Source organism: Paraflavitalea sp. (assembly GCF_059502485.1).
Genome location: NZ_JCACET010000008.1, coordinates 2,537,548 through 2,595,218, shown reverse-complemented (window position 1 = coordinate 2,595,218; position 57,671 = coordinate 2,537,548). Strand labels below are relative to the sequence as shown.

Here is a 57,671-nt window from a genome sequence, read left to right as displayed (position 1 = left end):
GCGCGGCTGGTGAAACGACCTGAGCACTCGAGGACCACATCTACTTTGAGTTCTTTCCAGGGCAGCTTGATCGGATCGGGCTCCTGGAGGATGCTGATAGACCGGCCATCTACTATGAGGGTATCATCATCCTGCAGGTTCATGGTGTGGGGGAAGGTACCATACACCGAGTCATATTTCAACAGGTAGGCCAGGTTGTCTGGCGGCATAATGTCATTGATAGCTACCAGTTCCAGTGTTTCGTGTCCTATCAGTCTCCTGAATAACAAACGGCCTATTCGTCCCATTCCATTGATCGCGATACGCATATTCTCTGCTTTTGCTGCTTTAAAAAAGGGCAAATATCGCAAAGATGGTGGTAATATATCATGCCCTTATTCGGGCAGTTTTTTCCGGTCATATTTTACCTGCCGACGGTAGTATGGGTAGCTGGAACAGGCAATCATAACATTCTCATTAATTTGTAAGTAATTAATAATCAATACTAAATTATCCTAATTATTAAGCTTAAGTAAAAATTTGAGCGCTGGCGGCTTTCGGGGGGCGGCGATTAGTATTAAAACCCTAATTTTGGTCTTACCAACCTATCAAAGTTCTACCTTACCAACCCCCGCTATATCCATTAAATTCTACCAGGATCGTTGCCATTTGAAAGATGTGCCTGGAAAAAGGTAATTACTTACTATAACCATTTAAGTTTCTTTTAAAACACAACACTTAACTAAAACGGTGGAGGGAGATTGTATGTATTCGTATGCACTTTTAGAGTCTGGTTATTATTACCTGATACAGGAGAAAGAAGATAGCCCTGTATCGCTGATCAAAGTAACGGTAGAAACGGATTATTGCCTGTATGTCACTAATTATTCGGAAGTGCCGGTACTGGAATGGAAAAAGAAGACTGACGCCATTTTCGATATCCTGGAACTGTTGAGTGATGACAAGGTGAAGGAATGGGAATCTGTGTACAACGACAACCAGGACGCTTATTACGAAGAAGATGACGAGTAATGAGAATACGTCTTTCTACTTACCAAGCTTCTTATTACTACTTATTTTCCTTGTGCTGTACCGGAATTTTATATTCCATTTAACGTAAAATTGTATAAATTCAGGGTGCATTTATCGAGATGATAAATGCACCCTTTTTCCTTTAAACTACCTGCTTAGCTGGATATCATGGTAATCAAGAGTAAATTGGTACAATTTTCACTGGATATAATGGATGCTACAGGTATGAATCTAAATGACGATAAGTATATTACAATACGTAAAGTATTGCTGGTCATTGTCAGCATTCTTACGATATTACCCCTGGCCCCGCTCATCAACCGGTATATTCCGCCATTGATGATCGGTGACTGGAATCTTGACCTTACTGTTTCACTTTTATTGGCCGGCCTGGCCACGTGGCTTATATTACGATTATTCCGCTTTTTATTGATCCCTGCGGTTGCATTGTGTGTACTGGTCCTAATATATAACCAGCTCACCAATGGATATGGTTTCAGCAGCATGGTGACTGATTATAAGACGATGGTTGAAAACAACTGGGGACGCAACGGGCAAAAGGAAACGGACCTCGTGCTTACGCCTGGTATCTTCGACGGCCCGCTTACCAAGACTATCAAGGCGCTGCAATCCAAAGTCAACTCCAGTGACTCTGTGGTACGGAATTTTGCCGTGCAGCATTCGCTGGACAACTTTGATGAATATCATACTAAGTATGGTCCTATCGTTCGTACGCTTTCTCTTTTCAAGTATATCAATTCCAACTTCAAGTATGTGTCGGACTCTGAGCGGGACGAGTATTTTGCCACTGCCCGCGAAACTATCCTGAATGGAATGGGTGGCGATTGTGACGATCACTCGATTGTTATGGTCTCCTGCCTTAAGGCCATCGGTGCCCATTGCCGCATGGTATTGTCTGAGGGGCACCTGTATCCTGAATTGTATGCCGGTGATAAGAAGGCTTTCGATCACCTGCAGCAGGCGATCATTTATCTTTTCAGCGACCGGCCTATCGATAATATCTATTATCACGAGCAGGATGGGAAGTACTGGATCAACCTGGACTATACAGCCAAGCATCCGGGCGGTCCTTATTTGAGTGAAAAGGCTTATGCGATCATCGATCTATAAGGGCAACGAGCTTTTTGAAGCAATACCACAACAATTTTCAATAAATCTATCAGGTGACAACCTGATTTTGGCGTTTCATACCCCATTCGTCACATTCATTGTTCTTTTGTAATCTATTAGTGCTACATTTAGAGTAATTCGGTTAAGGCATGACTGTAGCACCCCTTGCAGCCATTATATCGTCCTATTCGTTATTGGCCATACCTATTCTTCTTCTAATACAACGTCCGGTCCGTGTGGACCCTACGTTCAGGTTGTTATCCATTTATGCCATTGTTGCTTTTGTCGTTGACCGCATTCCAGCATTTATCGTGTCCAGTTCTTCAGCTGCCCGGGTATTGTCTTTTGCTTTTACCATTTTTGAATACACTGTGTTCACGTTGTTCTTTTACCGGTTCTTCCAAAGAAGGGCTTATAAAAGGTGGGTATTGGCGGGGTCTGTGATCTTCCTCATAACATTGATCTTCGAGCTACAGAAATTCGGGATAGTTTATTACAGCCGTCTTAATGCGGGTACGGCTGTGATCCTCATTATCAGCTACAGTCTGTTGTTGTTTCACGAATGGCTGATGGATGATCCTATGGAGCTGATCCATAAGAAAGCGGCTTTCTGGATCACATTGGGTTGCCTGGTGTATCTGTCGGGTAATTTTTTCTTCTTTATTACGGTGGGTAAGCAATGGGAACAGAACTGGGCCATGCATGCGGTTTCCAACTTGTTCAAGAACTTGTTGTTCATTACAGCTATTGTGCTCCAGGTCTTTCCTGCGACTCCGCCCAGAAAGATCGTCTGATGGCTGTGGTGGCGGGCAGTTTTTGCAATCCTTTCAGCAATAGTCCGCTACTGCCGATACCGATCGAGATGATGGTGGAGATGTAATAGATCAGGAATTTATCGACCCCATCTGCTACGTTCTGCAGGAAGTAATCGAATATATATACTACGATGTAGGTGCCATATTGAAAGAGCAAGGCGCCGTGGATGAGGAGCAGGGCTTTTTCGCGCGTAGCATGTACCACCTGCTGGAGGTAGAGTGATATCTGCCAGATGATAATGGTCATGATGAATAATAAGCCTACTCCAAGCACATATTTCAACGAGTCGTATTTTAATCCTCCGCGTATGAGGCAGAATATTTCGAATAGTATAAAGATGCCCATTCCTATGCGGATGAATTTCTTGAGTGCCAGTGAAAAGGCTGAGAGATAGATGATGCCTACCATCATCGGAATATCGAGTGCATTGTATATGACGCTGGTAACTTCAACGAATTGCTTATTGATCTTGTCAAAAAGGAACATGATATTGACCAATCCGTTGATGATCCAGTATATCGCGAAGTATTGAAAGGGGGAAGCCTGCCAAAGTTTTTTAAGCATTACGATCACTGCAGGTACAAAGGACATGATGACCGTTAAGACTGATACGACCAGGTAAATGTTATCTTTCACTATGCTGGCTATTACTCTGTAAAATCGCAAAAAAATAACGAAATATTGCATGCTATGGCTTTTTCAGTATTACTACCTTGAAACCTCCTGCATAAAATACGATAGGGTTTTGCGGCTTTTGAAAGGGGCTCGTATAATTACCGTTTCACGGTCTTTTTTCTACCCAAATACCTTGAATTTAGTGTCTAAAATTGGGAAGTTTTTCTAAGTTCTAACGCCGATCATGCGGGTCTCATTTCGGGCTGAAACCCGCCATTCGCCTGTATTCCCTACCGCCCAACCCATTTGGTCGGATTGCCATTACAACATTGATTATTTTTATTGTATTCAATGATGCTTTAAAAAACTAACTATGCGTTTACGCGATTTCGTTATAGCGGCTGCGCTGCTATCTACCGCCCCAACTTTTGCTCAATCGGATGACCTTCCTGATGATTACCTGACGCCTGCTTTCCATGCAGGGCGCCGGGATTCTTTGCGTGCTTTGATGCCGGCCAATTCGGTGACTGTTGTATGGGCCTTCCCTACCCGCAACTTCTCGAATGACGTGGATTATGTATATCATCAGAATCCTGATATGTATTATTTCTCCGGATATAAAGAGCCTCATTCTATGTTGCTGGTGTTCAAAGAGCCTCAAACGGCTGCTGATGGCAGCACTTTCAAGGAGCTCCTGTTTGTACAAAAGCGTAATGCGCAGGCCGAACAGTGGACCGGTAAGAGAATGGGTGTGGAAGGGGCCAAGCAAAAGCTGGGCTTTACACATGTTTTCAACGGGGAAGACTTCAAGGGCACTAATATCGACTTCTCGAAGTTTGACAAGATCATTCTCGACCGTCTGCCTACTGATATGGCTGACGCGCGTTATGATAATGCCGACCTGTTTGACCTGATCCAACAACTAAAGGAGAAGGCGCAGATCACCGATAATTATGCGCAGGATAAACGTTTTGGCACTACACAGTTCCGTCAATATACCGGCCAGTTGCGGGAGATAAAAACGGAAGAGGAACTGTCTTTGCTGCGCAAGGCGGTGGAAATATCCTGCCAGGGACAGGCTGAAGTGATGAGAGCGGTAAAACCTGATATGTCGGAAAGAGAGGTGCAGGGTTTACACGAGTTCGTTCATAAAAAGTATGGCGCCGAGTATGTGGGTTATCCTTCTATCGTTGGCGCAGGTAATAATGGTTGTGTGCTGCACTACCAGGAGAATGAGAAGCTGCATGTAGAGAATAAGATGGTGTTGATGGATGTGGGCGCTGAATATCATGGTTATACTGCCGACGTTACGCGCACCGTGCCTACGAACGGTAAGTTTACTGCCGAGCAAAAGGCTATCTATGAACTGGTATATGAAGCGCAGGAAGCTGCTTTCAAGTTGTGCAAAGAGGGTACTACCTGGCAAGAGCTGGATAAGGTATCCCGTGGACTTATTGCGGATGGCATGGTGAAGCTGGGGATCATCAGCAAGAAGGAAGACGTGAATAAATACTACCCGCATGGGCTGGGTCATCATATTGGCCTGGATGTACACGACCGGAGTGCTTCTTCCAAGCTGAAGAAGGGTATGGTGATCACCATCGAGCCGGGCATTTACATTCCTGAGAACAGCCCTTGTGACAAGAAGTGGTGGGGTATTGCTGTACGGATCGAGGATGACCTGCTGATCAAGGAGAAGGATTATGAATTGCTTTCCTGGGCAGCGCCGCGCAAGATCAGCGATATCGAGAAGACTGTGGCTGAGAAAAGTCCGCTCGACAACTTCATCTTACCTAAGTTGAAGTCGGCCAAGAAAGGGTTCTAATAGTTGTTTAAATACATTTTGGACAGTCGCCAGCGGTAAGCTGGCGACTGTTGTTTTTAAGGGCAGTAAAATTACGGTGGGCTTCGGTTACCTAACAGGTTTAGATGTTGTAGCCGGAGGCTACGGAATACCCTCTCTCGCCGGAGGCGAGCGAGTGAAATACCGGTTAGTGGAGCGTTAAGGCAAGGGGGCAGGTATACTTTAAAATCCGTGCCCGGCTTGCGTTTGGGAGGGGGTGTACCCCTTAAAATGGTGCGGGTGGGGTCTAAGGGTGCCCTTTTTGAAAGACCGTATAAATACCATAAAACATCGAGTATATACCCGAAAATCCGGTAGTTTTTCGCAGTTCTACTATTCGCGTAAAAGTAATATAGCGAGATCAGATAGCGATTTTTACGATACGACGGGGAATAACTGAAGCCGAAAAACAGGGCAGATTTGCGCTATGTCAAATAATGGTCTAACGTTACCTTTGTTTAAGTTGATCCAATATCCCACGAAAGTCCGAAGTTCAATATCCAAGTCCATCCAATATCGATTGAAAAGTCCTATTGAAATCCCTAACTGAACCCCATCCTGTGATCTCTGGTAGTAGCCAAGGTTTGTTAGAATAATCCTGAAAGACCATATAGTATCCAATATCTGAAGACCGGAAAAACCAACGTGTCCAATGTCCGTGAAACCCAGTCGATATCCTGAAAACCCAGCCGCCAAAGATCAAAATGTTCGAGTATCCAATGTCTATGAAATGAGTTTACCTTCGATCGACTGAAAGAATTAAGACATTCGAAAAGCCATCGTTCTCTGGGAGGAGTGCGATGGCTTTTTGATTTTTGCTTACCTTAACGTCATGATGATCAAATCTATCCAAACGACATTCCTAGCCTGTTTTCTCTTTTTGGCTTCTACTACCCAAGCACAGCGTATCGAAGTTCTTACCAGCGGCACCGAGACCAGCCTGCGGGGTTTATGTGTGGTGAACGATCAAGTGATCTGGGTGAGCGGCAGCAAGGGTAAGGTGGGGCGGTCGACCGATGGCGGCAAGACCTGGGAATGGACAACTGTAGCGGGCTTCGAGAAAAGGGATTTCCGCGATATAGAGGCTTTCGATGACAAGACTGCTGTGATCGTTGCTATTGCTGAGCCGGGCAATATCCTCAAAACTACCGATGGTGGCAAAAGCTGGAAAACCGTTTTTCACGATACTACCAAGGGCATGTTCCTCGATGCCATGGATTTTTATGATAACAAAAAAGGTATTGCTGTGGGTGACCCTATCGACGGAAAGATATTTATCGTAACCACTAATGATGGTGGCAATTCCTGGAAGAGATCTACTGCTGATATACCGGCCAAGGAGGAGGGTTTCTTTGCGGCCAGCGGCACTAATGTCCGGTATCACAAGAATGGATCGTTTACCGCTGTATCTGGTGGCAAGGTGGCCCGCCTCATCGAGCCAGGCCGCACTGAAACGTTGCCGATCATTCAGGGTCAGGAGATGACCGGCCCTAATTCTATCGCTATTTATGGCAAGCAGGCTATCGTTGTTGCGGGTGATTATGAGCATCAACAGGATACTACTCAAAACTGTCTTATCTCAACCGACGGTATGAAGACCTGGCATGAGCCACTGGCTGGCCCCAATGGATACCGCAGTTGTGTGGCTTATATTACTGCGCAGCAGCTGATCACCTGTGGCGTACCGGGTGTCGATATTTCCAATGATGGTGGCAACACCTGGCAGTTGATCTCCAAGGAAGGTTTTCACACGTGCAGCAAGGCTAAGAAAGGGAATGCGGTTTTCTTAGCAGGCGGTAATGGGAGAATAGCAAGGTTAGTTCAATAAGCTGCGAGCTGTGAGACCTGACAGGTTTCGCTTAGCTTGCGCCTGGCAAAAACCTGTCAGGTCTTATAATGTTACTTCTTAAACGCAAAATATACTGCGCCTAATAATAATCCGAAGCTTACGAGGTAGCGCCAATGGAAGGGTTCTTTGAGGTAGACAATGGCGAAGACGGTGAATACAACCAGGGTGATCACTTCCTGTGTCATTTTTAGCTGGAAGCCGTTGAAGCCATTGGAGTAGCCCAGCCGATTGGCAGGCACCATGAGGCAGTATTCAAAGAAGGCGATGCCCCAGCTTACCAGTATGGCTTTCCACAATGGTACATTTTCTTGTTTGAGGTGACCATACCAAGCAATTGTCATGAATATATTGGATGCCAATAGTAACAGGATTGTATGCATAGTTGATTATTTTTATAGCTGGTTAGAAGTGTCGAAATTAGAAATTCGTATATTCATCCCAAAACTTAGATATTATGATATCCAGTAAAATTGACGCAGCGCTCAACAGGCAGATCGATCTGGAAGGTTTTTCTTCCATGTATTACCTGGCCATGGGCTCCTGGGCAGAAGTAAAGGGTTATACTGGCGTAGCGCAGTTCCTTTATCATCATTCTGACGAAGAACGCCAGCACATGCTTAAGTTATTTCATTATATCAATGATCGTGGCGGTCATGCGATCGTTCCTCCATTTGCCGCTCCGCAAAAGGATTTCAAGAATATCCAGGAGATCTTCGAGATCGTTCACTCTCATGAGGTGAAGGTATCCAACGAGATCAATGCGCTGGTGGAACTTTGTATTCAAGAGAAGGATTATACTACGCACAACTTCCTGCAGTGGTATGTGACGGAGCAGATCGAAGAGGAAAGCCTGGCACGTCAGATCCTGGATAAGCTGAAGCTAATTGGTGAAGACAAGGGTGGTATGTACCTGTTTGACCGTGATCTGGGTGCGCTGAACCCGCATGGCGGCAGTGGTGGCAAGGGTAAAGGTGGCCACGGACATTAATACTTCACTGTTTCAAAATAGTGTAAACGAAAAATCCCGCACGAAAGCGGGATTTTTGATTTATTAACGAGACCTGATTGAGCTTAGTTGAGACTTCTAAAGTCTACTGGTACCAGTTTGCTTACGCCTGGCTCCTGCATGGTTACTCCATATATCACATCCACGGTGCTCATCGTTTGTTTGTTGTGGGTAACGATGATGAACTGGCTTTCTTCGGAGAACTTGCGGATCATGTTGGTGAACTTGCCTACGTTGGCATCATCCAGCGGGGCGTCCACCTCATCGAGGATACAGAAGGGGGCGGGCTTGATGAGGTAGATCGCAAACAGCAGGGCTGTAGCGGTCAGGGTCTTCTCTCCCCCACTCAACTGGGTGATGGATGAAGGCCGTTTTCCTTTGGGCTTGGCGACGATGTCGATGCTCGTTTCTGCCAGGTTCTCCGGGTTCTCGAGGATCATATCGGCCGTATCGTCTTCTGTGAAGAGTGCTTTAAATACGCGTTGGAAGTTATCGCGCACGCGATTGAAGGTGTCGAGGAACTGCTGGTTGGCAGTAGCTTCCACTTCCTGTATGGTTTGTAACAGGCTGTCTTTGGCCGTTACCAGGTCATTCTTCTGCTCGAGGATGAACTCGTAGCGTTTCTTCATTTCCTGGAATGCTTCGATCGCCGTAGGGTTCACCTCGCCGAGGTTTTCCAGGCGCTTCTTCATCCGGTCGCTCTTTTCCTGCAGTTCTTCTGTGGGCACTTCTCCTGTTCTTGGCTGGTCGATGATGTCGTCGAGGTTGATGCGGAACTCCACATTCAGCCTTTCTTTCATTCCTGCCAGCTGGAGCTTCAACTCGTTGAGCCTATCCTTAATATCCGTGAGCAGGTGTTCCAGTTGCTCACGCTCTTTTACTTTATGGCGTAATTCGCTTTCTTTTTCGTTGAGTGTATTACGGATGTTGTAGTATGTCTGGTCGGCTTCGTTCAGCACTTTCTCTGACTCCTCTTTCTTCCGCATCATATCGATCAACCCGTTCTCTGCTCCTGCGAGTGTTTCTTCGCTTTCGGTAATGTTCTCCACGGTTTGTTTCAACTGGGAGGCATTGGTATCGATCTGGGTGCGCAGGCCTGTGAGCTGGTTGCGTTTGAACTGGAGTTCCGTGGTCAGTGCGTTGATCTTGCTCTGCTGGCGTGTTACCTGCAGGTTGAACTCGTTGTAGGTAGCCAGGGCGCTGTGGTACTGGCCTTCTGCTGATTTGTAATCGCTTTCTGCTGCCTGCAACTTATCACGCACTTCATTGAGCTGGGCTACCAGTTGCTGCCATTCTTCGCGGGTACCTGATATGGATGAGCTTGTATTTTCGAGGTTGATCTGCAGTTCTTCGAGCCTGTTCTGCGATGTGCTCTTCATGCCGTGCAGGTTCTCGATCTTGTTTTGCAGGGAGAACACTAGGTTGGTGAGGTGGTTGATATCTCCCTGTGCCTGTTTGATGGCTGTTTCTTTCAACTGCTCGTTGTAGGCCAGCACTTCATTGTGTTTCTCCTGGATCGCGTCTTTCAATCCTTTTACAATGATCTCCTGTGCCTGGATCTGCTCGGCCAGTTTTTCGAGGTTCTTGGCGCGACCGATCTTCTTTCCTTCAAACACACCTACGCTACCGCCGGTGAGTGAGTATTTTCCTTTTACGTATTTACCGTGTTTTTCGAGTACGATGGCGCCGTTGCTGTTGCTCAGTGCGTCTTCGTTTTCTGCGATGAATACCTGTCCCAGCAGGTGCTCGGCCAGTTGGCGGTATTGTGCATCTACCTCGATCACCTGCATGGCAGGGATCGTGCCTTCGGGCTGTTGTGCTGCTGCTCCGTTCTGTCCGTTCAGCTTATCCAGCAGGAAGAAGTTTGCCTTGCCTTTTTTATTGGCATCGAGCAGGTGTACTGCCTGGAGGCCTTCCTGCAGGTCGTTTACCACGTAGTAGTTGAGGTAAGGCTCCAGCACGTTTTCTACTGCTGCGCGAAACTCTTCTTTTACGTAGATGATGTCTGACAGGATGGGCGCTGTGTGGTTCCAGTTGGGGTTTTTGTGCAGGAACTTTACGCTCTCGGGATAGCCTTCCATGGAATCGATCAGGCTTTTCAGCAGGTCGTATTCGTTCTTTTTGGCATCCAGTTTACGGCTTTCTTCGGCCAGTTCCTGACGCAGGCGTTCCATTTCGCCTTGCGTTTGTAATATCTGTTCTTTGGTGCGCTCGTGGTGTTCCTGCAGTTGTTGCAGATCACGCTGGCGGCTTTCCAATTCTTCTTCTTTGGTGATGCGCTCTTCTTCCAGTTGTTTGAGCTGGCTGTTGCGCACTTCCTGCTCTTCTTCGAGGCGGGCAATGCTTTGCTCCAGGTTGCGGATGGAGTTGTCGGCAATGGCCACTTTCTTTTCCGCGTCGAACTGGTTGCGCTGCATGTTCAGGTTCTCGCTGCGGAGGCTGTCGACCGTTACGCGCTTTTCATCAAATACTTTGCGCTTTTCCTCTGAAGTTTCTTTCAGGTCTTCGAGCTGGTTCTGGAGGCTTTCGAGCTTTCCTTCTTCCTCTCCTATCTGCAGGCTGGTAAACTCGATGCTCTCTTCCAGTCCTTTCAGCTGTCCTTCGCTCTTGTTCATGAACTCCTGCAGGTTGTTTTCTTTTTCCTTCAGGAAGTTGAGTCGTTGTGAAGCGAGGTTCTTATCGTTCTCTTTTGTTCTTAGTGTTTGTAGCAAGTCGTTGAACTCGTGCTGCATGCTTTGCAGGGCGCGTTCTTTTTCGATGAAGCCTACTTTTTCAGCTTCTATCACTGCTTCTTCGTTGGCGATCTCTGCTTCGAGCCTGATCTTTTTATCGGTCTCTGTTTCAGACTGGGTATTGAGGTCGCGCCAGGTGAGGTTGAACCCTTCCAGTGAGGCCTTGGCCAGCTCGATGCTTACTTCGCGGTATTCTTTCTTTATCTCGTAGTACTTCTCTGCTTTTTTTGCCTGGTTCTCGAGGCTTTTCAACTGGTTGTTGATCTCGAATAACAAGTCCTCAATACGGGCCAGATCCTGCTCGGTGGCGTCCAGTTTTTGCTTGGCCTCTTTTTTACGTGTCTTATATATAGTAATACCAGCTGCCTGTTCCAACATGCGGCGACGGCTGTTCTCTTTATCTTTAATGATCTCGTCTACCATGCCCAACTCGATGATGGCGTAGCTGTCCGTGCTGACACCCGTATCCATGAAGAGGTTCTGGATGTCTTTCAGGCGGCATTGTACATCATTGAGGCGGTATTCGCTTTCGCCACTTTTATAGAACTTCCTGGTAACGGTAACGGTGTTGAACTCTGTGGGCAGCAGGTTCCTGGTATTTTCAAAGGTGAGGCTCACTTCTGCCAATCCGCTGGCTGAACGTGTTTTTGAACCATTGAACACCAGGCTTTCGAGGTTCTCACTTCTCAGGTGACTGATCTTTTGCTCTCCAATAACCCACCGGATGCTATCGATGATATTACTTTTACCGCAGCCGTTGGGCCCGATAACGCCAGTAATTCCTTCATCGAAGTTCAGTATGGTCTTGTCGGCAAAACTCTTGAAACCTTTAATTTCTAAACTCTTTAATCGCACAGTGTCTTATTTTTTAAGGACAGCAAATATAGAAGAATGGAGATACAAATTACACAGGGTAATAGTTCTTCACAGGGTTACCCACATGGAATTATACACAAACACTGCACCATGTGGATATCCGCGGCAACTTGTGGATAAAATGGTATTGCATCGTGAATAACTCTGACAGGTAATACACACTATAAATAACACTAACTCATTGAGGTTTAATAAAAAACCGCTACATTGGGAATTAGCACTTCTTTTGCCGCAGTATCCTTATAATATATAAAGTATCGTGAATAGTACCCTGCTTAATCTCGCCAAGCGTATCAAGTCTATTGCCGACATTGGCCTTTTATATAATACTAATGATTATGACCGGGAGCGGTATGCAGAGCTGCTGGAGATCAGTCATGAGATGTCTGGTCTGCTGATCGATCAACCGGTAGAAGTGATCCGAAATTTTTACGCGCCTAATAAGGACTATCCTACTCCCAAAGTGGACGTGCGTGGTTTGCTGCTGAATGAAGCAGGTGAAATTCTGTTGGCGAAAGAAATGGCTGACGGTAAGTGGACATTGCCGGGGGGCTGGGCGGATATTGGGTTATCACCTGGCGAAGTGGTTGTAAAAGAATTTCGCGAGGAGACCGGGCTGGCTGTAAAGGCTACGCGGCTGCTGGCCGTGTTTGATAAGAAGTGTCACCCCCACCCTGCGCAGGCGTTTTACGTGTATAAGTTTGCTTTGTTGTGTGAGCTGACGGGAGAGTTGCGCTTGCAAAAGGGGTTTGATATCCTCGACGTAGGTTTCTTTCCGTTGAATAAATTGCCGGAATTGTCGGAGGACAGGATACTGCGTTCGCAGATCGAGTTGTTGTATAAAAAGGCGACTGGTTCTGATCCTGTGGCTTACTTTGATTGATGGCTTCATTGGGCTAAAGCCCAAAGAGAGGTTGGTTGATCTTAATCCCGGCCCTAAAGGGCCGGGCAATTTCTTTTACTTCGATATGCCTTTGTTTCGCAAGCAGATTTCTCACTGCGCCGTTATTTCGTAAATTTTAAAAGCCCTAATGGCTCCGTTCGAAATGACAAGTAAGGGAGAAGTACATTCAAAATGACAACATCACATCGACCAAGCTCTTCTTCTGAAATGTTTTAGATCGCTGTCTTTGCCATTTCCCAACCGAGCATGGCTTTTTTGCGTTCGGGCCCCCAGTGGTATTCGCCAATAATGAGGTTTTTGCGAATGATACGATGACAGGGTATCAGGTAAGCTATGGGATTGGCCCCGATGGCTGTTCCTACTGCCTGCAAGGCGTTGGGTAACTCAATATGCCGGGCAATGGACTGATAGGTTGTTACATTGCCATAGGGTACTTCCAGCAAGGCATTCCATACTTTGACCTGGAAGTTGGTTCCTTTCACCAGCACACTCAGCTTTTCCTGCTTTCCCGGTTTACGGTTGAAGATAGCGCTCGCCATCGTCTCTGTATTGCGGCTGTTCTCACGCACTGTTGCATTTTCCCAGGCTCTTTCGAGTCCTTCTACTGCTGTGCTCCTGTTGTCTTCCTGCAGGAAGGACAGGTGGCATATGCCCCGGCCTGTAACTCCTATTATGCATTCTCCGAATGGGGTGTTGTGAAATCCATATTCTATGCGGATGCCGTTGCCTTTTTCTTTGTATTCCTGTGGCGTCACTGCTTCCAGATTTACAAAAAGGTCGTATACCCTCGACTGGCTGGATAGTCCGGCTGCGTCTGCTGCATCCAACAGATTATCGAACCCGGTAATCCGGTGTTTCAGGTAGTCGGTGGTGAGGAATTGCAGGAAGCGTTTGGGGCTGATGCCTGCCCACTCAGTGAACATGCGCTGAAAATGGAAGGCGCTCATGTTGACCTGGGCCGCCACCTCTTCCAGGCTGGGCTGGGCACGGAAGTTAACGTACAGGTAATCAATGGCCCGCGCTATCTGCTCGTATTGGTAAGCATTGGTAGTCACAGGTTCAAAATTTAATATTTTTTCGGAAAGCATGGTGGTTTTTATTAGTGTATGCAATTTCCCTGTATTCGCCGGCCTGCTCAACCCGTTTCTTGCTATATTGGAACACGAATTACATGAAAGGGATAGGTTGAGGCTTCCTTGTATATTTAACAGCTCAGGGATACAACTGTTTGGCTGTATTTCCCGTTCTTGTAGTGTATAAATCGCTTACTCTTGAGATTATTTTATTATATCTTATTTTCTACGCTGATGTTGGCGGGGCGTTCTGCTCAGGCGCAACAGGTGGATAGTATTTTCTTTCACCTGTATACGGACAGCCTGAAGAAGGGGGTTCACAATTACATCAATGTAGATGGGAAACTGTCTAACGGCCGCTGGCAGCCGCTAACGGCAAAGGAGTTGAACTTCTCTTGCTCAGCAGGCAGGTTTGAAGGGAACAGTCTTATTATCGACAGTGCCTTTAAAGACTCTGCTGTAACAGTGAAAGCCACCTTGAAGGGCAATCCGCAGGTGTGGAAAGAGGTTGTTATTTATATGAAGACGCGTGATACCGTGGAAAGACTTAAAACCATGGACGAAGTGCTCCAAGGTGGATCTGCTCCTGCACGCAGGAGGAAGCGAAACTTCAATTAGTATTTAAATATTACTTCGGTGTGTGGGCTTTGATCTGTTCAGCTGTTGGCACCCACCAAATGTAGCCGTGTTTCTCGGCCAGTTTCTTTCCATCGATCTTCAATGGGTCGGCCCGGTTCCAGGGTTGTACGACTGCGTGTATTGTCAGGAATTTTAATGAGGGCACTGCTGTTTTGAGGTGTGCCAGCAATTCATTGAGGGCGGCTATTTGCTTTGCCGGATATGGCTCGGGGTTGGTCTTGCGTTGTATGTTGGCCAGTGAAATGCCAATGGATGATTTATTGATGCCCTGGCCTCCGGGTGCGGGTATTGTTGATCCTGTGTGGAAGGCATGTTTGTTGTTGGCCACGCACTGAAAAATGATCGGCTCTGTGTTTTGGGCTGCGGCGCTGTTGCTGGTATCTTTTGCGTCGCGCGTGATGATGTAGTGGTAGCTAAGGCCCACTCCTCTTAAATGGTTGATGCTGCTTTTGGCCGTTCCGCCGGCGGTTGCATGCAAGACTATCAATTCCGGTTTGTTGGTGCGATCCCTGGATGGCAGGAATGGTTGTAGTACTTGAATGTTCATAGTGCTTGTATTTGACCCTAAGTTGACTTTTTTTCGTTAAATTAGGGTAGGTGAATATACTTGTTTTTAGACGGGTGATTTCCGGGAAAGGCAAACAGGTTTGAAGGTTGACAGGTTAATAAGTTGAAAGGTTGATAAGGGAGAGAGACTGACTTTTTCGTTTTTAATTCTCTGCTATATGTTGATTTATAGTTTATTATACCACTTCTCCAAAGTACTCAAACTGAGATTTCCGCGTCCAGCCTGCATTTGAGGGTTGTTGTCTTGCTATTACCTTGCTATTTCCTTGCTTTTATCTTGCCTCTGTCTTGCTTTTGGATAGCCTTTGGTAGTCTTGAGCTCTTTAGTATCCGGACAGGAACCCTGGGGAAGGGCAGCGGGGAGCTGGGCTCAATTGGGCTAAAGCCCAGAGGGGTTGGGGTGATTCGTTATCCCGGCCCTAAAGGACCGGGCAATTCCATTTGCGCTGATACGCCTTTGCGTCGCAAGTAGCGTACAACAAAAAAAACGCTCCCGGGTTGGGAGCGTTTTTCGGTAATTATTTATAATCTGTTGCTTATTTCGCGCCTGCCAGTGCGGGGGCAGCCATTTTCTTAGCATCTTCCAGGAACTTAGCCAGTCCGATGTCAGTGAGCGGGTGTTTCAGCAATCCGAGGATTGGTTCCAGTGGGCTGGTCACTACGTCTGCTCCTGCTTCTGCACATTTTACGATGTGGAGGGGGCTGCGGATAGAAGCGGCCAGGATCTCTGTTTTATATCCCTGGAGGTTATAGATGTGGGAAATCTGTTCGATCAGTTGTACACCGTCCCAGTTGCTGTCGTCAACGCGACCGATGAAGGGTGACAGGTAGGTAGCGCCTGCTTTAGCGGCGAGGATCGCCTGGCCAGCAGAGAATACCAGTGTACAGTTGGTTTTGATACCATTGTCGGAGAAGTACTTGATCGCTTTTACGCCATCCTTGATCATAGGCACTTTCACCACGATGTTTGGGTGGATAGCTGCCAGTTTCTTTCCTTCTTCTACGATGTCTTTAAACTCAGTAGAGAGTACTTCAGCGCTGATGTCGCCGTCTACCATTTCACAGATGGTGAGGTAGTGTTTCAGGATTGCGTCTTCTCCTTTGATGCCTTCTTTGGCCATCAGAGAGGGATTGGTTGTAACGCCATCCAGGATACCTAATTCGTGGGCTTCTTTGATCTGCGCCAGGTTAGCTGTATCAATGAAAAATTTCATACTATTTAAAATTTATGAGATGTTATTTTGGATGTACCTGTAGCCGCTGCGTTGGAAGCAAATTGTGTGGAGGTAAGAAGTGTGCAGGTTACCATTGGCCAGGCTCTTGGATAAAAAAAAGAAAAAAAGGCAGATTACTTACATCGCACCGCTACAACCGTCTACCCTTGCTGCCTTCCGGCCCTGGGGGGGTTCAACAGGAGCTGGTCGTGTAAGACCTGCCGGCTGCAAAGATACGGTAAAACAATCAATTACCAATTACTGAATTGAATTTTATGCATTGAAAATGTGAACATTGAGAATTTTAGCACAGTTTACAATGTTGTAATTGTCAATGCGCAATGGCTGACAGGTTGATAAGTTGAAAGGGTGAAAAGGAAGGCCGGATTACTACACTCCCTACCGGGACAGCATTTGCTTCTTTACTTATAACAGGATTTAACGCTCAATGTTCAATTATTAACGTGGGCGGCCGGTAAGGGAGTTGACGGTGGTGAGCCCTACCAATTCATCGGCGCGGCCACCCAATGGGCGATAGTATACTAATATGGTGTAGTTGTTTTCGGTTTCCCAATAATTGCCTTCGGTATATTCAAAGGAAGCAAGCCTTTTTTGATCGTTGCGGTCGATGGTGGCATAGCAATAATCATAGTATCCCATTTTCAGGAAGAGTGATCTTTCATAGACTCCTTTTTCTGTGTTGAAGATCATCTTAGCGCTGTCGTTGAGGTTGTAGTTGGTGAGTTGTCCTACAATGAATACATCTTTATCGGGGAAGGGCGAATTGTTGCCTGGCACAAAGGTGAATTTCACCGTAGCATAATCTGCCTGCCACCAGGGATTGATGCTCTCGGTGGTTTCGATGGTGAACATGCCATTGTTGTCTCTGAAGAAGTTGAACCGCTGTGTGCTTCTGTTGGCATCAGGCCGCACTATGATATCTGTACTGGTGTTGCCATATATTGCTTTCTCTATCCGATCGCTCTGAAAGCGGAAGCTGCGCATATCAAGCCAGCGCCACTCTTTGCCGGCCGGGAATACAGCATCGTTCTCCGTATTGTACTCCAACACATTTCTCGAGAAGAATGAGGGCCGTATGTTGGTGACTGCATTGTCCCAGCGGTAGTTTTGCATCAGTACTACTTTAACCTGCTGGAACTGGTTTACTACATTGAGGCGCTCGTTGAGGGCTATTTTGAATTGTAATTTCTGGTGTGTGCGAAATATCTGTCCATTGAATGGCTGCTGGATCTGTGCCGTGATGGATGCAGCTTCGCTGTACACCATCATGCGTTTGGTTATGATCGTTTTGGACGTATCTCCATTGAGGAAAACTTTCAATATGTAGTTGCCCGTACGACTGGGTGCGCAGTTGTTATCGGGTAATGAAGCCTGGTAATGTGTGTAGCGTGTGAAGGCTACGGATGATACGCGATAGGTGTTGATACGTTGCTGAGAGAAGCCTTTGACGTAATCGAACTGGCTGAGAATGGCCGGCGTCCAGTCGGCATTGCAGAGCTGGAAGGTATAGTAATAATTTTTAACGTTGGCATCGAGGTCGTCGAAATGGAGCTCCAGCGCTCCTATTGCGCCCAACTGGATGATGGGGGGCGCCAGCTGGTTGCCTGGAGGATGCAGGAGTACTGTTTGTATACGGGGAGAATAAACTGCATCGGGAATCTGCGCCTGCGTGGCTATTGCCAGCTTTACGAGGATAATGGTAAGCAATAGATTTTTCATCCGTTTCATGGGTTGAAGTTATAGAAATCCACTTAAAGACAGCTTTTTGGAGTGGTATGGTTGCTTTCTGCTATTTTTACGACCGAAAAATCATGCCGATTGAACATCGCCGCTTTTATTGCCCGCCGCATCGCTTTTAATCAACAACGATCTTTTTCCCGGTTCGTGATCCGCCTGTCTATAGGCGCCACCGTGATCAGTGTGGCTGTAATGATCCTTACGCTTGCTTTTGCGAATGGTTTTCAAAAGACGATCAGCCAGAAGGTTTTCAGCTTTTGGGGGCATGTGCGTGTTCAGAGTTATAATGGCGCCCGTGTATCCATCGCCGAAGAAACGCCGATCACCAAGAATGATTCGGTGCTGAACCTGAAAAAGATCGACCCCGAGATCAAGACTGTTCAGGCTTTCGCTACCAAAAATGCAATCCTTAAAACTTCTGCTACGATCGAGGCTGTTTTGCTGAAGGGCGTGGAGAAGGGGTATGATTTCAATAACCTACAAAACTTCCTGGTTGAAGGGCGGTGGGTCAATTTTGCTGATAGTGGTTATAGTAATGAGATCAATTTGTCGTCTTATACGGCTGGGCAGCTAAACCTGAAGGTGAATGACCAGGTGCTGATCTATTTCATTCAACGTGGGGCTCCTCCCCGCCCCCGCAAGCTGACTGTTGCCGGCATTTATAAGACGGGTATCGAGGATTATGATAAGCATATAGCTATTGGCGACCTGAAGTTGATTCAACGTTTGAACGACTGGGATTCGAACCAGGTGGGCGGATACGAGATATTCCTGCATGATTACGATAAGATGGAGGACGTGGCTGAAAATATCGTAACCGGGTTGCCTGTCGGCATGCAGGGGGTGACTATCAAGGATATTTACCCGAATATTTTCGACTGGCTGGCGCTGCAAGATAAGACCATTTTGATCGTGCTGATCATCATGATCGTGATCGCTACGCTTAATCTCATCACCTGCCTGCTGATCCTTGTTTTGGAACGCACTCGCATGGTGGGTATTCTAAAAGCGCTGGGCGCCAGCAATTATACGGTACAAGAGATCTTCCTATATCATGGGGCAGTTATTACTTTCACTGGTTTATTGTTTGGAAATGTGCTGGGCTTGCTGATCTGCTGGCTGCAACAAAAGTATGGGTTCATCCCGCTGCCTGAGGATGCTTACTGGATGTCGAAGGCTGTTGCTGATGTGGTATGGTGGCAGGTGGTATTGGTGGATATCGGCACTTTCGTGATCTGCTTTCTTGTTTTATTGATCCCCACTATCATCGTAAGAAAGATACGACCAGTAAAAGCGATAAGGTTTAGTTAGCGTACAATATGTGACAGGATGATACCTGTGGCGACTGCTGCGTTGAGGGATTCTGCGTGGCCTTTGCGCGGGATAGTGATCTTATGACGGCAATGTTTCAACAACTCCTCTCCTATTCCTTTCGACTCGTTTCCGATGACCAGGATGCCTTCTTTTATGGGGGGCATATCGTGGAGGCTGGTGCCATGCAAAGTGGCGGCATAGGCCGGTATTGCAGCATGCTGCTGTATGAATGGGATCAGGTCGTCATAGATCACCTGTACGCGGCTAATGCTGCCCATGGTTGATTGTACCACTTTGGGATTAAAGTTATCGGCGCTGTCGCGGCTGCAGATGATGGTGTCGATGCCAAACCAGTCGGCACAGCGGATGATGGTGCCCATGTTGCCGGGGTCCTGGATCGTATCGAGCATGAGGGTAAGGCGCTCATGGTAATTGGTGATTTCCGGGAATTCCGGCTTTTTAAATATGCCTATTACCTGGTTGGGGGTTTGCAACTGTGTCAATCGTTCCAGTTCCTGTGCAGTAATCTCTATCACGCTACCAGCCTGCATTTGACCTTGCTGGCTGATCCATTCCGGGATGGCATACAACTGTTGCAACCGGATATTGGGCCTACTTAAGAGTTCGTTAATTATCTTAGGGCCTTCGGCTATAAATACGCCTTCCTGATCTCTTGATTTTTTCTGGCTTAAACTTTGAATATATTTGACCTGCGATTTAACCAACATTGCACCTCGTTTATAAGTTATATGTCATCCGGCCGGCAAGTTACCTTTTTTAGTTTTTCCAAGTGGTCTTTATGTGGCCTGCTGGTTTCTATGCTGGCAGTTTCCTGCTTTACCGTGCCCCGTAATTATAACGCTAATAAGCCTTTTGTTTATAAAACGACTATCAATATCCAGGGAAAGACGCCGGATTATGACAAGCAGGAGCTGCAAACGAAACTGCAGGGTCAGATCGACGACAGCATGAAAGTACGTACGGTCTCTTATGCTGGCGTATACTATGACCTGAACCGCCCTCCTGTTTTCGACTCACTGAATATTGGCCGGTCGAAGGTGTTCATGGCCAAAGCGCTCTACTCGCTGGGGTATTTTCAACCGGTGATCGAGGATACTTTTTTTATCGATACTGTTCCCAATCGCCGCAAAGGGGAACAAAAAAGGGTTCATACGACTTTTATTGTGAGACCGGGTATTGCTACGCATGTCGACTCTGTCGGTTATGCACTGGAGACCCCGGAGTTGCAGGCATTGGCATTGAAGGGGCGTAAGGAATCGCTGCTGAAGAAGGGGGAACCTTATTCGGACCAAAAGGTGCTGGCGGAGCTCGACAGGTTGGTGGCCATGTACCGGGACAGTGGTTATTATAAGGTTACCAAGGAAAATTTGTTTGCGGAACGTGATACTGTGGTAGCTGCCCTGATCGACCCGACACTGGACCCGTTTGAGCAGTTGCGTTTATTGGATTCACTGAGTAAGAAACGGGAAAAGCCTACGATCAATGTCACGATCAAGCAAAGGGCGGTGAAAGACAGTGCTCATATTCAAAAGTACTATATCGGCAATGTGACGGTGTATCCTGATCAGCCGCTGTTGGAAGATTCTTCTTACACCCCGTCTGACAGCACTACTATCCAAGGCTATAAGTTCCTGTATAATTCGAGGCGTTTCAAACTGCCTTTTATTGCCAACAATATCCGTTTACGGCCAGGGTCGCTGTACTCGCAACGTCGTTATTACCGGGTGATCAATACTTTCAATCAGCTGGGTGCCTGGCAGAACGTAGACCTCAGCCTGATGGAAAGACAAGATAGTGTGCCGCTGCTCGATGCCGTATTGCGCCTGTACCCGGCCATGAAGTACAGCCTCAATATCGATTATGAAACGAGCCGTAACGTGAGTGACTTCCTTTCACAGGGCACTTTCTTCGGTTTGGGTCTCAACTTCCGGCTACTGAACCGCAATGCTTACCGGGAGGCTATTCAAACCAGTACTATTGCACGGTTTGGTATCGAGATTGGTACTCACCTGGTACAAACGCTGCAGGCCAGCCTTTCGCATAATATCTATTTCCCGAAAGTCATTCTTCCCAGGTTCCTGCTGAACTGGTTTCCTCCTAAAACTGATGGCAGTGAGCGGACGCTTGCCCGTCGTACTGTATTGAACTTTTCCGGTACTTATACCGACCGACGCGACTTTTTCAGGGCTCCTTCTTTCAATACTTCCTGGGGTTATGAATGGACGCGGCGCAGGACACGGGCTGCCGACCCCGACAATGCAAATCAACGCTGGACTAAAAGTTATCAGCTTATTCCTTTCAATTTCGAGTATACCAATCTTCAAAAGACTGATAGTTTGGTCAAGCTGGAGCAGGATATTCCTGCTTATCGCTTTGCTTTCAATGATGGAATGATCATCAGCACCATTTTCAGCGTGACAGCCGGAAAACAGTATGATAATGACAGAAAGCTCACGCTTATTCGTGGACGTATCGAGGAGAGCGGTGCGTTGTTTGGGCTTATTAAAAAACTGGAACAGGGTGATCTCCGCCGCTTTGTGAAGATCGATGGTGAAATAAAGCATTATATCAATTACAAGAAGTCGTCCTGGGCTTTTCGTGCTTTTGGTGGTGTTGCTTTAATTTATGGTAAAACTGATACGGGGGGTGTTGTTGTGAAGGAGAATAATCTTCCTTTCTTTAAAGCGTTTTTTGCCGGTGGCCCGTATAGTATGCGCGCCTGGCAGGTAAGACGTTTAGGACCGGGCTCTTCCACCTTGTATGATGTCAATGACACTACCCGGGTAGATAGGTTTGGGAATATGCAGCTGGAGTTCAACGCCGAGTACCGTTTCAATTTAACTACGATCGCGGGCATCAAGATCAACAGTGCTTTGTTTGTAGATATCGGCAATATCTGGAGCAAAGAATACCAGAATGGTCAGGAGATACCGGAGGCTTCTTTCAAATTGAGCCGATTGTATAAAGATATTGCTGTGGGGGCAGGCACGAGCTTGCGTCTCGATTTCGAGTTTTTCCTGATCCGCCTCGACTGGGCCTACCGGATCAAGAATCCGCGTTATGCAACTATTAAAAACGGCTGGTTCCAGAAGGTTGATATTGGCAGCGGACAACTGCAGCTGGGGATAGGATATCCATTTTAGGCTGTTGCTTTCTTAATCATTTCCTGTGCTTCTTCTACGGTCATTGATTTATCCAGGGTAAATTCTCCGATCCGTGTGCGGCAAAGGCCGCTGAGGTGGCCGCCAATACCTAAGGCCGCACCTACATCATTGGCCAGGCTGCGTATGTAGGTGCCAGTGGAGCACACTACTCTGAAGTACACTAATGGCATTTCGATTGCGGTGATCTCAAATTCTTTGATGGTGATCTTTCTTGCTTCCAGCTCTACCTGTTCTCCACGGCGGGCTAATTCATAGACGCGCTTTCCATCTTTTTTGATGGCGGAGTGTATAGGTGGCACCTGCATGATCTCGCCGGTAAATTGTTTGGTAACTGCTTCCAGTTGTTCTCTTGTTATGGAGGAGTAATCTTTAAAGTTCTCCGGTTCGCTTTCAAGGTCGTAGGTTGGTGTTGTTGACCCGAGGGTGATGGTACCTGTGTATTCTTTCTCCTGCGCCATGTATTCATTGATGCGCTTGGTAAACTTGCCGGTGCATAGTATCAGTAAACCAGTAGCCAGGGGATCGAGTGTGCCTGCATGGCCCACTTTTTTGATCTTCATTTGGTTTCTGAGCTTTCGCACTACATCGAATGAGGTCCATTCGAGTGGTTTGTTGATCAGCAGTACCTGTCCTTCTTCAAATATGTTCGGATTGCCCTGGTTCATGCGGCGAAGATATGAAAACAGGGGTTAGCTTTTGGGTGTTAGCGTTTAGCACTTTGCTTCGCTAAAGGCTAAGGGCTAATAGCTAAATCCTTAAATGGCCTGGCGGGCTTTGAGTTCGAGGTATTTGTTTACGGTGTCGACTGTGAGGTTTTGTGGTGCGGTAAGGATCGTAAAGATGCCGTGCTGCTGCAGTTCTTTTACGATCAGCTTTTTCTCGTGTATGAATTTCTCTGCTATTGTTTTGACATACACAGATTCTATATCGTTGGCTTTTGTATCTGTCAGTTGCTTCAATTCTGTGTTCTCAAAAAACACCACCAGCACGAGGTGGTTGCGGGCTATGCTTCTGATATAGGGCAATTGGCGTTGAAGCCCCGTTAATGATTCAAAGTTGGTGAATAGCACTATAAGGCTACGCTGTGTAATACGTCCACGAATGAGTGCGTAGAGTTTTTCGAAGTCAGTTTCCAGGAACTTTGTCTGCTGGTTATAGAGGGTTTCGAGGATCGTGCCCATCTGCGCTGCCTTGCGGTCGGCTGGGAGAAAATGCCCGATCTGTTCTGCAAAGGTGATGAGGCCAGCCTTGTCCTGCCTGATGAGGGCTACGCGCGACAATATAAGGGTTGCGTTAATGGCATAATCCAGCAGGGACATTCCTTCGAAGGGCATTTTCATGACGCGTCCTTTGTCTATGACGCAGTATACCTGCTGGCTACGTTCGTCGACAAAGTTGTTGACCATCAATTGTCCGCCTTTGCGGGCAGTGGCCTTCCAGTTGATGCTGCGGATGTCATCGCCTATTACATATTCTTTGATCTGCTCAAACTCCAGGCTATGGCCGATCTTACGGATCCTACGGCTGCCGGCTTCTGCCAGGTTGTTGGAATATGCTTTGAGCTCAAACTGGCGTAATGCCAGGTAGGAGGGTAATACTTTCACCATTTTCTCCTGCTCTGTTGTAATGCGACGCACTACCAGGCTGAGGGGGCTTTTTATAAAGAGGTTGATATCGTAGAAGGTGTACTCCCCCCGCTCTACAGGACGCAGGTTATATACCAGGTGTTGTTCTTCGCCTCCTGCCATAGATGTCTTCAGCAAAAAATCCCTGCGCTGGAATTGGACAGGTATTTCATCTATGATCTTCAGGTGTGTGCGGAACGGATAATGGCTCTTCAGCTGCAATTGCACTTTGTTTTCATCGCCATTGCTGAAGCGCTCTGTGAGCTCGCGAACGGCTATCACTCCTTTCTTGTTGAGGAACAGGATGCAATAGTCCAATATTACAAGTACTACCAGAAATAGAAAACCAAGTTGGCCCACTACAAATAGGAATGTCCAAATGTAGGATAGCAGGAATATTGCAATGACTGCTACCAGCGACCAATAGAACCGGCTACCGAAGAAAAGTGGCTTTATGTACTTATTATAGAATCGCATATTTACCTGGGTACTTCTACTGCTTGTATTACTTGTGTTATTACATCATCGGTGCTGGCGCCTTCCATTTCTTTTTCGGGCGTGAGTACGATGCGGTGACGCAATACGGGTGGTATGATGTATAGAATATCTTCCGGTGTTACGAAATCGCGTCCACGCATTGCTGCCAGTGCTTTGGCTCCATTGAGTATTCCGATGGAGGCACGTGGCGAAGCTCCGAGGTAGATGGACTTATGATTACGGGTGTTGGCCACAATAGAGGTGATAAAGCTGATCAGCTTTTCTTCTACCCGGATAGTCCGTACCTGGTTGCGCAATGCCTCGATCTGTTCGGCAGATATTACGGATGTCACCTGGTCCAGCATGCTGTTGAGCGTGCTGTGGTGCTGGTTGTACAGGATGCGGAACTCCTGTTCCAATGTTGGGTAGGTTACGTTGATCTTAAAGAGGAAACGGTCCAACTGTGCCTCTGGCAGGTGATAGGTTCCTTCCTGTTCGATGGGGTTCTGTGTGGCAACGACCATGAATGGCGCCGTCAGCTGATAAGTTTGTCCATCAACGGTAACCTGCCTTTCTTCCATCACCTCAAAGAGGGCGGCCTGCGTTTTAGCGGGGGCCCGGTTGATCTCATCTATGAGTACGATGTTGCTGAAGATCGGTCCTTTTTTAAACTGGAAAGATGTTTCTTTCGGGTTGAATATCGAGGTACCGATCACATCGCTCGGCATGAGGTCGGGTGTAAACTGGATACGGGAAAAGCCTACTGAGATGCTTTTGCTCAACAGCTTGGCGGTGAGTGTTTTGGCAACCCCTGGCACACCTTCTATGATGACGTGCCCATCAGCCAATACGGCTGTGAGTAATAGCTCCACCATCTGCTCCTGCCCTACTACCACTTTGGCTATTTCTCTTTTTAAGGTTTCTACCGACTGTTGCAGGGAGCTAAGGTCGGTGCGGAGTTCGAAAAAAGTCTCTTCCATGTATGAGGCTTTATGTGTTTAATGTTCGCGCCTTTAGGCGTATTGATAAAATGTTTCCAGTTTATGGTTAAGTGACAGCAATGCCTGATCTGACAGCTGGGGAGCATCCAATGCATAATTCAGGTCGTAGACCAGTTGTTGTACTGCATGCTGATCGTACCCGCTTTTGTAAGCCAGTCGTTGCACAAATTCCTCGTTCATGGCCGATGTCCGGATATTGTACCGGCTACGCACGTGTCCCAGGAAATGCTGTGTCATTTTATAAGCCAGGTCTTTGTTGTCTTTCCGTTGAAAATACATCCGTCCGATCGTTTTTACAAAATCGAGGGAGGCATTTTTGAGGGGCTCAACTACTGGTATAACTCTTTGTTTGCGTTTTGACTCGAAGAGATAGATGAGCAAGAGCAACAGTAATAAAAGCAATCCTCCCCAATAGAACGGGGGCTGTCCTTTTAACCACTTGAGTGTATCTCCAGCTCCTTTTGCTCCATCATTGTCTTTTGAACTTCCACGAATACTATTACGGAAGTAATCATCCCAACGCACAGTTTCCATATTTCGCGGTATCCAGGAGAATACCTGGTCATAATAGGCATTATTCTGTTTGTGGAGCAGGAAAAAGTTGGTAAGCGACATGGGGGCAAGGTGTATGTAGAAGGCTCCTCCGCTTTCGTAAGAGATCTTAACAAAGTTTGCTCTTCCTTCTGCGTTCTTTCCGAGCACTGTTGCGATGGATGAATCTACATAGCTAAAGCTATTGTCAAAAGCTTTGCCCGGATATGTGTAACTGCTTTCCTTCAGGGATACCGGATCGTTGACACGCACTGTAAGTGTGTCATGATAATTGACAAATCCGTTGTACATGGAGACTTTCAACTGCAGGCTATCGAGCAGGGTTTCGTCGATGGACGAAGAGGAGATAAATATTTTGGCTCCTTTGTGCACCAGGTTAAAGAGGCCTTCAATCTCTTTTTCATCGGGCAGTACCTGGTTGCTTACAATGATGTAACAGGTAGTTTGCAGGTTGTCTTCATATCCCAGCCAATCACGTGTGTTGGATTTATGATCGGGATCGGGGGTGATTTTATGGTTGAATATAGAAGCTTCAGGAAAAATCCGTTGCAGGTTCTCACGGGCGTAGAATGTACCATAGGGGATTTTATCGTTGCGTCGTAGGGTTACCCGCTCGTCCAACTGCTTCTTTTTGGTGCATGCGGTGAAACCGATCAACACCAATAAGCAACATGATATGTATATCAGGTAACGATTCACAGTCTTGCCGTATTATAGAAGTGTTGAAAGTTCTGTTGCACCTTGTTAAACTGTTCTTCGGTCAAAGCAAATTCTCCATACCAAACGTATTCGAATACGTGAGTAAGGAAGCGAAACTCATTGCCTGCGCCATAATGGTGCACCTGGTTGATGTATTCGTTGTTGGTGCCCTGGGCGTGGTATCGTATCCACCCTTTTTCGTTGAGCGAGCGCAATGTTTTCAGGTACATAAATCGAATAGCCAACCGATAATTCTTTTCCTGTATTGCTTTCTGGATCTTCGTATCGAGGCTATTGTCGTCTATCTCGGTTTCCGGCTCTTCGTTTTCTTCTATTCTTTTGCGGGAAGCTGGTGTCATGAACAGGTTATTGACCACTACTATGCGGTATATAATGAGCACCAGTATAACTCCGAGTATGATATAAATGATCGTGCGGACTGTTGAATCTGATAAAAATTCACCAACGCGATCCCGCCTTGGCCTATCGTCCTCCTCTTCTTCCTCTTTTTTCGCTTTGGTCCAATATGCCGGATCGTTTGCATAAACAAATGCTTCGTCTTTCTGAAACCTGTTGACCGTAGTGTCGGGCACTTTACGTAATTCGGGATCTACAGGAGCTATTTCTTTTTCTTCGTCCTGGTAGCTGCTTTCTTCCGGAGCTACTGTGACAGTCGTATCAGTTACGACTTCTTCATCGTCTTGTGCCACTGCTATAGCCGGCATTGCAAGCAAGAGGAGGTATATGAAAATCCTGCCCGCTCTTTTCAGCCATATTTGTATTTCTTCGGGTAACATGCCGGGCTACTTCAACGATTTGGTTTGCAGGTTCTTTTTTTCGAGCCGAATTGGGTATAGAACAAAGTACCACAGTATAAAATTGAACGACAGGGCGAGGATGGTGATGCTCAACCACTGTGGCATTTCGGAGTACCGTGTTACAAATCCTTCGAGGAAGGCGGCAGCTATGAATATGGGCACCAATCCTATCATCAGCTTAAGGCCGTTCTTAGCGCCGGCTTTCAATGAATCTATCCGCTTTCGTGTTCCGGGAAACAGGATGCTGTTGCCCACTATAAACCCGGCACCTCCGGCAATGATGATGGCTGATATTTCCAATGTGCCGTGTATCCATATGACCAGTACGGATGACCATCCTAATCCTTTGGCAAAGAACATGTACTGGAATGCGCCCAACATAACGCCGTTTTGAAAGAGAAACCAGGCGGTTCCAAGGGACAGGAAAATCCCAGCCACAAATACCATGAAGGATACGCGGATATTGTTGAGGGCGATTGCCAGGAACATCGTGACTTTGTTCTCGTCTTTGTATACGCCAAAGGGGTCTCCTTTGGCAATATTGTCTTCTGTCATTTCCACATATCCATCGCCGAGTACGCCGCGCACAAAGGTTTCGTCATTGGCAGCAGATACAGCGGACATAATAGCAAAGCCGGCAAAGATGAGGAATGCGTATAGCAATTCCCGGTGATGTTTGCGCACTGTCAAGGGTAGTTCCGTTGTCCAGAAGCGGGCAAAACGGGAGCTTTCTTCACGTTTGTTCTTGTATATGCCCAGGTAAATGCGGGAAGCAAGGCCGTTGAGGTATTGGGTAACTTTACTGTGGGGATAAAAGGTTTTGGCATACCCCAGGTCGTTGACCAGCTCTGTAAATTGCTGGGCCATCTCGTCGGGATTGGAAGCAGACTCGTACTGGTACTGTTTCCACTTGTCGATATTTTTTTTCAGAAAAAGGCCTTCTCTCACCGGGGGTACAATTTATGTTTACCAAACCTACACGAAAAAGTTCATTGAACAAAGACTGATAACCAATGTTATCGGTGTTTTTCCAGTTACCCCAGCCTCGTATAACCTGTTTAATGGGTACTATTCGTGTTTTCGTATAATTAATTAATTTTAAGAGCGTTTAGTGTATGCTAAACGAAATTATTCTCCTATTGTTGCAATATGCTACTGGTTAAGTTAGATACGGGTTTCAATATTGAAGTGGAGTTTCCCATTTCGCCCTTCCACAAACGTTTGTTTGCGTGGCTGATCGATATGTTCATCTTATGGCTTTACCTGCAGCTAATGTCTTCGATCATTGATTCTGCTATGTTTGGGATCAGCTGGCAGCAGGTGTTGATGTTGATCCCCGCCCTGATCTATTTTCCCATATGCGAAATCACTATGAACGGGCAGACGCCGGGAAAAATGGCCCTACGCATCAAGGTAATCACTGACGAAGGGGGCCAGCCCAGTATTGGTCAATACCTGATCCGCTGGCTTTTCAGGATGATCGATTTCCCCTGGTGGTTGCTGGGAGCAGTCTTTAGCCAGGTGCTGCCGTGGTGGGTGTTGCCGCTTATTTTCATCGGTCTGGCATGTGTGATCTTCACGCCCAAATCCCAACGCGTGGGCGACCTGCTGGCCGGCACCATCTTAATCGACCTCAAGAACAGGACTTCCTGGGAGGATACCGTATTCACCGAAGTTGAATCGACTTATAAGCCCCGCTATCCGCAAGTGATGCAGCTGAGTGACCGGGATATCAATACGCTCAAAAGTATTATTGAAAGTGTTCGCAGGAAGAATGATTACCAGCTGGCGATGAAGATCGGAGACAGGATCAAGTCGAAGTTGAAGATGGAAAGTGATCAGGATTCGATCGAGTTCCTGCAAACGTTGTTGAAGGATTATAATTATTACTCTACCAATTAGGATAAAAAAAGTACCTGCGCCTATGGCTGCAGGTACTTTTATATTCTTTATACTGTTGCTTAGGACTGTATCCCTCTTCCAAGGCCATAGAACATAAAGACCAGTAAGACCAATACTATTACGATGATCACAATAATTCCTACTATTTTAAAGTAGGTTTTCAGGTTGCTGATTCCTTCATTGAATTGTACCTGACTCATGTTGGAAACACTGGCCAGCGTATTGGTCGCAAACCTAAAAAGGAAGATATTAATAGCTACAGCGATCGCTGCTCCTATCATGGCTCCTATTACTCCTCCTACAATGCTTGCTCCACTATCGTCGGGCTTTCCAATCATTGCTGCGAGTACTGATAATCCCGCGCTTACAAATCCTACTATTGCTATTATACGTGCCCAGGTAGCCGCTGCGACCAGCAGGTCTCTGGCAGCGCCTTCTATGCTTAGATTAAACAGGTTATCATTCTGATTGGTAGTATTTTCCATATTTGGTGTGTTTAAAGGGTATTAAAAAAGTTTTCCGATAAAGCCAATTACATTCAATACTAAGGCAAGCAGGGTAAATATGCCATAGACCACAAAGTAGTTTTTCAGGTTCTTCAGCCCACTATTAAATGTAGCCTGATCACGGTTGTAAACACCTTGTTTAATCTGCATGGCAAAACGATACAACAGGATGGTTGTGTAGGTAAAGATGGCAAGTGCTGTTATAATTATACCTACTATCAATCCTCCTGCCGATGCCAGTTCCGGCATGAGAGTCCCAAAGGTTTGTATCAGAAATGTGCTGGACAATGCTAATCCACAGACGGATAATCCGATACATACAAAATAGACGATCGCAATAAATTTTGCCCATTTGCTGGACTCATTGAACATATTGCCAGAATCGTAATCTACCTGAAGTTCAAATAGTGGTTCGTTGGATGGTTGCTGTTCCATTAAGTGTTTGGTTTAAATGTTTGACTGTTAAGGATACTAATATAATTGTTTTTTTTAGCATTGTATATTATGCTAAAAACGGACAGTGAAATGTTGCTTCACCTTAAAGTCTTTGCGGAAGAATACAAGCCCTATGAAGAACAGGTCTATCGAGAGTGTTACCGAAGGATGTTCTTTGATCTGCTGCCAGGCCTGCTCCATGCCTTCGCTCCAATGAATGTCGTCGACAATGATGATCGAATGTTCTGTTGTGTTGGGGAGTAATTGTTCAAAGTACCGCATTGTGGGTTCCAGGCGGTGGTTGCCATCCATAAAGGCAAGGTCGATGGCTGATGTCTGTTGCAATATTCCCGGCAGGGTGTCGTCGAAATTGCCTGTCACCAGTTCAATATTTTGCAAGGCCAACTGGTGGAAGTTATTGTTTGCCTGTTCTGCCACGGCCTTACTCCCCTCCCCTGTGATCACCCTTGCAGCCGGGTTGGCAAGGGCCATATAGCTGGTGGATATTCCCAGTGAAGTGCCCAGTTCCAGGATGGTAGCTGGCTGATAGTAATGCACGATCCGAAACAAAAGCTGGCTAAGCTTTTTTGTCTTGGCTGCATTCCTGGCTATTCGCGCTATGGGTCGCTTGTGGCTGTTATTGATGGCTGATCCAGCGCCGAAGTCTTCGACTTCCAATTGCGTATTATCGGCCAGCAGTTTTTTGCGCAACGTTTCTACCTGGTCGTAGGCTGCAAAGTGCCGCTTATCATTAAGTACCTCTCTGATGAATGTATATACGAAGGGGGAATGCACGCCATGTCCTTTTCCGTTGGAGGCGGTGAGGTAGTAGTTGAGGTATTTTTTTGCTAATTGCCAACGGGAATACATAGGAAAAGAATACAGGATTCAGAATACAGAATTCAGAAGCTATTAATTCGCCAACGATGCGCCTCAACTTTCCGATTTTCGCTCCCACACCTGGAAGCTGTAGGCGTAAGCATGTTTTTCGTCGACGGGGAAATCGAGGTTGGACAAGAGTTCCCATTGTTGTTTGTCGAATTCCGGAAACCAGGTATCGCCTTCGAGGGTAGTGTGTACTCTTGTAAGGTATATTCTTTGGGCCAGGGGTAAGGCCAGTGCATATATCTCTCCTCCTCCGATGACACTGGCTTCTTTTGCATCGGTTTCTGCCGCTGCTGCCAAGGCGTCTTCCAGGTTTTTGACTACCTGCACGCCGGGCGCCGTCCAATTATCCTGGCGGGTGATTACGATATTGGTTCTGCCGGCAAGCGGTTTGCCCAATGATTCAAAGGTCTTACGTCCCATGATCACCGGCATTCCCCAAGTGGTGTTCTTAAAGAATTTCATGTCGTTGGGCAGTCGCCATAATAACTGGTTATTCTTCCCAATGACATTGTTTTCCGCAGCCGCTACAACTAATGCTATTTTCATGTTTTATACTGCCACCGGTGCTTTGATAGCCGGGTGCGACTGGTAATTTTCCAGGGTGAAATCTTCAAAGGTGAAGTCGAACAGGTTTTTAACGCCGGGGTTCAGTTTCATGACGGGCAATGGGTAGGGCGTGCGCGTCAACTGCAACCTGGCTTGTTCTACGTGGTTACTGTAGAGATGCACATCGCCAAAGGTATGTACAAAGTCTCCCGGTTCCAGATTGCATACCTGCGCTATCATCATGGTGAGTAATGCATAGGAGGCTATGTTGAACGGTACTCCGAGGAATACATCGGCAGACCGCTGATATAACTGGCAGGAGAGTTTTCCTTTTCCTCCGTTTTCTCCGGGTGCTACGTAAAATTGGAATAATGCGTGGCAAGGCATCAGTGCCATTTCGGGCAGTTCGGCCACATTCCATGCGCTTACTATGATACGGCGGCTATCGGGGTTGTTCTTTATTTGTTTGAGGGCATCGCTGATCTGGTCAATGGCTTTTCCATCGGCTCCGGCCCAGCTACGCCATTGTTTGCCATACACTGGTCCGAGGTTCCCTTGCTCATCTGCCCATTCGTCCCAAATGCTGACGCCATGGTCCTTTAGGTATTTGGTGTTGGTATCCCCTTGCAGAAACCAAAGCAGCTCGTAAATGATACTTTTGAGGTGTAGTTTCTTGGTAGTGACCAATGGAAATCCCTGCTGCAGGTCGAACCGCATCTGGTAACCAAAACAACTGGTAGTGCCGGTGCCGGTACGATCGGTTTTGGTAACTCCTTTATCAAATATGTGTTGCAGTAAATCCAGGTATTGTTGCATGGGTGCAAGGTAAGAAGAAGTCCGGAAGTCGGTGTGTCCGGCAGCCAGAAGGAATCCCCACCTTGTGTATAAGTACCTGAAGTCCCGGCCTTTTACTCTGCGTTCAGCTTCTTCCACATTTCGTCGATGGGATCGCCTTTGGAGCTGAGACCGGTATGGTCCCATTCGTTGCCCCGTACTTTTCCATTGAAGGTGAGGGAACTGCCTACGCGGGTGTTGTCGCGGCTGAAGAACTCAATATTTTCTGTGTATTTACCGTCTTTGAAGGTATAGGCTCCTCCTCCTGTACCGGAGAATTCTTTGGTCTGGATGTTGAATGCGATCCATTGGAACCGGGTGCCAGACAATACTTTTAGGGTACGACGGGGACCAAGTTGCATGGTGACGGGTTGGTTTCCCTGTTTACGACCAGCAATGCGCCAAACGCCTGCCAGGTCGCCCAATCCTTTGTCCAATTGCTTCCAGGTTTTCTCTCCACCCTCTACATTGGCCACTAATTGTTGATTGTTATCAGTCCAGGGAATGGTGACCACCTCCCCTACTTTCTCATTTTGCCGGGTATTGAACTGGGTAGTAATTTCTATTTTATCGTCTTTCAGCACGTAAGGGCCTCCCCAGGTGTACTGAAATTGTTTTCCTGTCTTGTCGTAAACGGCATGTACAAAGTATCCATCTACAAAGGTGATGGTTTCTTCACGTCCGTTTTCCTGGTAATGCCAGGCTCCTGTGAGGGAAATAGTGTGGATTGGGGGGTGAAATGCCGTGATGACGATGAGTAATAATAGTGTAATGATAAAGTTGTTTGCGGGTGCATACTTTCTCATACGGGGCAATTTGTTGTAAGTTAACGAAACTATAACGAATTGCCGCGCAGCGCCGTATGTGGTTAAATGTTAAAATTGCCTTTAACTGGCCATCAATTCATTATGATTGATCGTTTTTGCTAATTCTGCATATATTCTTGTGAGTAGCTGGCTGCTCTGCTCCAACTTAGTTTCAAGCGCGGTGGCTTTCTGTTGTTCGGAAGTGAGGTGCTCCTTCAAGGTTCGCATGGCATCCTGCTGATCGGCTATCTCTGTTTGTAGCAACGCCTGTTGTTGTTGGAGGTCTTGTGCGTTATGTTCCAGTTTTTCGATGTGGTCTGTTTTAGTCTGAATGACCTCCCGGCTTTGTTCGAGCTGGGTTTGCCATTCTGCAGCCTGCTGCTGTTGCTGGCCGAGTTCGGTTGTCAGCTGCCGGATCTGCTGGTCAAAACCATTTACTGTAACCTGTAACTGTTCCAATTGTGCGGCCGAATCTCCTGCCTGATGCTCCAGGAGATGATAGTTTTTAATTTGCTGTTCGAGCAATTGTTGCAGAACATGCATGCTCTCCTTTTCCCGTCCATTGGCTGGTGGCGTGCTCATTGACACCAATTGTTGCAAGCGATTATTTTCTTCCTGGACCTGTTGCAAGCGTTGTTGTGCATCCTGCAGCTCCACTACAAGTGTTGTATCTGTTTCTTTACTTCCGTTTCCGTTGTAGGCTTTGTTGCGCAGGTCGGTATATTTTCCTTCGAGTTCACGGAAATCCTGCTCGAGGAGTGCATAGTTTTCGCGGTAGCGCCGTACTTCGTGTTCGTATTTCTTAATCAAGGTAGTATTATCCGGGTTGGCACTGGCCAACCAGTCGGGCAGCCCTTCCGGTGGTGTTTCACTGGTTGTAGCTTTTACTATGGAAGCTGGTGTAGGTGTGACCGATAGGTTTTCGGCCCAACCATTATTATCATGAAAGGCGAGCCCCAGCTCTTCCTGTTTCTTCTTACGGCGATAATGAAAAAAGATGGTTAACCCTATAGCAACCAGCGTGGCAGGAACAGCAATCCATAGAACGATTTGCAGGAATTGTCTGAACTCATAAAAGGACACAAGCAACAATAGCGACATCATGAAAAATTTTAAGTACAATTTCTCATACTAATCAACTTAGGCACATGAGGGAATAAGGACAATAACTTAATACGGCGGGGGTTGAAGGGAATGGCAAAGGCCGCGATTTTGTTGCAAGAATAATACCAAAATCGAATATGTACTTCTTCTTACCAGGAAGCTCGATGCATTAGCAGGTGATTTTATATTCTATTCTGATGCAATCATTTGCGTTGCAGACAAACATTTTGTTAAAAAAATCCTTTTTTATTTAACACAATCCTCTTAATTTTCCAATGTATCATCAAGATAAGCAATCCACAACCCCGCAATTCTCTTCCTGCATCAACCATGTTTTAGCCACACCCAATCCAATATTACTTATCAGAACTTATCGTTCTGCAGATACCCTACCAACGATTAATGATCTTGTACTAATGAGCACTGAAAAAGATCGTTCTGTATCTCTTGATTCTCCTCTGTATCCCAAGGTATAGCCATCCATCTTCGATTGTACTGTTGTAAGACGCAGTCGGCCTGCCGTATGTTCATGCTTTGTTTACTATTTAAACACAGCCCGGAATGCTTTGCCCATACCCAAGCTACCGGTGTGTAATGTTTGAACTCTATTTATAACATTAAAATATTTCAACAAAGTGGCGTTGTGGCCATAACATCAATGGCTGCGATGTCGTGTCAATCATTCATTTTTTAAATCAAAACTTCAGTCACATGAGAAAACTATGCCACTCCGGTTGGCTGGTTACCTGCATCCTATTGCTATCTGGTGCCGCTTATGCACAGACTAAAAAGCTATCAGGAAGGGTAACCGATGAGAAGAGCATTCCGCTCGCCGGTGTATCTGTAAAAGCTGTAGGTACCAAGGTCACTGTCCAGACCGACAATTCAGGCAACTTCGCCATTTCTTTTCCAGAGCGATCTACTGCGCTTGAATTTACTTTCATCGGGTACAACAAAAAGGAAATCCCCATTGGCAATTCGCTTATTCTAAGTGTTCAGCTTGAATTATCGGGCAACATTCTTGAAGAGGTTGTGATCGGTGCGCAGGGTATTAAAGCGAAAAAGAAAGAGCAAGGCTTTGCCCAAACTTCCATCAACACACAACAGCTGACGGAGGCCAAGCCTGTGAACCTTGTTGCGGGCCTAACCGCGAAGGTGGCCGGGTTACAAGTCAATTCTTTGAGTGGAGGTGTGAACCCAACTGTCCGTGCTGTACTACGCGGCAACCGCTCTTTGCTGGGTGATAATACTGCGCTTATTGTTGTAGACAATGTTGTTGTTCCCAGCTCGATCCTTGGCAACCTCAATCCGGAAGATGTTGAGGATGTTAATATCTTGAATGGTGCGGGTGCTGCAGCACTGTATGGTTCTGATGCTTCCAATGGCGCTATTATCATCACCACCAAGAAGGGAAAACCTGGCATGAGTACCGTTAAGTTATCCAACACTACTACGCTTGCCATGGTGAGTTTTTATCCTGAATTGCAGGACCGTTTTGGATCGGGTTATCAAGGTCAGGTGCCTGCATATGTTCCATACGAGAACCAGCAATATGGCCCTGCGTTCGATGGATCGCTTGTAGATATCGGGCGACCGCTGAAAGATGGCCGTATTCAAAAGATCCCCTACTCGCCTGTTAATGACCGGAAGGACTTTTGGGAAACTGGCGTTACCAATCAAACGGACCTTGCTGTGTCTTCAGGTGATGAGCGTTCTACTTCCTATGTAGCTGTGCAATATGTAAATGTGAAAGGTGTTACATGGAAGGATAAATATAACCGCTTTTCTGTAAGGGCTAATGGCACGCGCAACGTTACGCGCAATTTTAAAGTGACTTATAAATTTAACTATGTACAAAACCGCTACGATCAAACTTCTGCCGGTGGTACTATTTATCAAAACTTATTGAATACTCCTGCGCATGTTCCTTTGACGCAATACAAGGACTGGGTAAATGATCCTTTTGCCAATCCGCAGGGTTATTACAACGACTATTATCAAAACCCTTATTTCTATATTGGCAACAACCGGTCAAAGACCAGAAACGATTATCTGACCGGCAACCTCGAGCTAAACTGGAAGCCAATCAAATGGCTCGACCTCGTGTACCGGGCCGGTATCACCACGCGTAATCAAAGTAATAAATCGTGGGTAGGCAAATTCATCTATGATCAATTTTATATTACGGGCAGTAAATCCAACGTAACTGGTAGCGTATCTGATGGAGCTTTCTATTCTACGCAGCTTACCAGCGACTTCCTGGCCACTGCTTCGCAAGAGTTTGGCGACTTCAATCTTAGTTTAACGCTGGCGAACCACGTTCGCAGTGATATATCGAAGGGGATTGATGTTTCCGGTTCGGGTCTTGTAGTCGATGGTTTATATAATGTAAGCAACCGGCTATCGCCTCAGCCAGGGGCATCTGAATCGAATGCAGAGAGTCGTCAATATGCTGTTTATGGCCGCTTCAAGGCTGGCTATAAGGACTTCTTATTCCTCGAGGCTACCGGCCGCAATGATTGGGTGTCTGTACTGGACCCCGCACACAATTCATTCTTCTATCCTGCGGTGAGCATGTCGTTCATTCCCCAAAGTGCCTTTCCTGTGCTCAAAACGGTTGAGTTTGTAAACAACTTAAAGCTGCGTGCCGGTTGGTCTCAGGTGGGTAATATCAACATTGGCGCTTATGCGCTCAATCCAACATTCGGGCAAGCTAATGGTTTTCCTTATTCATCCGGTGCTGGCTTTACTGCCGGCAATACCATTGTGGCCCGCGACTTGAAACCCGAGATCACCAATGGCTGGGAGTTTGGCTTCGATGGTGAGTTTTATAAAAACCGCATCACTGCCGGTCTTACTTATTATTCTACTGCTACTACTGATCAAACTGTGGCTGTAGGCATTTCTACTGCCACCGGTTTCTCCAGCTTCCGCACCAATACCGGTGAGGTTACTAATAAAGGGCTCGAAGCATTACTACATGTAACGCCTATCAAGAATACCGAATGGGAACTTACGGTGGGGGGCAATTTTACCTGGAATGAGAACAAGGTTGTTTCTATCAACTCTGATCTTCCGCGATTGAATATCGGTAGTACCATCTTTGCTGTGGAGGGCCTGCTGTTTCCGGTCATTATCGGTACCGATTATCTCCGTGATCCGCAGAACCGCATCATTGTTGACCGCAAAACCGGTTATCCTTCCGCCGATCCTAATACCAAGGTGCTGGGTAATACCAATCCCAAGGAGCGACTGGGCCTTGACTTTACGCTCAAGTATAAAAATCTTCGCTTGTGGGCTTTGGGTGAGTTCAGGGGTGGTTTTGTGATCTTCCAGAATGGTGGCGGCACTTATGATTTCTCGGGCTCTTCGGCCAGGAGTGTGCTATATAACAGAGAGCGGTTTGTTATTCCCAACTCTTCTTATGAAGATCCTGCCAAGCCTGGCGAATATATTGCCAATACCAATATTGCTGTAAGGGATGGCGGCGCCGATTTCTGGACCAGCAGTGCTTACAATACGGGGATCACCACCAACTATATTACCAAGGGGAATTTCTGGAAGCTGCGGGAAGTTTCTCTTACTTATACCGTGCCCCGCACCTTATTGCAAAAAACAAAGGTGGTCAAGGACGCCAGCATCAGTATTCAGGGACGTAATCTGCTGATCTTTACTCCCAAATCCAACGTGTATACCGATCCGGAATATAACTTCTCCGACTCGAACACCATCGGTATCACCACTTTTGGCGAGCCTCCTTCCCGTTACGTTGGCGCTACCATTTCTTTAACCTTTTAATCACAACGCAGATGAAACTTATCAAAATAGGATTGATGGCTGTTGTGTTTATCGCATCTCTGCCATCGTGCAAAAAATTTCTCGATGTAAATACCAATCCCAACTCCCCCACTTCGGTGCAAGCGAGTCTTGTGCTACCCCAGGCTATTGTTTATACGGCTTCTACGCTGGGCGTTTCTTTTCATGATTATGGCTCCTGGCAGGCCGGTTATTTTGCGAATGCAGGCGGCTTCGGAGGCTGGGGCAATACGATCACTTATGAATTCACTACCGGTAGTTTTAATGGCTTATGGAGCAGTACTTATGACAATCTGGAGGATTATGAATATATCATTTCCGAAACCAATGGTCGTGATACTTTCGCTTACTTCAATGCTGTTGCCAGGATCATGAAGGTCTTCAATTATCAATTGCTGGCCGACGAGTATGACCAAATACCTTATACTGATGCATTGAAAGGTCTGGACAAACTCACTCCCAAGTATGATGCTGCCCAGGACGTTTATAAAAAGCTGTATACCGAACTTGATGAAGCTATCGCGATTATCGACAATGCCAAATTCCCTAATGCTTTGGGCACGGCTGATGTAGTGTTTGGTGGCAGTACTGTAAAATGGAAACAGTTTGCCAATACGATCAAGCTCAAGTTAAGGATCAGGGCTTCCAAAACCAATACATTCACCGGTAATCCTACTTTTTCGGCTGATGGATTTCTGACTGAAGATGCCATTGTGAACCCAGGCTTTGCCAAAGTAGCCGGACAACAAAATCCTTTCTGGAATACTTACCATAGCTCTGCTACCGGTGCACAGGCCGGCAGTGGTCGTTCGCGCATCCCCACTTACTGGATCCTAACTTTTTATGATGGCAGCAAGATCGATGACGAAGGTCGTGGCAATGTTATTTTCAGGGGCTTTAAGAGTGGTTTATACCCTCCCCGCAATCAACTGGGCGTAACTTCTTCGGGTATTCAATCTGCTCCCAGCGATAACACTTCCTGGTACACAGAAACTGTGAACTATGCTAATTCCACCAATTCTGTGGGTGTACTTAAAGGACCTGCTATGGGGCAACCGCTGTTATTGGCTACTGAAAGTTATTTGCTGCAAGCTGAAGCTGTAGAGAAAGGGCTAATTGCCGGTAATGCAAAGTCACTCTTCAATAAGGGTATTGAATCTTCATTCCTGTATTTATACAAGGGGGTAGATAATAAAGTAGCTACCGGCTATAACCCGGTCACAGATGCAGCTAATTATCTAACTATTAATAGCGGTACCAGGCTGGTAAATTATGACCTGGCCACTACGCCTGAGCAAAAGCTGGAAGCAATCATTACCCAGAAGTACATCGCTCTTAATATGATTGACGGCCGGGAAGCATGGGCTGAATTCAGAAGGACAGGTTATCCTACTATCAACAATACACTCCCTCTGAATCAGAGCAACACTTTTGTGTCGACTGTTTCTGCTTCTACTGCCCCAGACAGGTTGCCTGGAAGGATCCTTTATCCCAACAATGAATTCCAGGTGAACCCAGACAATGTGCCGAAGGGTATCAACACTTTCACCTCTTATGTTTTCTGGGACCGCAGAAAGTAATTGTTCACTTTTAATGTACTACAATGAAAAAGCACGTATTCATATTCATAGTTTCTCTTATCGGGTTTAGTTCCTGCCTTAAAGACAAGGACCTGCTCGATCCCGAAGGGACGCAAAACACTATTGAGTTTTTGAACATAGATATCATTGCATCTCCCACAACCAGCACTTATCCGTTGTATAATATTAGTTACAATATTGTTCCGGAAGCTGATCTTGCGCTTACAGTAAATTATTCGGGAGCGCATGCCGCACCTCAGGATATCGAGGTGACTGTTGGCATCAAGGCGGATGCTTTGACTATCTACAATACGGAGAACGCCACCACTTATACGTTACTGCCCGATAATATGTATTCACTGCCAACTACCAAAGTAACTATTCCCAAGGGGCAAAAGAGTGCTGTCATTCACGTGAAGTTCAAGACCAATTTATTTGACCTTACCAAGAAATACGCGTTTCCTGTTTCCATTCAATCTGCCTCGTATGGTATTATCAGCGGGAATTTCAGCACGAATGTGTTTGCTGTTGTTGCCAAGAACAAATATGACGGGGTATATACGTTGAAAAGCAGGCAAGGGGCTAACGACCGGGGCTTTACCACTACTCCTTACTCCTGGCCGTATGATATTTCATTGATCACTACCGGCCCCAATACGGTAGCCTTCCACAATACCGGTTATGCAAATGATTACACGCATCCTATCCAGACTACGGCTACTGCCTGGAGCAGGTTTGGTTCGTATACGCCGATTCTCACTTTTGATGGCAGTGATAAACTGGTAGATGCGCCGAATTATTATATAAATCCCAGCAATGGGCGTGCTGGCAAAGTCAATGCAGCCATCACTACCAGCCGATATGATCCTGCTACCAAAACCATTTACGCTGCTATTGTGATGACTCAACCCAATTTTGGAGAGTTCTTAATGTATGATACGCTGGTTTTCAAGAAAGCCAGGTAAACTTTACCGTACCTCTCTTGTGACAATCCGGCCGCCTCCTTCGGGGCGGCCTTTTATATGCTATAGGCCATTTCTATATTTTGCGGCTGCCGGGCTCTTCTAAAGCGCCGGATATCTTTCAAAGCATCCATTCCAAAGGCCGAAACTGATAATAGTATCATGATGAGCCCGAAGAGCCAAAGCCCCAGAAAAACACATATTCCCACATGCAGGGCTATAATAGCAGCCAACCAAAATACCCGCACTTTGGGTATCCAGATAAAAATAAAATAGCCCGTTTCAATGATGATTGTAAACCAGCTTAGTGTTATGAAAAGCCAGGATTTATCGGCCAACCAGGTGAAATCGTATTGCCTGAAATCGGGCTGTACCAATGAGCGCCAGATCACGTTGCCTCCCCACCATTCCTGCGAGATGAGTTTTTCGAAGCCAGCCGATAGGTAGATCAGCCCCATGTGTATTTGCAGTACGCGCAGGGAGAGTGTAACTTCCCAGGATGGAGTGGTTGGCACTCTTTTCCAAAGCGCATCTAATGAATACATTCTTGCCACCGGCATGAGCATAACGTAGAATAATGCTATTTGCAAAAAGATGTCTACTCCATATACATACACCTCAATGGTACACATGAGGATGTAGTGGCAAAGGAAGGTAAGAAATGAAAAGACTTTCGTAAATACGCCTATCAACAAAAGGAATGCGCTTATTACGTACACCCAGAAGAATCCCATTACAAATTCATCCTGGGTCACTGGCAGGAAGGAGAAGAACCTGTAAACCCTGGCCATGTGGAGTGTAAGGTCCGATATCAGTATCTCTGATATTTCCCACTGTATCCATGCATCGGCGCCTATAAAGGCCAGCCAGTCGTTGTACCATAATATTGCCTGCAACAATGTGAACGCTGCAATCAAGATCCGGAATATTGCCAGGGGTGCAGGTGACACCGGGTCATTAAAAAAGCGATATGCTTTTTTGTATAATGTGCTTGTACGCATAGTAATGTTGTTCTAAATGTTTAGTGTCCTGTGAGCACAAAATCGGTTGAGTATAGTTCTGACACTTTTACCGGTTCTTTTTTGCAAAACCCTTTCATTGTGGGATACCTGATGCTTCGAAGGGTATATGATACTTTCCAGATGTCGGGTTGAAGATTGAACATGCGGGTTGAAAAGGAACGGGCACATATGTCCTGGATAGATGTATCTCCGGCATTGTAGACTTTGTATCCATAGAATCTTTTGGCGAGGTCCTGGTTCTTGCAATAAAAACTAAATCCTTTAAGGGTGGAATATGTCTTTTCACGCCCGTCATAATCGACTGTTTTTATTTCGATCTCGTTGCTTTTTCCTACATCGGGTGAAAAGAACCCATAGCGCCACACTGAATAATTGATGCTGCACATAAGTACCAGTGCTTTTTCAAGCGGCTCGTTCTTATGGTACACTTTTTCATCCAACACATGGAATATGGTTAACAGTATTACTATTAAATGGGCAAAGGCAAGGGTGAAAACTATTTTCTTTTTCATACTTTTTCGAGTTAAAACCATGTTCAAAAGCAAGCTTTTGAACATGGTTTTATCAATGAAATTTATTACCGGGCATATTTGGACATAATGGTATTGAGCTTTGCAGCTTTTTCCCTACCCAAAACGCTTTCGAGCTTTCCTCCTTTGGAAACTGCGACGATGTATACGATGCCATCATCGGATACGATCAATACTACGTATCCTAATTCATCCTGCGGGTTTCTTACTTTACGAACCTGCTCAAGGTCTCTCATGGCTACTTTTCTCGCACCATAGACTTCTTTTCCTTTGTTGAACTGGAGTCTATACTTGCTTTTGTCCACTCCTTCAAACAGTTTAATGATCTCTTTTTTGTCTGCTTCGGAGATGGCTTTGTCCTGGGCAACGACTTTGTTGGTTAATGCCAAAAACAGCATGAAGGTTACCGCATAAAGCGTTAGCGATTTCATAATTGTGAAGTTTTAAATGATTATAAAAAATACCAGTACTTGAGAACTTAGTAAATCCAATGCATGTGTATCCCTCTATCGTTGGCATACAACGATACTATTTGATCATGTACATGACGATGCCATTACACCGTCGAGGTGATCTGTACATGTGTTCAACAGCAATAATTATGGGTACAAGAATCTATGGCTATAAGCCAGGCTACGCAGATCCTTCAGGAATACAATACGGATGACAGATAAGGTTAGACTTAACAATTAAAAGGAATTCTGAGGAAAGGGTTGATGGGGGATGATTTTTATCAATAACAGGATAAAGGTACATCTTATATAATTATTTCAAATACCACAAACTGGGTAAAATTATGAATGTTAACGTGGTGCGCATTTTCCTGAAGGGTGAAAGAGGTGTGATCAATGGTGTATATCCGACACGCTATGATGCGAACGGGATTTACCAAGATATTTTCCACAGCGGCTATTATACTAATATTTTTAGTATTTTTACAGCTTCAAAACCTCCCCTTGCAGCTCTCCATAGCAGGCTGTTCATGTTATATATTGGACATGCTACACATCTATGATACGCTTACTGGTACTCAATTACAGGGTTTATAACAGGAACCAATACGGTTATTACTTAAAATAATTACAGATTCAATCGTACAGGGTTCAGGCTATAACATTAAAACGACAATCTGTCTTTTATGCTAATTTATTTATCATTTGTTTTTTTCTTTGAGGTATGACAAAGGATGAACGTTATATAGGGGTTAAAAAGCTGATTGAATCGGGGCACATTACCGAATTCAAGCAAATCTTTACTTACCTGCCTAAAACTGTCATGGCGCAGGACCTGGGGACTAATAATAACCGAATGACCAAGCTTATTGAGCGTACACAAGATTTCACGCTGGAAGAGTTAAACCGGATCGGCGACCTGATCGATATTTCTTTCGACTCAGTGAATATGCTGGCCAGCAACCAGTACAAGAGAAGCAAATATTTCAAAAGAAAATAATACCCGCACTCCCACCGCCGAGAAATTCCTACGTGCCACGTTTTTGTATTTCCAAGTGTCAGGTAATTGCATATGAAAACCCCAGGTTCGTTTTCGGGGATTACTGACTGCATTCAGTATTGAATAGAGGCTGGAGGCCATGGGGTTTTCTTGTTATACCAAGCTTTCCCAAGGCAACTTATTTTGAACTCCTTTCGTAATGAAAGGGATTGGACGCTTGTCCGATCTTATTTGTCGTATGATCAATGGCCAAAAAGTTATCGTTGTTCTCCCCGCTTATAATGCTGCGTTGACCCTTGAAAAGACCTATGCTGAAATTGACCGTACGGTCGTGGATGAAGTGATCCTTGTGGATGATGCCAGCAGAGATGATACGGTTAAGAAAGCCAAGGCCATCGGAATTTCTCACATAATCAGTCATGAGAGTAATAAGGGATATGGCGGCAACCAGAAGTCGTGCTATAGAAAAGCGCTGGAGGCCGGCGCCGACATTATTGTCATGCTCCATCCTGACTATCAATACACGCCTGCGCTTATTGGGCCTATGGTGTCATTGATTGCCAATAAGGTGTATCCGGTTGTGCTTGGGTCCCGGATCCTGGGTAAAGGGGCCTTGAAGGGAGGAATGCCTTTTTATAAATACGTAGCCAACCGACTGTTGACCGCAGTACAAAATCTGCTAATGGGACAAAAGTTGTCCGAATACCATACGGGCTACAGGGCTTATCACCGGGATGTGCTGCTGGCGATCCCCTTCGAGCATAACTCTGACGATTTTATATTCGACAATGAGATCCTTGCACAGATATTCTATAAGGGTTTCGATGTTGCTGAAATCACTTGTCCAACCAAGTATTTTGATGAAGCTTCCTCTATTAATTTCAGCAGGAGCCTGCAATATGGCTTTGGTGTTTTGCGTGTGAGCTTTCAATATCTCTTCCAACGGACAGGCATTGTGCAATTCCGGCTCTTCAGGAATCTGTAATATGTTTTGAGCAGGCTGCCTTACTATGACGTGCCATTCTGTTTATTTTTTTAGTTCATTCACTTTATCGCGCAGGGTATTAAAGAACTTGTTCCTGTCTTTTTCTCCCGATCTACTAACAAGGGTGGAACGGCTCAGCAGGGTATTGAATGTGTCAAATGCCCTGGCGGCAAACCTATCGTCTTGTGTAATAAGATAGCTAAAAACGCTATAGGTTATCATGGACACCTTTTTATCGTCCAGGTTCAGCAGGATTGTATTGTTGCCGAGTATGAGTTCGTTCACATAAAACTGGATCGGCCCTCTATGTGCCACGTCCGTAGCACCCGGCATAAACTTCACGCCTTTGGCTGCCTGGGCCTGTAAGTGGTCGATCATTTGTATGAAAGAATCTACCACTGCCAGAAGATCTTTTCTATCGCGGAAGATGCCTGCTTCTCTGTAATAAGCTATCTGGTTAATGCTGCTGTGCATGCTTTCGAGGTTCCACAGTTCCACTGTATGCATCCTGCTGTGCTCTTCCAATATTTGCTGCCCGATGGCAAAGCATTCTGTGAAGGGGTATTGTTCTAATGAAAATAACTGATCGGCCAGTGCCGGTTCGTTATTGATGGTTTTGGACCAGAAGAATGTTTTGAATGCTGCCATTCCCGGAAACAAAAAGAAGTACCAGAAGGGCGCGTCTTTGCAGAGGTAGTAAATCTCCCCCTGTTTAAAGGAGTTGAAATACCTGAACTGCCCCAGTATGCCTTTTATATGTTCTGTGAAGGGAACTGCCTGGAATGTGATGCCTGGCGCCTGGAAAAGCACTGAATCGTTTTTCAGCTGTAACAATTGGTCAAGTGAGAGATGGTAATGCTCGCATATTTGTTTCAGCTCATTCAGCGTGACAGGCTTTTCGCCGCGAATACGGCGGTACACGCTATCGGCGCTCAGGTCCAACAGGTGGCAAAGTTCATCTACGAGGGAAAGGTGGGCCGGCAGGCTTTCTTTCAGGTGTCGAAAAAGCTGCTGCTGGAGTTGTGTTGTTTCCATTGCGCAAGGAAATTACTGAAATTCCGTAATTCTCTTAATTTGTTTACGGATTTCCGCCATTAAAATGTCGTGTAGTGGTTCTGGAAGTGAATTTTCGTAACGACAGGGAACGGAAGTGGTTTGCTTTATGGCCCTCCCCCAAACTGGCTAATCTGGTAGCTTTTTGCCATTGGGAACTACCTGTCGGGCAGGATAGGTTTGTGGTTATCACCTCAAACCCTGTTTATGAACCGACGTATTATCATTATTTTCCTGATATGCTTATTCTCTGCAGCTATTGGCCTTGGCCAGGAAGTAGCATCTCAAAACCTTTATTTTGTAAAAAAGGGGAAGACTGCTGTTTTTAAGGACAGGGAATATCAACCGGGCAAAGGCCGTGCATTTTATATTTACCGGAATTGTATCTATAATGTTGTGCTCAAAGATAAAAGATGGCTACGCATACGTGTATCAGATATACGTAATGATTCTATTTATTACTCGCTTTATGTTTCAGCCAACGAGGCTGCTTCTGATAACGCACGTCTTGATACACTGGCTCTTCACCCCAGCCAGCTCAGAAAGTTAAAGCTGATTGCCGACCGTATGATGGGCCTTCATTCCAGCTTTTCTCTAAGGAATAAACGCTATGTATTTGAAACAGCCGATACGCTTAAGGGTTTTAGCCATGATACCGTTGTGTCTTATTCAAAAGACAGCAGCCGTTCTGTGACTTATGAATTGGTGCCTTATCTTACGGCCCAGGGGGTTAACTGGCTTTATGAGCGACGTGGCATTACTTATTATTATGAAGGGATTGATCCGCCTGTTGATCAAGATACAACTCCCCGCAAAAAGCCTTTACCTCCTAAAAAATGGGTGTGGTTCACTCCAACCAATGTAAACAAAATAAGTGGATTAAACCTCGGAATACAAACCATGACTACTGCCGATAACGACTCTCTGATCATACGTGGCGTTAATATCAACGCTGACCTGCTGAGTATGTTTGGAGCTATGTATGGGATATTTTTTGTGATCAACACGCCTCATCCCAATAGTTATCCTGATTCTGTAAACAAAAAAGAAATCAATTCCGAAGTTACCGGCCTGAGTCTTAGTGGGGGTGGGCTAATTGGCGATATGCGTGTAAGGGGACTTAGTATAAATGGCGGTATGTCGTCTGTTTTAGAGACAACCGGCTTGCACATTTCCGGTATCCTGAACACGACCGGCGAATTCAGGGGTGTTGTGATCAGTGGATTGTGCAACAGGGCTATTAAGGGTCGAGGGGTACAAATAAGCCTTCTCAATTTCTGCAAAAATTTAAAAGGTATTCAATTGGGTTTATGGAATGTAAACAGTAAACGATCATTACCTTTTATCAACTGGGGTTTTTAAAACCCTGCCGGTTAAGCGACATTGCTTTTTATTGCTGCCAGCCATGTAATGAAAGTCAGCCTTTAACGCAGTTAATTAATTTGCCATAAGGTAGACTCCTGCTATATTACACCCAAATTCAGCGGGACTGATTTGCAGCAATAAAAGGGCGCCAGAGCGCGTTTTTACAGCTAACCGGCTGACTTTTAATATTATTGTATTGCCCAAACCCATCGTTCATGAACCCAACTCTCCTCTCTGCCAGCGGGCCTGATCGTCCTGCGGCAGTTATTTTACGGTCTGCCAGGACCGTTCGCAACTCTTTTCTTACTGTTATTGCTATGTGCTGTTTTGGTATGGTGACTGCCCAAGTTGTTCACCCGGAAGACCAATCGGATGCTGAAACGCTGGCCCGGCAGTACAAGGATGACCAGGTATTCTGCCGCTCTGCGTATCATTTTTTCACTTTTGGCAAAGGTACCAATACGCTGAATGACAAAGTGGTGGTAGTACAGGAGGAAACGGAACTGGAATTCATAGCCCTGAAAAAGTATGCCAGTACTACGTATGCCGAATTTTACAACAAGTTCGTTCGACTCAAGCAATTCAGAAAGAATATTAAAACGGGTAGTAAATGGATGCCTTCCGACAGATCGGGTATCGACCGCTCTGTAACGGATGAGAATATTTTTTTCGATGATAGCCGTGTTCAGTATTTCCCTATCCGGTTTGCCGAGAAGGGTAATGTGGCCAAGGTGATTGTGAAGAAGGAGTATACTGATGCCAAATACCTCACACGTCTTTTCTTCCACATGGCTTACCCGGTAAGGGAACAGGTATTCGAATTCAAAGTTCCCGACTGGCTTTCTATCGATTTCAAGGCGATGAACTTTGAAGGGTTCAAGATTGAAAAGAAGCAAAGTCAGAAGGGTGGCTTTATCAACTATGTATTTACTATGAAAGACCTTCCTGCCAGCAAGTCTGAGTTCAAGCAGATCGGCAGGGCTTATACCGATCCGCATATCATTATTCAAGTTAAATCGTTCGAGAATAAAGGGGAAGTGCTGCAAGGTTTTGACAAAACGAGTGATGTATATAACTGGAATAACAGGTTGTATAAGATGGCCAATAACGAGCCTGACAAGATCAAAGCTACTTTATCGAAGATCACGGCTGGCATTACTAATGACCCGGATAAAATAAAGGCTATTTATTACTGGGTGCAGGATAAGATCCGCTATATCGCCTATGAAGATGGCTATTCAGGTTATATCCCGGCTTCTGCCCAGGATGTGCTGGCCAATAAGTATGGTGATTGTAAGGGCATGGCTAACCTCCTTACTGAATTCCTGAAGATGGCTGGTTATGATGCTCACTTTACCTGGATTGGTACCCGAGCTCTTCCCTACCCACAGGCAACGCCAGCTCTTTGTGTAAACAATCATGCCATTACTACGCTCTATTATAAAGGCAAGGAGTATTTCCTGGATGCGACGGAAAAGTATGTTCCGTTTGGTGAGAATGCTTACCGTATTCAGGGTAAGGAGGCAATGATCGCTAATGGTGAAAAGTTTGATATTAAAAAGGTTCCTTTAACTACGGGTGATGATCACAAGGTTTTTACCAAAGGAGATTTTACATTGAATAATGAACAATTGAAGGGTAAGATGCAGGTAGTACTTACCGGTAATGAGCGAAAAGATTTTCACCAGGAGTATCATGAGCTCCCTATTACCAGCCGGGAGAAGTTCCTGAATAGTTACCTGGAATTCAGTAATGACAATGTGGAGGCTTCGGATGTAAAAACAAGTGATCTGAATAACCGGGAGATCCCTATCAACATTTCGGGCAATATCGATCTTTCGAATTACGTACAAACTATCTCGGGCAACAAGTATATCAATCTTGATTTCTTCCCTAAAACGCTGGAAAGGTATATGCCTGATGAAAAGCGCAAGAGTGGCTATGACTTTGATTATGTGTTAAGTTTTGAGGATGAGTTCTCGCTTACGGTTCCTACTGGCAATAAGTTTGCCGATGTGCCGGAAAAGCTGGAAATGAAGTTTGACGGGTATGAATTTAAGGGAGAATATACCATCACGGGTAATAAGATCGTCCTTAAGAAGTACCTGGTCATCAAAAACAGCATGATCAATAAGAATGACTTCGCCAACTGGAAAAAGTTCCTTGAATCGATCAAGTCTTTCAGTAGCTATTTTTTCAGCATCACCTCTAAATAACCGCTTCATGAAATTATATATATCCCGCACAGGCATTGCTGTCGTTTTGATGGCCCTGTGCATTGGCTTTGCTCCCAGCCTGATGGCCCAAAGTTATATCGATGAAGATTTCCTGGATAACCTGGAAAATAACGCCCGCTCTATATTGAAGGAACCAGCTCCAGCCTTTACGGAGGTTAATATTCCTTCCAAGTGGGAAAAGGAGTCGGCTGTAGTGATCGGCTTTTCCCGGAATGTGTTGTTTGACCGCAAGAGTAGTGGCGGCTTTTTCACCCGCCGAGAACGCAGCTTGTATTTTTTTGAAAAGATCAGGCTCCGGATCAAGCTGAATGATAACAACTCTGTTAAAGCGATGTCTGAGATCTATTTCCGCTATGGTTCGAAAGAGGATGGTTTTATTGCTCGTATTATCAAGCCGGGTGATACTGCCACTAATATCGATTTGAAAAGTGCTGTAGCTGTTGAGGCCGGCACCGATATTCCGGAATACTTCCAAAGCTTTTTTGACCAGGTAGCTGGTTCAGGTTATAATTATTATAAGGTGCCTGTGCCCAACCTGGAACCCGGCGACATCCTTGAATATGTAACTACTACCAAGAGTAAGCTGGATGTGACTGCTTCGGGCTATATCGAGTTCAGCCCTATTTACGAAGTATGTAGTAAGGGCTATCCTGTGCTGTTCAATGAAATTGCTATCGAGACGGATGATAAGTCTTTTTTCAAATCACTGTCATTGAATGGTGCTCCTACTTTCAAAAAGGAAAGTACTACGGAAGGGTTTTTCCGCTATGTATTTACCGACAGGAACCGGGATACTGAGAAGGACGTGAATTTTGTGAGTCCTCTTATTCAATATCCTATTATCAAATTCCAGGTGATCTACTCTAATAATGACCAGGCAAAGGGTGCGTTCATAGGTGAGAAGGGTGAGTTGAAAAGCAACTTTTCAAAGGAAGAGTTGGCCAAAAAAGCATGGGAAGATTATGAAAGGGTAAGTTATGCTTCTTTTATGGGTGGCATGACTACAGTTCAAAATTTTGTTGATGCCTGTTATTCCGAACTGGTAAAGCTGGGTGCTAAGAACTGGGATGAACAGACTTATATCAATAATGCGTATTATGTGGTACGCAATAAGATCCTTTTCCAGCGTTCGTACCTAAGCGATAAAAAGTTTGCTCATATTTTCGGTTCGCTGCTGTATCAGAAGGATATTAAATCAGATGTTATTATTACCATCGGTAACAATATTGGCAAGTTGAATGAAGTATTGTTTGAAGAGGAGATCAGGTACGTTATCAAGGTGGGCAATAAATTATATTTCAATGTAACCGACTTCTCCAACCCTGGCGATCTGGAAGAGGGTCTGCTATCTAATGAGGCGTATATTATTTATGCACCTGCCAAGAAAACAGGTACGCAGGAAATCAAGCCTTTTTCCCTGCCCGGTACTACCGCCGCTGACAATAGTGCTTCCTATGCTATCGTTGCAGAGCTGGCCCCCGATATGAAAGGTATAATGGTCACCAGAACTTCTCATTTTAAGGGTATTCAAAAAGCAAAGGCAAGTCCCAACGCTCTCAAGTTTACTCCTTATATGTTGCAAGACTATGTAAACTACGGTGGTAGTGATCCTACTGAAAAGATGAAGTCGAGGGAGGCTGAGGAGTATACAAAATCTGCGCGCTCACTACAGGATGAGTTTAAAAAGCAAAAGCCTGATTTTGTAAAGGAGTCGCTTCAATCGGAATTTCACCAACGTATCAAAGATGCCAGGTTCTCCCTGATCAGTGACGGCCGTACGCAGAAAAAGAGCACACTCTCTTTCAAAGAAGAGTTTGAGATGGCTGATGTGGTGAGGATGGCTGGAAAAAAGTACCTGGTGAACCTTACCGGTCTTATGGGACCTCAGCTACAGATCAGGAAAGAAGAAAGGAACCGGAAATACGATATCGATGTTCGCTACCCCAAAACTTACAACTGGTATATCCAGTTCAAAATACCTGCTGGCTATAAAGTAGAAGGGTTGACAGAGCTCAATAGGTCTGTAGATAATGAAACTGGTTCTTTTATACTCGCAGCTAAGGAAGAGGGTGGCCTTGTGGTGATCAGTGTTCAGAAGGTTTACAAGCTGAAAAATGTATCCAGCGCCAAGTGGAATGATATGCTGGCTTTCATCGACGCAGCTTATAACAGCACTTTCAAGTATGTTTTACTAACTCCTAAACAATAAACCCTCTCTCTGCATGAAAAACCTTATTCTCTCTCTTCTTGTATTGTGCTTGTATACGTGTGTATCGGCTCAATACAAGAAAGCCAGTTTTTTTGAAAAAACCGGCCGAACGTATGGCCTCGGCACAAGACTGTTTGCCTTGGGTGACGGAAAAGGTAGCCCTATTGGTTATACTTTATCATTTGGAACAGACCAGGATGGAAAACAGTGGTTTTATAATTGTGATATCACATATCTGCCTTCGTATTCTTTCTCATTCAACACCACCAATTATAATGATGCCCCGATAACCGTAAGTGGGACTACTAAACCCAATCTTATTCTGGGCTATTTTTGGGGCTATCATTTATTGAAGAATGAGAATAATGAGCAATTGTTCAAACCGTATGCAACCCTCGGTTTCCAAATGTCAACATTGGGTGGCCCCAAAGAGGAAGACCTGGTCAATGACAGCTGGGATAACAAAAAGGTGGTTGGAGAACGTAATTTCAGCGGAGGCATTGGTGGCGGCGTGGGCACTATGCTCAATTTCACTTCCTGGCTGGGATTGAGGCTGGAAGGCGGCTATATGTACCAATTCAACTTTAAGAAGGATGGAGCCAACACTTATCATTTGCTCAACAAGCATCCTTATGTTACTGCAGGTCTCCGCTTTAGGGTCGTTTCTGAGTAATTATGATCGAACTTAATAATCTAAAGCCGGCTGGTAAATACCAACCGGCTTTTTTGTGCGGTCAGCGGTATTCAATAATTTCGGGATTGTTCAAAGGATTTTCCATATGTCCACTTTACCAGCCATTCAATTATCTGAGCTCACCTCGCAGGTTGAGGCCGTGTTGAAAGACAGGTTTGAAGGGCTGCATTTTTGGGTGATAGCTGAGATTACCGGACACAGGTATCAAGCCGCAAGGGGCTTTCATTATTTCGACCTAGTGGAAAAACAGGCTGGATCTGCCGGCCTGAAGGCAAAAGTGAGTGCTGTAGCCTGGACTACCGGTGGGCGACAGATCGAAGCTTTCGAAAGGATTACCGGCCAGCGCTTTACTGATGGCCTCCAGGTTTTGGTAAAAGTATCTGTCGATTATAGTGCTGTATATGGTCTAAAGCTCACGCTGCAGGATATCGATGCAGGCTATACCATTGGCCAACTGGAGCAACAGAAGCAAGCTACCTTGCAACGTCTGCTGACGGAATGCAGCGGTTTTATTCAAAAGATTGGTGATAATTATATCACTGTCAACAAGCAACTTTCTCTGCCTATCGTGTTACAGCATATTGCTGTGGTTACTGCTGAAACATCGGCCGGCTACCAGGATTTCCATCACACGTTGTTGAATAACCAGTACGGTTACCGTTTCTTTATCGATACCTACTTTACTACCGTACAGGGCGAAGGGAATGCAGCGCAGATAAAGGAAAGGTTATTAAATGTGTTTACTTCCGGTAAGCCGTATGATGCTGTTGTGATCATCCGGGGCGGAGGCTCCCCTACCGACTTTCTGGTGTTTGATACATTTGTACTGGGCCAGGTAACCGCTAAATTTCCCATTCCCATTATTACTGGCATCGGGCACCAGCATAATGAAACGATCGTGGACCTGATGGCACATACGCCGCTTAAAACTCCTACCAAGGTAGCGGAGTTCCTGATAGCTCATAACCGGGCTTTCGAAGACAAGGTGCAGTTGCTTCAACACCGGATATTGATGAAAGCCCAGCAATGGATGGCTGATGAAAAGGCTGAACTCGTGAATACAGAACGCCAACTCTTGCATGAAGCGCAGGCAAGCCTGCACCGCTACCGGCGGGAATTGGATTCCATCAGCCATGAGTTGACTCTCAAGCCTGCTATGGTGTTCAATAGCCAGCGAAAGGACCTGCTGAATATCAATCACCAACTTCAGTTTTCCAGCTACCGTTTCTTATCGCATGAAGGGGATGAATTAAGAGGCATGGAAAAGCTGTTTCAGGTATTGCATCCATCCAGCATTTTGAAAAGAGGGTTTGCGTTGGTAAGCTATCAGGGAAAGATCACCACCAATGCCGATTTGTTGCCAGTGGGCGCAGACATTAATGTATTGTTAGACAATACCAACTTTACTACTACTATAAAGGATAAACACTCAGCTGATGAAAGAGAAAAAACTGACTTATGAGGCCGCCTATGAGGAATTGAAAGAAATTGCTTCCGACATTGAAGCTGAAACTGTGTCGGTGGATGTGTTGGCCGAAAAATTAAAACGTGCTTCTTTTCTGCTCGAGTTTTGTAAAACCAAACTCAAGAGTACCGAACAAGAGGTAAGCAATATCATTCAGCAAATGAAAAAAGATACCAACGAATCCGAATGATGTTAGTTTGATAAAGCCTGATGTACCCCATGCGGCCTCTTACCAGTATATTGTTTAGCTTTTATTGTAGTGAACCGCTTATCTGTAAGTGACTGTAAAAATGCTTCAAGGTCTTCTTTTTCTTCGCTGGTCAGGTTCATTGGTTGATTTAACAGCGTATCTCTGTTAATCGCATTGGGAACAATCTTTTGTGGATCATTGTAGAACTCAATGACTTCCCGCAAAGTTTTAAACATCCCGTTGTGCATATAGGGAGGGGTTATTTCAATGTTCCGCAACCCAGCGGTTTTGAATTTACCTATATCATCCATCGTCCCGGTAATTGTAGCACGACCACTATCATTGAGGTTTTTGCCGTTGAATAACCCAACATTTCTGAATTCATGGGTTGTAAAATCGGCCCCAAAGTGGCACTTCACACACTTCCCTTTTGTATTAAAGATCTCAAACCCTCTTTTTACTGCGGAGCTTACGGCAGAACTGTCCCCTGTAAATTTCCAGTTGTCGAAAGGGCTATCGCTGGTTTCGAGGGTTCGTTCAAAGGCAGCAATTGCATGTGCCAGGTTTTCCCGTGTGGGGCCGCTGTTGTACAGGTTGTTGAAGTATTTCCTGTATTCGCTGCTTGCCTTCAACCTGGCCAATGCTGTTTCTATCGGCAGGTTCATTTCCACGGGATTTTCTATGGGTGCAAGGGCCTGCTCTTCCAGGGTCTTTGCTCTTCCATCCCAGAATAAGGAACGTTGGGCAGCTACATTCATAGCCGAAGGCGTATTCCTCGTTCCCGTTTTACCATTTACGCCTTTGCTGACTGGTAAGGTATCTGCAAACGCATTTTCGGGCAAGTGACAACTGGCGCAACTAATTGTACGATCCCGGGATAGTACCGGATCAAAGAAGAGTAGCTTTCCGAGTTCTGCTTTTGTATGTGGTTCGTTATTGATCAAAGAAGTAAGCACAACGCATAGCACTGTTATCATTAGCAACAGAAAGATCTTTCTCATAATATTACTTTACCCTCCCCATGACCAGTTTGCTCATTCCTTCTTTCCGCTGGATACAACTATCCTCAACCGGTACAAACCTGAGGGAGTCGTCATTGGAGAAAAAAGCTATTTTGTAAACGCCCTTTTTTCCATCACAGCCGTTATCCGTGAATGTAAACAGGTCGTTTTCCCAAGCATATACACCGCTTGTAAAGGGCTTTTTATTGACGTAACCTTCGAAGCTTTTATCTTCTTTAAAGATGACACCGGTGACGCTTCCTTTAGGAGAAGGTCTTGATTCCCATCTTCCGGTTAATTTGTCTTTTTCAATAGTGCTGACACCTGCCAGTAGCAGTGTGATAAGTAATGCGATTTTCATGGCTTTTATTTATTACACAAACTTGCATCAAGTGGCTGACGAGGGCAATGGTAGATTTATACTACGCAGCCGGGGTAAAACAGTTAACAACGTTGACAGTTTTATAAAGCATTAAGTATCCGAACCTTGAGGGACCATTAGTTCATGCAGTTTGCGTTGCAATAGTTTTTTATCAGGTAATTGTGTTTCGTAGGCAGCTACAAGGGCCGGGGACAAGCTTCTGCTTAATGCATATTTGACTACTTCCGAGTCCTGGTCTTTACAAAGCAGTATGCCGATACTTGGGTTTTCATGTGGTTTCTTTACGTCCTTGTCCAATGCTTCGAGATAGAAGTTAAGCTTACCTAAGAATTCTGGTTTGAATTTATCTGTTTTTAGTTCGATGGCTACGAGACATTGCAGATCGCGGTGATAGAAGAGCAGATCAACTTCAAAGTCACTATTGCCTACTTCCAAGCGGTATTCTTCGGCCATGAATACAAAGTCGCGCCCAAGTTCCAGAATGAAGTTCTTCATCTGACTGATAAGCGCTTTTTGCAGTTGATTTTCATCGTAATCGGGAGGAAGATTGAGGAATTCAAAAACATAACTATCTTTAAATGAGTCTTTTATATCCAATTCTCTCAACACTGTTGAGAGAATTGGATTGCTTTTGGAGTTTGCTGATTTTACCATCGCTGGCGGCAGTTTTGAGCTTTTCTTCGAGCCTGTCAATTCTCTCAACAGTGTTGAGAGTTTTGCTTTACCTATTGCTGACCGTTCAAATAATCCTGCAGAAATCTGCCGATCCAATTCACGAAACGCATACTGCTCTTTCTTGCACATTATCAGGTAAAACTCCCTTTCCTTCATTGATTTACACCTTGAAACAATAGCCAGATTATGCGACCAACTAATTTCTCTCAACAGTGTTGAGAGTTTTGGATGATCCTTATAGGTCTCATAGAATTGCTTCATCCGCCAAAGATTTTTGTCGGAATATCCTTTGAGGTCAGGTGCTTTCTTTTCTATGTATGTAGCTAATTGGGTTACTACTGATTTTCCCCAGGCCTGCACTTCTACTCTTTTACTGATGTATTCCCCGATATTCCAGTAGAGGTTGATCATCTCTGTGTTGACGGCCTGGTAAGCGTTTGAGCGGGCTTTTTTAATCAATCGGACTACTTCTGTGAATTGCGATTGCAGCTTCATTTTTTAAGGATATTGAATAATAAAATGAGTTAATGCTGCTACCAAACAATGCCTCGTGTTGAAGTAATTGATCTACTGGATGAAAAATGCTGTGTAATGCAGCACTTCGAAAGGTTGTAACAGAAAACGGCATCTAATCAGTTGTATGCCGTTGGTTGTGGATAGTTCACCTATATGGATGCAGGTGAAAGTAGTGGATCGTACTGGGCTCGAACCAGTGACCTCTGCTCTGTCAAAGCAGCGCTCTAAACCAACTGAGCTAACGATCCGGGGGAGTGCAATTTACAGTATCGTTTTGAATATGATATCGGGAAGCGGATAAAAAAATGAAAAGTGGCAACCGGTCTACGATGGGATTCGTTAACTTTAGAGGATATCCTTTAATCACTCAAATTCTTATTATATGAACCAACAGATCATTAATCTCTTTGATGAATATACTCACAAGCCGCTCAAACGGGAGGATTTTATCAAAAGGTTAGTACTGCTGACCGGTAGCATGACTGCAGCCATGTCGGCTCTGGCACAACTGGAAGTTAAGTATGATAATGCGGTTACGATCTCCCCACAGGACGATCGCATCACTACTGAATACATCACTTATCCCGGAGAAGAAGGTACAACGATGAAAGGATATTTTGCCAGGCCCAAGCAGGACGGCAAATATGGTGCAGTGGTGGTGATCCATGAAAACCGTGGCCTCAATCCACATATTGAGGATGTGACACGCCGCGTGGCCCTGGCCGGATACCTGGCGCTGGGTGTGGATGCTTTATCTCCCCTGGGTGGAACGCCCAAGGAAGAGGAACAGGCTCGTGGCCTGTTTGCCCAA

At 45.5% G+C, this 57,671-nt stretch carries 52 protein-coding genes, 1 tRNA gene and 1 other RNA gene (2 of these 54 only partly in view); 23 read left to right on the top strand and 31 right to left on the bottom strand.

The features are described 5' to 3' along the window. A protein-coding gene (locus tag AC5JBY_RS13120; protein ID WP_495905050.1) for a type I glyceraldehyde-3-phosphate dehydrogenase crosses the window boundary here: on the bottom strand, positions 1–308 show its beginning. The gene continues 688 nt to the left of window position 1, outside the view; the window shows 308 of its 996 coding nt (coding positions 1–308); its start codon is at positions 306–308; the stop codon falls past the left edge of the window. 436 nt (positions 309–744) lie between these two features. On the opposite strand from AC5JBY_RS13120, the gene AC5JBY_RS13115 reads away from it, so the two are divergent. The 3 genes from AC5JBY_RS13115 to AC5JBY_RS13105 all read left to right on the top strand — a co-directional run bounded on the left by AC5JBY_RS13115 (position 745) and on the right by AC5JBY_RS13105 (position 2,936). Beyond that, complete coding sequence (locus tag AC5JBY_RS13115; RefSeq protein ID WP_495905049.1) at positions 745–1,011, top strand: hypothetical protein; 267 nt, start codon at positions 745–747, stop codon at positions 1,009–1,011. A gap of 168 nt (positions 1,012–1,179) precedes the next feature. Continuing rightward, positions 1,180–2,142, top strand: a complete 963-nt coding sequence (locus AC5JBY_RS13110) for a transglutaminase domain-containing protein (protein ID WP_495905048.1) — start codon at positions 1,180–1,182, stop codon at positions 2,140–2,142. 149 nt (positions 2,143–2,291) lie between these two features. After that, the gene (locus AC5JBY_RS13105) at positions 2,292–2,936 is read left to right on the top strand and encodes a hypothetical protein (RefSeq protein WP_495905047.1); all 645 of its coding nucleotides are present in this window, start codon (positions 2,292–2,294) and stop codon (positions 2,934–2,936) included. Here the strand turns inward: AC5JBY_RS13105 and AC5JBY_RS13100 are convergent. Then, positions 2,887–3,594, bottom strand: coding sequence for a hypothetical protein (locus AC5JBY_RS13100; protein ID WP_495905046.1), 708 nt, complete (start codon positions 3,592–3,594; stop codon positions 2,887–2,889). The genes AC5JBY_RS13105 and AC5JBY_RS13100 overlap by 50 nt on opposite strands. 352 nt (positions 3,595–3,946) lie before the next feature. Here AC5JBY_RS13100 and AC5JBY_RS13095 point away from each other — a divergent pair, with 352 nt between their 5' ends. Next, positions 3,947–5,398, top strand: a complete 1,452-nt coding sequence (locus AC5JBY_RS13095) for an aminopeptidase P family protein (RefSeq protein WP_495905045.1) — start codon at positions 3,947–3,949, stop codon at positions 5,396–5,398. A gap of 850 nt (positions 5,399–6,248) precedes the next feature. Continuing rightward, complete coding sequence (locus tag AC5JBY_RS13090; protein WP_495905044.1) at positions 6,249–7,244, top strand: WD40/YVTN/BNR-like repeat-containing protein; 996 nt, start codon at positions 6,249–6,251, stop codon at positions 7,242–7,244. A gap of 71 nt (positions 7,245–7,315) precedes the next feature. On the opposite strand, the gene AC5JBY_RS13085 is transcribed toward AC5JBY_RS13090, so the two are convergent. Further along, positions 7,316–7,645, bottom strand: coding sequence for a DMT family protein (locus AC5JBY_RS13085; protein ID WP_495905043.1), 330 nt, complete (start codon positions 7,643–7,645; stop codon positions 7,316–7,318). 74 nt (positions 7,646–7,719) lie between these two features. Between AC5JBY_RS13085 and AC5JBY_RS13080 the strand changes: the two genes are divergently transcribed. Beyond that, positions 7,720–8,253 (top strand): ferritin, encoded by a 534-nt coding sequence (locus tag AC5JBY_RS13080; protein ID WP_495905042.1) that lies wholly within the window; start codon positions 7,720–7,722, stop codon positions 8,251–8,253. 83 nt (positions 8,254–8,336) lie between these two features. Here the strand turns inward: AC5JBY_RS13080 and smc are convergent, their stop codons facing one another. Then, positions 8,337–11,858 (bottom strand): chromosome segregation protein SMC, encoded by a 3,522-nt coding sequence (gene smc / locus AC5JBY_RS13075; RefSeq protein WP_495905041.1) that lies wholly within the window; start codon positions 11,856–11,858, stop codon positions 8,337–8,339. Positions 11,859–12,138: 280 nt separating this feature from the next. Between smc and AC5JBY_RS13070 the strand changes: the two genes are divergently transcribed. Beyond that, positions 12,139–12,762 carry an NUDIX hydrolase gene (locus AC5JBY_RS13070; RefSeq protein WP_495905040.1) on the top strand — a complete coding sequence of 208 codons (624 nt, stop codon included), beginning with the start codon at positions 12,139–12,141 and terminating at the stop codon, positions 12,760–12,762. A gap of 233 nt (positions 12,763–12,995) precedes the next feature. On the opposite strand, the gene AC5JBY_RS13065 is transcribed toward AC5JBY_RS13070, so the two are convergent. Continuing rightward, positions 12,996–13,871, bottom strand: a complete 876-nt coding sequence (locus AC5JBY_RS13065; RefSeq protein WP_495905039.1) for a bifunctional helix-turn-helix domain-containing protein/methylated-DNA--[protein]-cysteine S-methyltransferase — start codon at positions 13,869–13,871, stop codon at positions 12,996–12,998. Positions 13,872–14,054: 183 nt separating this feature from the next. Between AC5JBY_RS13065 and AC5JBY_RS13060 the strand changes: the two genes are divergently transcribed. Beyond that, a complete protein-coding gene (locus AC5JBY_RS13060) occupies positions 14,055–14,474 on the top strand; it encodes a hypothetical protein (RefSeq protein ID WP_495905038.1) in 420 nt (139 codons plus the stop codon). A 10-nt stretch (positions 14,475–14,484) separates the two neighbouring features. On the opposite strand, the gene AC5JBY_RS13055 is transcribed toward AC5JBY_RS13060, so the two are convergent. The 4 genes from AC5JBY_RS13055 to AC5JBY_RS13040 form a co-directional block, all read right to left on the bottom strand. Then, complete coding sequence (locus AC5JBY_RS13055; RefSeq protein WP_495905037.1) at positions 14,485–15,042, bottom strand: N-acetylmuramoyl-L-alanine amidase; 558 nt, start codon at positions 15,040–15,042, stop codon at positions 14,485–14,487. Between the two features lie 556 nt (positions 15,043–15,598). Next, on the bottom strand, positions 15,599–16,276 hold the full coding sequence (fsa, locus tag AC5JBY_RS13050; protein ID WP_495905036.1) for a fructose-6-phosphate aldolase: 678 nt from the start codon (positions 16,274–16,276) through the stop codon (positions 15,599–15,601). 124 nt (positions 16,277–16,400) lie between these two features. Continuing rightward, positions 16,401–16,500: signal recognition particle sRNA small type (gene ffs, locus AC5JBY_RS13045), an RNA gene on the bottom strand. Between the two features lie 235 nt (positions 16,501–16,735). Then, the gene (locus tag AC5JBY_RS13040; protein ID WP_495905035.1) at positions 16,736–18,025 is read right to left on the bottom strand and encodes a type IX secretion system plug protein; all 1,290 of its coding nucleotides are present in this window, start codon (positions 18,023–18,025) and stop codon (positions 16,736–16,738) included. Between the two features lie 90 nt (positions 18,026–18,115). On the opposite strand from AC5JBY_RS13040, the gene AC5JBY_RS13035 reads away from it, so the two are divergent. After that, positions 18,116–19,345: an ABC transporter permease gene (locus AC5JBY_RS13035; protein ID WP_495905034.1), complete on the top strand. Its 1,230-nt coding sequence runs from the start codon at positions 18,116–18,118 to the stop codon at positions 19,343–19,345. Here AC5JBY_RS13035 and AC5JBY_RS13030 read toward each other — a convergent pair. Further along, complete coding sequence (locus AC5JBY_RS13030; protein ID WP_495905033.1) at positions 19,342–20,076, bottom strand: TrmH family RNA methyltransferase; 735 nt, start codon at positions 20,074–20,076, stop codon at positions 19,342–19,344. The genes AC5JBY_RS13035 and AC5JBY_RS13030 overlap by 4 nt on opposite strands. A gap of 21 nt (positions 20,077–20,097) precedes the next feature. On the opposite strand from AC5JBY_RS13030, the gene AC5JBY_RS13025 reads away from it, so the two are divergent. Continuing rightward, positions 20,098–22,512, top strand: coding sequence for a BamA/TamA family outer membrane protein (locus AC5JBY_RS13025; protein WP_495905032.1), 2,415 nt, complete (start codon positions 20,098–20,100; stop codon positions 22,510–22,512). On the opposite strand, the gene truB is transcribed toward AC5JBY_RS13025, so the two are convergent. From truB to AC5JBY_RS12995, 6 genes are all read right to left on the bottom strand, one after another. Continuing rightward, positions 22,509–23,198 carry a tRNA pseudouridine(55) synthase TruB gene (gene truB, locus AC5JBY_RS13020; protein ID WP_495905031.1) on the bottom strand — a complete coding sequence of 230 codons (690 nt, stop codon included), beginning with the start codon at positions 23,196–23,198 and terminating at the stop codon, positions 22,509–22,511. The two genes, AC5JBY_RS13025 and truB, sit on opposite strands and share 4 nt — an antisense overlap. Positions 23,199–23,288: 90 nt before the next feature. Then, entirely contained in the window at positions 23,289–24,635 is a 1,347-nt protein-coding gene (locus AC5JBY_RS13015; RefSeq protein WP_495905030.1) for a DUF58 domain-containing protein, read from the bottom strand. 2 nt (positions 24,636–24,637) lie between these two features. After that, the gene (locus AC5JBY_RS13010) at positions 24,638–25,615 is read right to left on the bottom strand and encodes an AAA family ATPase (RefSeq protein ID WP_495905029.1); all 978 of its coding nucleotides are present in this window, start codon (positions 25,613–25,615) and stop codon (positions 24,638–24,640) included. A 33-nt stretch (positions 25,616–25,648) separates the two neighbouring features. Then, entirely contained in the window at positions 25,649–26,887 is a 1,239-nt protein-coding gene (locus AC5JBY_RS13005; RefSeq protein ID WP_495905028.1) for a DUF4350 family protein, read from the bottom strand. Then, positions 26,884–27,684: a DUF4129 domain-containing protein gene (locus AC5JBY_RS13000; RefSeq protein ID WP_495905027.1), complete on the bottom strand. Its 801-nt coding sequence runs from the start codon at positions 27,682–27,684 to the stop codon at positions 26,884–26,886. The genes AC5JBY_RS13005 and AC5JBY_RS13000 overlap by 4 nt, the downstream gene beginning before the upstream one ends. A 6-nt stretch (positions 27,685–27,690) precedes the next feature. Further along, a complete protein-coding gene (locus AC5JBY_RS12995; protein ID WP_495905026.1) occupies positions 27,691–28,653 on the bottom strand; it encodes a stage II sporulation protein M in 963 nt (320 codons plus the stop codon). 201 nt (positions 28,654–28,854) lie between these two features. Between AC5JBY_RS12995 and AC5JBY_RS12990 the strand changes: the two genes are divergently transcribed. Then, positions 28,855–29,607 (top strand): RDD family protein, encoded by a 753-nt coding sequence (locus AC5JBY_RS12990; protein WP_495905025.1) that lies wholly within the window; start codon positions 28,855–28,857, stop codon positions 29,605–29,607. Between the two features lie 59 nt (positions 29,608–29,666). On the opposite strand, the gene AC5JBY_RS12985 is transcribed toward AC5JBY_RS12990, so the two are convergent. The 7 genes from AC5JBY_RS12985 to AC5JBY_RS12955 form a co-directional block, all read right to left on the bottom strand. Further along, the gene (locus AC5JBY_RS12985) at positions 29,667–30,092 is read right to left on the bottom strand and encodes a DUF5362 family protein (RefSeq protein WP_495905024.1); all 426 of its coding nucleotides are present in this window, start codon (positions 30,090–30,092) and stop codon (positions 29,667–29,669) included. Positions 30,093–30,113: 21 nt separating this feature from the next. Then, the gene (locus AC5JBY_RS12980) at positions 30,114–30,548 is read right to left on the bottom strand and encodes a DUF5362 family protein (protein ID WP_495905023.1); all 435 of its coding nucleotides are present in this window, start codon (positions 30,546–30,548) and stop codon (positions 30,114–30,116) included. Positions 30,549–30,620: 72 nt separating this feature from the next. Then, positions 30,621–31,418: an O-methyltransferase gene (locus AC5JBY_RS12975; protein ID WP_495905022.1), complete on the bottom strand. Its 798-nt coding sequence runs from the start codon at positions 31,416–31,418 to the stop codon at positions 30,621–30,623. 63 nt (positions 31,419–31,481) lie between these two features. Next, a complete protein-coding gene (locus tag AC5JBY_RS12970; protein ID WP_495905021.1) occupies positions 31,482–31,982 on the bottom strand; it encodes a dihydrofolate reductase in 501 nt (166 codons plus the stop codon). A 3-nt stretch (positions 31,983–31,985) separates the two neighbouring features. Next, positions 31,986–32,915 carry a thymidylate synthase gene (locus AC5JBY_RS12965; RefSeq protein ID WP_495905020.1) on the bottom strand — a complete coding sequence of 310 codons (930 nt, stop codon included), beginning with the start codon at positions 32,913–32,915 and terminating at the stop codon, positions 31,986–31,988. Beyond that, positions 32,891–33,622: a DUF4488 domain-containing protein gene (locus AC5JBY_RS12960; protein ID WP_495905019.1), complete on the bottom strand. Its 732-nt coding sequence runs from the start codon at positions 33,620–33,622 to the stop codon at positions 32,891–32,893. The genes AC5JBY_RS12965 and AC5JBY_RS12960 overlap by 25 nt, the downstream gene beginning before the upstream one ends. An 81-nt stretch (positions 33,623–33,703) precedes the next feature. Further along, the gene (locus AC5JBY_RS12955) at positions 33,704–34,726 is read right to left on the bottom strand and encodes a hypothetical protein (protein WP_495905018.1); all 1,023 of its coding nucleotides are present in this window, start codon (positions 34,724–34,726) and stop codon (positions 33,704–33,706) included. 711 nt (positions 34,727–35,437) lie between these two features. Between AC5JBY_RS12955 and AC5JBY_RS12950 the strand changes: the two genes are divergently transcribed. The 3 genes from AC5JBY_RS12950 to AC5JBY_RS12940 are packed head-to-tail and all read left to right on the top strand — an operon-like array spanning position 35,438 to position 41,087. After that, complete coding sequence (locus tag AC5JBY_RS12950) at positions 35,438–38,524, top strand: SusC/RagA family TonB-linked outer membrane protein (protein ID WP_495905017.1); 3,087 nt, start codon at positions 35,438–35,440, stop codon at positions 38,522–38,524. Positions 38,525–38,535: 11 nt separating this feature from the next. Further along, positions 38,536–40,122 (top strand): SusD/RagB family nutrient-binding outer membrane lipoprotein, encoded by a 1,587-nt coding sequence (locus tag AC5JBY_RS12945; protein WP_495905016.1) that lies wholly within the window; start codon positions 38,536–38,538, stop codon positions 40,120–40,122. Positions 40,123–40,145: 23 nt separating this feature from the next. Beyond that, a complete protein-coding gene (locus AC5JBY_RS12940) occupies positions 40,146–41,087 on the top strand; it encodes a DUF1735 domain-containing protein (protein ID WP_495905015.1) in 942 nt (313 codons plus the stop codon). Positions 41,088–41,140: 53 nt separating this feature from the next. On the opposite strand, the gene AC5JBY_RS12935 is transcribed toward AC5JBY_RS12940, so the two are convergent. The 3 genes from AC5JBY_RS12935 to AC5JBY_RS12925 form a co-directional block, all read right to left on the bottom strand. Further along, complete coding sequence (locus tag AC5JBY_RS12935; protein ID WP_495905014.1) at positions 41,141–42,085, bottom strand: HTTM domain-containing protein; 945 nt, start codon at positions 42,083–42,085, stop codon at positions 41,141–41,143. 20 nt (positions 42,086–42,105) lie between these two features. Continuing rightward, complete coding sequence (locus AC5JBY_RS12930; RefSeq protein ID WP_495905013.1) at positions 42,106–42,618, bottom strand: hypothetical protein; 513 nt, start codon at positions 42,616–42,618, stop codon at positions 42,106–42,108. 65 nt (positions 42,619–42,683) lie between these two features. Continuing rightward, positions 42,684–43,067, bottom strand: coding sequence for a hypothetical protein (locus tag AC5JBY_RS12925; RefSeq protein ID WP_495905012.1), 384 nt, complete (start codon positions 43,065–43,067; stop codon positions 42,684–42,686). A gap of 877 nt (positions 43,068–43,944) precedes the next feature. Between AC5JBY_RS12925 and AC5JBY_RS12920 the strand changes: the two genes are divergently transcribed. Then, the gene (locus AC5JBY_RS12920; protein WP_495905011.1) at positions 43,945–44,088 is read left to right on the top strand and encodes a hypothetical protein; all 144 of its coding nucleotides are present in this window, start codon (positions 43,945–43,947) and stop codon (positions 44,086–44,088) included. A gap of 199 nt (positions 44,089–44,287) precedes the next feature. Continuing rightward, a complete protein-coding gene (locus tag AC5JBY_RS12915; RefSeq protein WP_495905010.1) occupies positions 44,288–45,073 on the top strand; it encodes a glycosyltransferase family 2 protein in 786 nt (261 codons plus the stop codon). Positions 45,074–45,115: 42 nt separating this feature from the next. Here the strand turns inward: AC5JBY_RS12915 and AC5JBY_RS12910 are convergent, their stop codons facing one another. Further along, entirely contained in the window at positions 45,116–46,108 is a 993-nt protein-coding gene (locus tag AC5JBY_RS12910; RefSeq protein WP_495905009.1) for a helix-turn-helix domain-containing protein, read from the bottom strand. A gap of 225 nt (positions 46,109–46,333) precedes the next feature. Between AC5JBY_RS12910 and AC5JBY_RS12905 the strand changes: the two genes are divergently transcribed. The 6 genes from AC5JBY_RS12905 to xseB all read left to right on the top strand — a co-directional run bounded on the left by AC5JBY_RS12905 (position 46,334) and on the right by xseB (position 54,286). Then, positions 46,334–47,488: an LA_2272 family surface repeat-containing protein gene (locus tag AC5JBY_RS12905; protein WP_495905008.1), complete on the top strand. Its 1,155-nt coding sequence runs from the start codon at positions 46,334–46,336 to the stop codon at positions 47,486–47,488. Between the two features lie 218 nt (positions 47,489–47,706). After that, positions 47,707–49,707, top strand: a complete 2,001-nt coding sequence (locus AC5JBY_RS12900; RefSeq protein ID WP_495905007.1) for a transglutaminase-like domain-containing protein — start codon at positions 47,707–47,709, stop codon at positions 49,705–49,707. Positions 49,708–49,714: 7 nt separating this feature from the next. After that, positions 49,715–51,937: a DUF3858 domain-containing protein gene (locus AC5JBY_RS12895; RefSeq protein WP_495905006.1), complete on the top strand. Its 2,223-nt coding sequence runs from the start codon at positions 49,715–49,717 to the stop codon at positions 51,935–51,937. Positions 51,938–51,950: 13 nt separating this feature from the next. After that, positions 51,951–52,610, top strand: coding sequence for a hypothetical protein (locus tag AC5JBY_RS12890; RefSeq protein WP_495905005.1), 660 nt, complete (start codon positions 51,951–51,953; stop codon positions 52,608–52,610). Between the two features lie 106 nt (positions 52,611–52,716). Next, entirely contained in the window at positions 52,717–54,093 is a 1,377-nt protein-coding gene (gene xseA / locus AC5JBY_RS12885; RefSeq protein ID WP_495905004.1) for an exodeoxyribonuclease VII large subunit, read from the top strand. Continuing rightward, the gene (xseB, locus tag AC5JBY_RS12880; protein ID WP_495905003.1) at positions 54,068–54,286 is read left to right on the top strand and encodes an exodeoxyribonuclease VII small subunit; all 219 of its coding nucleotides are present in this window, start codon (positions 54,068–54,070) and stop codon (positions 54,284–54,286) included. The genes xseA and xseB overlap by 26 nt, the downstream gene beginning before the upstream one ends. Positions 54,287–54,288: 2 nt before the next feature. On the opposite strand, the gene AC5JBY_RS12875 is transcribed toward xseB, so the two are convergent. The 4 genes from AC5JBY_RS12875 to AC5JBY_RS12860 form a co-directional block, all read right to left on the bottom strand. Further along, entirely contained in the window at positions 54,289–55,287 is a 999-nt protein-coding gene (locus tag AC5JBY_RS12875) for a cytochrome-c peroxidase (protein ID WP_495905002.1), read from the bottom strand. Positions 55,288–55,291: 4 nt separating this feature from the next. Continuing rightward, on the bottom strand, positions 55,292–55,648 hold the full coding sequence (locus AC5JBY_RS12870) for a hypothetical protein (protein WP_495905001.1): 357 nt from the start codon (positions 55,646–55,648) through the stop codon (positions 55,292–55,294). A gap of 111 nt (positions 55,649–55,759) precedes the next feature. Beyond that, positions 55,760–56,839: a PDDEXK nuclease domain-containing protein gene (locus tag AC5JBY_RS12865; protein ID WP_495905000.1), complete on the bottom strand. Its 1,080-nt coding sequence runs from the start codon at positions 56,837–56,839 to the stop codon at positions 55,760–55,762. Positions 56,840–57,033: 194 nt separating this feature from the next. After that, positions 57,034–57,108: transfer RNA gene (locus AC5JBY_RS12860), tRNA-Val, on the bottom strand. A 134-nt stretch (positions 57,109–57,242) separates the two neighbouring features. Between AC5JBY_RS12860 and AC5JBY_RS12855 the strand changes: the two genes are divergently transcribed. After that, positions 57,243–57,671, top strand: the 5' end (the start) of a protein-coding gene (locus tag AC5JBY_RS12855; protein WP_495904999.1) for a dienelactone hydrolase family protein. 432 nt of this gene lie beyond the right edge of the window; only the first 429 of its 861 coding nucleotides appear in the window; it begins with the start codon at positions 57,243–57,245; its stop codon lies beyond the right edge, outside the window.

What these genes read in the sequence shown, in the direction of transcription:
- AC5JBY_RS13080 (WP_495905042.1), top strand. Translation starts at nt 7,720, where the DNA reads ATGATATCCAGTAAAATTGACGCAGCGCTCAACAGGCAGATCGATCTG.
- AC5JBY_RS12870 (WP_495905001.1), bottom strand. Translation starts at nt 55,648, where the DNA reads ATGAAAATCGCATTACTTATCACACTGCTACTGGCAGGTGTCAGCACT.
- AC5JBY_RS12900 (WP_495905007.1), top strand. Translation starts at nt 47,707, where the DNA reads ATGAACCCAACTCTCCTCTCTGCCAGCGGGCCTGATCGTCCTGCGGCA.
- AC5JBY_RS13055 (WP_495905037.1), bottom strand. Translation starts at nt 15,042, where the DNA reads ATGAACATTCAAGTACTACAACCATTCCTGCCATCCAGGGATCGCACC.
- AC5JBY_RS12865 (WP_495905000.1), bottom strand. Translation starts at nt 56,839, where the DNA reads ATGAAGCTGCAATCGCAATTCACAGAAGTAGTCCGATTGATTAAAAAA.
- AC5JBY_RS13025 (WP_495905032.1), top strand. Translation starts at nt 20,098, where the DNA reads ATGTCATCCGGCCGGCAAGTTACCTTTTTTAGTTTTTCCAAGTGGTCT.
- AC5JBY_RS13095 (WP_495905045.1), top strand. Translation starts at nt 3,947, where the DNA reads ATGCGTTTACGCGATTTCGTTATAGCGGCTGCGCTGCTATCTACCGCC.
- AC5JBY_RS13030 (WP_495905033.1), bottom strand. Translation starts at nt 20,076, where the DNA reads ATGTTGGTTAAATCGCAGGTCAAATATATTCAAAGTTTAAGCCAGAAA.
- AC5JBY_RS12930 (WP_495905013.1), bottom strand. Translation starts at nt 42,618, where the DNA reads ATGAAAAAGAAAATAGTTTTCACCCTTGCCTTTGCCCATTTAATAGTA.
- AC5JBY_RS12945 (WP_495905016.1), top strand. Translation starts at nt 38,536, where the DNA reads ATGAAACTTATCAAAATAGGATTGATGGCTGTTGTGTTTATCGCATCT.
- AC5JBY_RS13065 (WP_495905039.1), bottom strand. Translation starts at nt 13,871, where the DNA reads ATGCTTTCCGAAAAAATATTAAATTTTGAACCTGTGACTACCAATGCT.
- truB (WP_495905031.1), bottom strand. Translation starts at nt 23,198, where the DNA reads ATGAACCAGGGCAATCCGAACATATTTGAAGAAGGACAGGTACTGCTG.
- AC5JBY_RS13105 (WP_495905047.1), top strand. Translation starts at nt 2,292, where the DNA reads ATGACTGTAGCACCCCTTGCAGCCATTATATCGTCCTATTCGTTATTG.
- AC5JBY_RS13085 (WP_495905043.1), bottom strand. Translation starts at nt 7,645, where the DNA reads ATGCATACAATCCTGTTACTATTGGCATCCAATATATTCATGACAATT.
- AC5JBY_RS12915 (WP_495905010.1), top strand. Translation starts at nt 44,288, where the DNA reads ATGAAAGGGATTGGACGCTTGTCCGATCTTATTTGTCGTATGATCAAT.
- AC5JBY_RS12925 (WP_495905012.1), bottom strand. Translation starts at nt 43,067, where the DNA reads ATGAAATCGCTAACGCTTTATGCGGTAACCTTCATGCTGTTTTTGGCA.
- AC5JBY_RS13110 (WP_495905048.1), top strand. Translation starts at nt 1,180, where the DNA reads ATGGTAATCAAGAGTAAATTGGTACAATTTTCACTGGATATAATGGAT.
- AC5JBY_RS12990 (WP_495905025.1), top strand. Translation starts at nt 28,855, where the DNA reads ATGCTACTGGTTAAGTTAGATACGGGTTTCAATATTGAAGTGGAGTTT.
- AC5JBY_RS12910 (WP_495905009.1), bottom strand. Translation starts at nt 46,108, where the DNA reads ATGGAAACAACACAACTCCAGCAGCAGCTTTTTCGACACCTGAAAGAA.
- AC5JBY_RS12980 (WP_495905023.1), bottom strand. Translation starts at nt 30,548, where the DNA reads ATGGAACAGCAACCATCCAACGAACCACTATTTGAACTTCAGGTAGAT.
- AC5JBY_RS13040 (WP_495905035.1), bottom strand. Translation starts at nt 18,025, where the DNA reads ATGAAACGGATGAAAAATCTATTGCTTACCATTATCCTCGTAAAGCTG.
- AC5JBY_RS12955 (WP_495905018.1), bottom strand. Translation starts at nt 34,726, where the DNA reads ATGATGTCGCTATTGTTGCTTGTGTCCTTTTATGAGTTCAGACAATTC.
- AC5JBY_RS12985 (WP_495905024.1), bottom strand. Translation starts at nt 30,092, where the DNA reads ATGGAAAATACTACCAATCAGAATGATAACCTGTTTAATCTAAGCATA.
- AC5JBY_RS12935 (WP_495905014.1), bottom strand. Translation starts at nt 42,085, where the DNA reads ATGCGTACAAGCACATTATACAAAAAAGCATATCGCTTTTTTAATGAC.
- AC5JBY_RS12890 (WP_495905005.1), top strand. Translation starts at nt 51,951, where the DNA reads ATGAAAAACCTTATTCTCTCTCTTCTTGTATTGTGCTTGTATACGTGT.
- xseA (WP_495905004.1), top strand. Translation starts at nt 52,717, where the DNA reads ATGTCCACTTTACCAGCCATTCAATTATCTGAGCTCACCTCGCAGGTT.
- AC5JBY_RS12905 (WP_495905008.1), top strand. Translation starts at nt 46,334, where the DNA reads ATGAACCGACGTATTATCATTATTTTCCTGATATGCTTATTCTCTGCA.
- AC5JBY_RS13000 (WP_495905027.1), bottom strand. Translation starts at nt 27,684, where the DNA reads ATGTTACCCGAAGAAATACAAATATGGCTGAAAAGAGCGGGCAGGATT.
- AC5JBY_RS12975 (WP_495905022.1), bottom strand. Translation starts at nt 31,418, where the DNA reads ATGTATTCCCGTTGGCAATTAGCAAAAAAATACCTCAACTACTACCTC.
- AC5JBY_RS12875 (WP_495905002.1), bottom strand. Translation starts at nt 55,287, where the DNA reads ATGAGAAAGATCTTTCTGTTGCTAATGATAACAGTGCTATGCGTTGTG.
- AC5JBY_RS13115 (WP_495905049.1), top strand. Translation starts at nt 745, where the DNA reads ATGTATTCGTATGCACTTTTAGAGTCTGGTTATTATTACCTGATACAG.
- AC5JBY_RS13090 (WP_495905044.1), top strand. Translation starts at nt 6,249, where the DNA reads ATGATGATCAAATCTATCCAAACGACATTCCTAGCCTGTTTTCTCTTT.
- AC5JBY_RS12970 (WP_495905021.1), bottom strand. Translation starts at nt 31,982, where the DNA reads ATGAAAATAGCATTAGTTGTAGCGGCTGCGGAAAACAATGTCATTGGG.
- AC5JBY_RS12940 (WP_495905015.1), top strand. Translation starts at nt 40,146, where the DNA reads ATGAAAAAGCACGTATTCATATTCATAGTTTCTCTTATCGGGTTTAGT.
- AC5JBY_RS13015 (WP_495905030.1), bottom strand. Translation starts at nt 24,635, where the DNA reads ATGCGATTCTATAATAAGTACATAAAGCCACTTTTCTTCGGTAGCCGG.
- AC5JBY_RS12950 (WP_495905017.1), top strand. Translation starts at nt 35,438, where the DNA reads ATGAGAAAACTATGCCACTCCGGTTGGCTGGTTACCTGCATCCTATTG.
- AC5JBY_RS12895 (WP_495905006.1), top strand. Translation starts at nt 49,715, where the DNA reads ATGAAATTATATATATCCCGCACAGGCATTGCTGTCGTTTTGATGGCC.
- AC5JBY_RS13010 (WP_495905029.1), bottom strand. Translation starts at nt 25,615, where the DNA reads ATGGAAGAGACTTTTTTCGAACTCCGCACCGACCTTAGCTCCCTGCAA.
- AC5JBY_RS12920 (WP_495905011.1), top strand. Translation starts at nt 43,945, where the DNA reads ATGACCAAGCTTATTGAGCGTACACAAGATTTCACGCTGGAAGAGTTA.
- xseB (WP_495905003.1), top strand. Translation starts at nt 54,068, where the DNA reads ATGAAAGAGAAAAAACTGACTTATGAGGCCGCCTATGAGGAATTGAAA.
- fsa (WP_495905036.1), bottom strand. Translation starts at nt 16,276, where the DNA reads ATGAAATTTTTCATTGATACAGCTAACCTGGCGCAGATCAAAGAAGCC.
- AC5JBY_RS12960 (WP_495905019.1), bottom strand. Translation starts at nt 33,622, where the DNA reads ATGAGAAAGTATGCACCCGCAAACAACTTTATCATTACACTATTATTA.